Annotated in this window: 50 protein-coding genes, 1 tRNA gene and 1 pseudogene (2 of these 52 running past the window's edge); 23 read left to right on the top strand and 29 right to left on the bottom strand. The window is 38.1% G+C overall.

Going from position 1 to position 57,671, the window contains the following annotated elements; all coding sequences use genetic code 11:
• Together AACV01_RS17770 and AACV01_RS17765 are read left to right on the top strand one after the other, a co-directional pair.
• On the top strand, nt 1–129 hold the end of the coding sequence (locus tag AACV01_RS17770; RefSeq protein WP_004246616.1) for a LutB/LldF family L-lactate oxidation iron-sulfur protein. The gene continues 1,290 nt to the left of window position 1, outside the view; the window shows 129 of its 1,419 coding nt (coding positions 1,291–1,419); the start codon falls outside the window, past its left edge; its stop codon occupies nt 127–129.
• Between the two features lie 3 nt (nt 130–132).
• Entirely contained in the window at nt 133–825 is a 693-nt protein-coding gene (locus AACV01_RS17765; RefSeq protein WP_161682251.1) for a LutC/YkgG family protein, read from the top strand.
• Nucleotides 826–843: 18 nt separating this feature from the next.
• Here AACV01_RS17765 and AACV01_RS17760 read toward each other — a convergent pair whose 3' ends face one another.
• The 4 genes from AACV01_RS17760 to acs form a co-directional block, all read right to left on the bottom strand.
• On the bottom strand, nt 844–2,475 hold the full coding sequence (locus AACV01_RS17760; RefSeq protein ID WP_161682249.1) for a sulfatase-like hydrolase/transferase: 1,632 nt from the start codon (nt 2,473–2,475) through the stop codon (nt 844–846).
• Between the two features lie 301 nt (nt 2,476–2,776).
• The gene (locus tag AACV01_RS17755) at nt 2,777–4,432 is read right to left on the bottom strand and encodes a cation acetate symporter (RefSeq protein ID WP_004246620.1); all 1,656 of its coding nucleotides are present in this window, start codon (nt 4,430–4,432) and stop codon (nt 2,777–2,779) included.
• Entirely contained in the window at nt 4,429–4,740 is a 312-nt protein-coding gene (locus AACV01_RS17750) for a DUF485 domain-containing protein (protein ID WP_004246621.1), read from the bottom strand. The genes AACV01_RS17755 and AACV01_RS17750 overlap by 4 nt, the downstream gene beginning before the upstream one ends.
• A gap of 164 nt (nt 4,741–4,904) precedes the next feature.
• Nucleotides 4,905–6,863, bottom strand: coding sequence for an acetate--CoA ligase (gene acs / locus AACV01_RS17745; protein WP_004249862.1), 1,959 nt, complete (start codon nt 6,861–6,863; stop codon nt 4,905–4,907).
• A gap of 367 nt (nt 6,864–7,230) precedes the next feature.
• On the opposite strand from acs, the gene sodA reads away from it, so the two are divergent.
• Together sodA and yiiM are read left to right on the top strand one after the other, a co-directional pair.
• Nucleotides 7,231–7,854: a superoxide dismutase [Mn] gene (gene sodA / locus AACV01_RS17740; protein WP_104731885.1), complete on the top strand. Its 624-nt coding sequence runs from the start codon at nt 7,231–7,233 to the stop codon at nt 7,852–7,854.
• 117 nt (nt 7,855–7,971) lie between these two features.
• On the top strand, nt 7,972–8,646 hold the full coding sequence (yiiM, locus tag AACV01_RS17735; protein ID WP_004246625.1) for a 6-hydroxyaminopurine reductase: 675 nt from the start codon (nt 7,972–7,974) through the stop codon (nt 8,644–8,646).
• A 40-nt stretch (nt 8,647–8,686) separates the two neighbouring features.
• Here yiiM and trpS read toward each other — a convergent pair whose 3' ends face one another.
• The 11 genes from trpS to AACV01_RS17680 form a co-directional block, all read right to left on the bottom strand.
• Complete coding sequence (gene trpS, locus AACV01_RS17730) at nt 8,687–9,715, bottom strand: tryptophan--tRNA ligase (protein WP_046335101.1); 1,029 nt, start codon at nt 9,713–9,715, stop codon at nt 8,687–8,689.
• A gap of 1 nt (nt 9,716) precedes the next feature.
• Nucleotides 9,717–10,427, bottom strand: a complete 711-nt coding sequence (locus tag AACV01_RS17725) for a phosphoglycolate phosphatase (protein WP_004249859.1) — start codon at nt 10,425–10,427, stop codon at nt 9,717–9,719.
• A complete protein-coding gene (gene rpe, locus AACV01_RS17720) occupies nt 10,424–11,098 on the bottom strand; it encodes a ribulose-phosphate 3-epimerase (RefSeq protein WP_004246629.1) in 675 nt (224 codons plus the stop codon). The genes AACV01_RS17725 and rpe overlap by 4 nt, the downstream gene beginning before the upstream one ends.
• 44 nt (nt 11,099–11,142) lie before the next feature.
• Nucleotides 11,143–11,958, bottom strand: coding sequence for an adenine-specific DNA-methyltransferase (gene dam / locus AACV01_RS17715; RefSeq protein ID WP_004249858.1), 816 nt, complete (start codon nt 11,956–11,958; stop codon nt 11,143–11,145).
• Between the two features lie 81 nt (nt 11,959–12,039).
• Nucleotides 12,040–12,984: an SPOR domain-containing protein gene (locus tag AACV01_RS17710; protein WP_012368597.1), complete on the bottom strand. Its 945-nt coding sequence runs from the start codon at nt 12,982–12,984 to the stop codon at nt 12,040–12,042.
• Between the two features lie 154 nt (nt 12,985–13,138).
• Nucleotides 13,139–14,233 carry a 3-dehydroquinate synthase gene (aroB, locus tag AACV01_RS17705; protein ID WP_004249857.1) on the bottom strand — a complete coding sequence of 365 codons (1,095 nt, stop codon included), beginning with the start codon at nt 14,231–14,233 and terminating at the stop codon, nt 13,139–13,141.
• Between the two features lie 52 nt (nt 14,234–14,285).
• Nucleotides 14,286–14,807, bottom strand: a complete 522-nt coding sequence (gene aroK, locus AACV01_RS17700; protein WP_012368596.1) for a shikimate kinase AroK — start codon at nt 14,805–14,807, stop codon at nt 14,286–14,288.
• Nucleotides 14,808–15,387: 580 nt separating this feature from the next.
• Nucleotides 15,388–16,503 carry a secretin N-terminal domain-containing protein gene (locus tag AACV01_RS17695; RefSeq protein WP_004249992.1) on the bottom strand — a complete coding sequence of 372 codons (1,116 nt, stop codon included), beginning with the start codon at nt 16,501–16,503 and terminating at the stop codon, nt 15,388–15,390.
• A 6-nt stretch (nt 16,504–16,509) separates the two neighbouring features.
• Nucleotides 16,510–17,043 carry a hypothetical protein gene (locus tag AACV01_RS17690; protein WP_004246640.1) on the bottom strand — a complete coding sequence of 178 codons (534 nt, stop codon included), beginning with the start codon at nt 17,041–17,043 and terminating at the stop codon, nt 16,510–16,512.
• The gene (locus AACV01_RS17685) at nt 17,027–17,626 is read right to left on the bottom strand and encodes a PilN domain-containing protein (RefSeq protein WP_161682247.1); all 600 of its coding nucleotides are present in this window, start codon (nt 17,624–17,626) and stop codon (nt 17,027–17,029) included. Before AACV01_RS17685 ends, AACV01_RS17690 begins: the two co-directional genes overlap by 17 nt.
• A complete protein-coding gene (locus AACV01_RS17680) occupies nt 17,614–18,438 on the bottom strand; it encodes a hypothetical protein (protein ID WP_012368593.1) in 825 nt (274 codons plus the stop codon). The genes AACV01_RS17685 and AACV01_RS17680 overlap by 13 nt, the downstream gene beginning before the upstream one ends.
• Before the next feature lie 116 nt (nt 18,439–18,554).
• On the opposite strand from AACV01_RS17680, the gene mrcA reads away from it, so the two are divergent.
• Nucleotides 18,555–21,089 carry a peptidoglycan glycosyltransferase/peptidoglycan DD-transpeptidase MrcA gene (mrcA, locus tag AACV01_RS17675; protein WP_012368592.1) on the top strand — a complete coding sequence of 845 codons (2,535 nt, stop codon included), beginning with the start codon at nt 18,555–18,557 and terminating at the stop codon, nt 21,087–21,089.
• A 333-nt stretch (nt 21,090–21,422) separates the two neighbouring features.
• Complete coding sequence (locus AACV01_RS17670; RefSeq protein WP_020946459.1) at nt 21,423–22,226, top strand: MetQ/NlpA family ABC transporter substrate-binding protein; 804 nt, start codon at nt 21,423–21,425, stop codon at nt 22,224–22,226.
• Between the two features lie 89 nt (nt 22,227–22,315).
• Here the strand turns inward: AACV01_RS17670 and nudE are convergent, their stop codons facing one another.
• Nucleotides 22,316–22,873, bottom strand: coding sequence for an ADP compounds hydrolase NudE (nudE, locus tag AACV01_RS17665; RefSeq protein WP_004246647.1), 558 nt, complete (start codon nt 22,871–22,873; stop codon nt 22,316–22,318).
• Nucleotides 22,874–23,228: 355 nt separating this feature from the next.
• Between nudE and umoB the strand changes: the two genes are divergently transcribed.
• The 4 genes from umoB (at nt 23,229) to pckA (ending at nt 28,560) form a co-directional block, all read left to right on the top strand.
• Nucleotides 23,229–25,337, top strand: coding sequence for a flagellar biogenesis regulator UmoB (umoB, locus tag AACV01_RS17660; RefSeq protein WP_161682245.1), 2,109 nt, complete (start codon nt 23,229–23,231; stop codon nt 25,335–25,337).
• A 73-nt stretch (nt 25,338–25,410) separates the two neighbouring features.
• Nucleotides 25,411–25,824, top strand: coding sequence for a ribosome-associated heat shock protein Hsp15 (gene hslR / locus AACV01_RS17655; RefSeq protein ID WP_004246651.1), 414 nt, complete (start codon nt 25,411–25,413; stop codon nt 25,822–25,824).
• 27 nt (nt 25,825–25,851) lie between these two features.
• Nucleotides 25,852–26,736, top strand: a complete 885-nt coding sequence (hslO, locus tag AACV01_RS17650) for an Hsp33 family molecular chaperone HslO (protein ID WP_004246652.1) — start codon at nt 25,852–25,854, stop codon at nt 26,734–26,736.
• A 204-nt stretch (nt 26,737–26,940) separates the two neighbouring features.
• Complete coding sequence (gene pckA / locus AACV01_RS17645) at nt 26,941–28,560, top strand: phosphoenolpyruvate carboxykinase (ATP) (RefSeq protein ID WP_004246655.1); 1,620 nt, start codon at nt 26,941–26,943, stop codon at nt 28,558–28,560.
• Between the two features lie 115 nt (nt 28,561–28,675).
• Here pckA and AACV01_RS17640 read toward each other — a convergent pair whose 3' ends face one another.
• Nucleotides 28,676–29,377: a pirin family protein gene (locus AACV01_RS17640; RefSeq protein WP_049197418.1), complete on the bottom strand. Its 702-nt coding sequence runs from the start codon at nt 29,375–29,377 to the stop codon at nt 28,676–28,678.
• Between the two features lie 180 nt (nt 29,378–29,557).
• On the opposite strand from AACV01_RS17640, the gene AACV01_RS17635 reads away from it, so the two are divergent.
• Nucleotides 29,558–29,779, top strand: coding sequence for a hypothetical protein (locus tag AACV01_RS17635; RefSeq protein ID WP_004249847.1), 222 nt, complete (start codon nt 29,558–29,560; stop codon nt 29,777–29,779).
• Between the two features lie 11 nt (nt 29,780–29,790).
• Here AACV01_RS17635 and AACV01_RS17630 read toward each other — a convergent pair whose 3' ends face one another.
• Complete coding sequence (locus tag AACV01_RS17630; protein WP_060554965.1) at nt 29,791–30,996, bottom strand: NAD(P)/FAD-dependent oxidoreductase; 1,206 nt, start codon at nt 30,994–30,996, stop codon at nt 29,791–29,793.
• 308 nt (nt 30,997–31,304) lie between these two features.
• On the opposite strand from AACV01_RS17630, the gene pitA reads away from it, so the two are divergent.
• Nucleotides 31,305–32,804 (top strand): inorganic phosphate transporter PitA, encoded by a 1,500-nt coding sequence (gene pitA, locus AACV01_RS17625; RefSeq protein WP_004246659.1) that lies wholly within the window; start codon nt 31,305–31,307, stop codon nt 32,802–32,804.
• A gap of 71 nt (nt 32,805–32,875) precedes the next feature.
• Here the strand turns inward: pitA and uspB are convergent, their stop codons facing one another.
• Nucleotides 32,876–33,208 (bottom strand): universal stress protein UspB, encoded by a 333-nt coding sequence (gene uspB / locus AACV01_RS17620; protein WP_004246660.1) that lies wholly within the window; start codon nt 33,206–33,208, stop codon nt 32,876–32,878.
• Between the two features lie 413 nt (nt 33,209–33,621).
• Here uspB and uspA point away from each other — a divergent pair, with 413 nt between their 5' ends.
• From uspA to AACV01_RS17605, 3 genes are all read left to right on the top strand, one after another.
• A complete protein-coding gene (uspA, locus tag AACV01_RS17615; protein ID WP_004246661.1) occupies nt 33,622–34,056 on the top strand; it encodes a universal stress protein UspA in 435 nt (144 codons plus the stop codon).
• Between the two features lie 253 nt (nt 34,057–34,309).
• Entirely contained in the window at nt 34,310–35,650 is a 1,341-nt protein-coding gene (gdhA, locus tag AACV01_RS17610; RefSeq protein WP_004246662.1) for an NADP-specific glutamate dehydrogenase, read from the top strand.
• Nucleotides 35,651–35,778: 128 nt separating this feature from the next.
• Nucleotides 35,779–36,528: an SDR family oxidoreductase gene (locus AACV01_RS17605; RefSeq protein WP_004246663.1), complete on the top strand. Its 750-nt coding sequence runs from the start codon at nt 35,779–35,781 to the stop codon at nt 36,526–36,528.
• A 70-nt stretch (nt 36,529–36,598) separates the two neighbouring features.
• Here AACV01_RS17605 and rsmJ read toward each other — a convergent pair whose 3' ends face one another.
• Nucleotides 36,599–37,345, bottom strand: coding sequence for a 16S rRNA (guanine(1516)-N(2))-methyltransferase RsmJ (gene rsmJ / locus AACV01_RS17600; RefSeq protein WP_004246664.1), 747 nt, complete (start codon nt 37,343–37,345; stop codon nt 36,599–36,601).
• A 3-nt stretch (nt 37,346–37,348) separates the two neighbouring features.
• Nucleotides 37,349–39,391, bottom strand: a complete 2,043-nt coding sequence (prlC, locus tag AACV01_RS17595; protein WP_004249995.1) for an oligopeptidase A — start codon at nt 39,389–39,391, stop codon at nt 37,349–37,351.
• 239 nt (nt 39,392–39,630) lie between these two features.
• Between prlC and AACV01_RS17590 the strand changes: the two genes are divergently transcribed.
• Both AACV01_RS17590 and AACV01_RS17580 read left to right on the top strand, forming a co-directional pair.
• Nucleotides 39,631–39,725 (top strand) — tRNA-Sec (locus AACV01_RS17590).
• 386 nt (nt 39,726–40,111) lie between these two features.
• Entirely contained in the window at nt 40,112–41,146 is a 1,035-nt protein-coding gene (locus AACV01_RS17580; RefSeq protein ID WP_104836828.1) for a virulence RhuM family protein, read from the top strand.
• A gap of 99 nt (nt 41,147–41,245) precedes the next feature.
• Here AACV01_RS17580 and AACV01_RS17575 read toward each other — a convergent pair.
• Nucleotides 41,246–41,429, bottom strand: a pseudogene (locus AACV01_RS17575) (IS481 family transposase); the annotation flags it as partial.
• Nucleotides 41,430–42,193: 764 nt separating this feature from the next.
• On the opposite strand from AACV01_RS17575, the gene AACV01_RS17570 reads away from it, so the two are divergent.
• From AACV01_RS17570 to AACV01_RS17545, 6 genes are all read left to right on the top strand, one after another.
• Nucleotides 42,194–42,514: a helix-turn-helix domain-containing protein gene (locus tag AACV01_RS17570; RefSeq protein ID WP_004246668.1), complete on the top strand. Its 321-nt coding sequence runs from the start codon at nt 42,194–42,196 to the stop codon at nt 42,512–42,514.
• A gap of 139 nt (nt 42,515–42,653) precedes the next feature.
• The gene (ecpA, locus tag AACV01_RS17565; protein ID WP_004246669.1) at nt 42,654–43,277 is read left to right on the top strand and encodes a common pilus major fimbrillin subunit EcpA; all 624 of its coding nucleotides are present in this window, start codon (nt 42,654–42,656) and stop codon (nt 43,275–43,277) included.
• Between the two features lie 89 nt (nt 43,278–43,366).
• On the top strand, nt 43,367–44,050 hold the full coding sequence (locus tag AACV01_RS17560) for an EcpB family pilus assembly chaperone (RefSeq protein WP_004246670.1): 684 nt from the start codon (nt 43,367–43,369) through the stop codon (nt 44,048–44,050).
• Nucleotides 44,051–44,072: 22 nt separating this feature from the next.
• Nucleotides 44,073–46,568 (top strand): TcfC E-set like domain-containing protein, encoded by a 2,496-nt coding sequence (locus AACV01_RS17555; protein WP_046335149.1) that lies wholly within the window; start codon nt 44,073–44,075, stop codon nt 46,566–46,568.
• Between the two features lie 13 nt (nt 46,569–46,581).
• Complete coding sequence (locus AACV01_RS17550) at nt 46,582–48,189, top strand: fimbrial protein (RefSeq protein ID WP_161682244.1); 1,608 nt, start codon at nt 46,582–46,584, stop codon at nt 48,187–48,189.
• Between the two features lie 92 nt (nt 48,190–48,281).
• The gene (locus tag AACV01_RS17545) at nt 48,282–48,959 is read left to right on the top strand and encodes a fimbrial protein (RefSeq protein WP_161682242.1); all 678 of its coding nucleotides are present in this window, start codon (nt 48,282–48,284) and stop codon (nt 48,957–48,959) included.
• A gap of 89 nt (nt 48,960–49,048) precedes the next feature.
• On the opposite strand, the gene AACV01_RS17540 is transcribed toward AACV01_RS17545, so the two are convergent.
• From AACV01_RS17540 to AACV01_RS17510, 7 genes are all read right to left on the bottom strand, one after another.
• Nucleotides 49,049–49,570 carry a hypothetical protein gene (locus tag AACV01_RS17540; protein ID WP_237584976.1) on the bottom strand — a complete coding sequence of 174 codons (522 nt, stop codon included), beginning with the start codon at nt 49,568–49,570 and terminating at the stop codon, nt 49,049–49,051.
• Between the two features lie 38 nt (nt 49,571–49,608).
• On the bottom strand, nt 49,609–49,893 hold the full coding sequence (locus tag AACV01_RS17535) for a hypothetical protein (RefSeq protein WP_237584975.1): 285 nt from the start codon (nt 49,891–49,893) through the stop codon (nt 49,609–49,611).
• A 269-nt stretch (nt 49,894–50,162) separates the two neighbouring features.
• A complete protein-coding gene (locus AACV01_RS17530) occupies nt 50,163–50,432 on the bottom strand; it encodes a PAAR domain-containing protein (protein ID WP_161682240.1) in 270 nt (89 codons plus the stop codon).
• The gene (locus tag AACV01_RS17525) at nt 50,425–51,363 is read right to left on the bottom strand and encodes a hypothetical protein (RefSeq protein WP_036969773.1); all 939 of its coding nucleotides are present in this window, start codon (nt 51,361–51,363) and stop codon (nt 50,425–50,427) included. Before AACV01_RS17525 ends, AACV01_RS17530 begins: the two co-directional genes overlap by 8 nt.
• The gene (locus AACV01_RS17520) at nt 51,363–54,464 is read right to left on the bottom strand and encodes a toxin VasX (protein ID WP_161682238.1); all 3,102 of its coding nucleotides are present in this window, start codon (nt 54,462–54,464) and stop codon (nt 51,363–51,365) included. Before AACV01_RS17520 ends, AACV01_RS17525 begins: the two co-directional genes overlap by 1 nt.
• Complete coding sequence (locus AACV01_RS17515) at nt 54,461–55,684, bottom strand: DUF4123 domain-containing protein (RefSeq protein WP_161682236.1); 1,224 nt, start codon at nt 55,682–55,684, stop codon at nt 54,461–54,463. Before AACV01_RS17515 ends, AACV01_RS17520 begins: the two co-directional genes overlap by 4 nt.
• Nucleotides 55,684–57,671 carry the 3' portion of a type VI secretion system Vgr family protein gene (locus AACV01_RS17510; protein WP_017628614.1) on the bottom strand. Its footprint extends 184 nt past the window's final position, so only the last 1,988 of its 2,172 coding nucleotides appear in the window; its start codon lies beyond the right edge, outside the window; its stop codon occupies nt 55,684–55,686. The genes AACV01_RS17515 and AACV01_RS17510 overlap by 1 nt, the downstream gene beginning before the upstream one ends.

Here is a 57,671-nt window from a genome sequence, read left to right as displayed (position 1 = left end):
ATTAAAGAAGGTAAAGCGCCATTAAATATCGGTGCAATAAAAGCATGGACAGAGGCGAGGAATTTACCTGAAGGTGATGGTGAAAGTTTTCGTAGTTGGTTTAAAAAACACCAAAAAGAGGAGAAATAAGAGATGGATAACAATAAAGAACGCTTTTTATCAAATCTTGCTTCTCAATTAGGTAGGCCATTAAAAACGCAACCTGAAGCTGTACCTGAACCAGTAAATTTATATCCAGAACAACGATTAACGGAGCTTTCTGATGATGAACTTTATCAATATTTTCTCAATACAGCTCAGTTAGCAGGAAGTACTTATGAAACGACAACATTGTCATCTTTACCTAAGCATTTAGAGACTCTTTGTGAACAGTATGGTTTACCAGTGATATTAACGGGTGATCCACGATTACAGGAAAGTGGTGTGATTGATTATTTATCAGAACACTGTCATGCCAATATTTGGGATCATACTGAGGGTAAAAAAAATATTGAACGGGTAAAAGAGGCAAAAGTCGGAATTGTATTTGCTGAATATGGACTTGCAGAATCTGGTGGTGTTGTTTTATTTTCTGGGGCTGACAAAGGAAGAAGTGTTGGATTGATCCCTGAAACCACGATTTTTGTACTAAAACGCAGTACGATTTTACCTCGAGTTGCTCAGTTAGCAGAAAGATTACATCAAATGGCATTAAAAAATATAAGAATGCCTTCTTGTATTAATATTATTAGTGGTCCTAGTTGCACATCAGATATTGAATTAATTAAAGTTGTTGGTGTTCATGGCTCTTTAAATGCGATTTATGTGATTATTGAAGATTGTTAAATTAAGTCATGCGCCTCTTTATTGAGGCGCTTGTTCTTCTGATTCTAATAGTGCGTAGTTTAATAACTTCTTATTACCATCGATGACCATCATTGACGTTTTTGTTTGATAGCATTCGCTTAAAGGTGAGTAACATTTTTTCGCTGAGTTATGTTCAATACCTAGCCATTGGCTTAATAGCCAATAATTATCTGCGGTAGAAAAAGGTTTATTTAAATTTTCTTCATTGATATTTGGTCGCGTTGCAGATGCGCTATACCAAATAAAGAGCGGTATATTATAAGCTTCTTGGCGAGGACTGTTCACGCCATGGTGATAACGTACTTCTCTATTTTTATCTAATCGTTGTAATGCGTGATCTGAAAAATAGAGTATAGATGCGGGTTTATCTTGTATTTTTTCAATAATTTGGCTGATAAGCTTGTCAGTATAAGCGATAGAGCTATCGTAGCAGTTATCATCTTCTTGTTGGGTAAAGGCTTTAAGGTAAGTGCTAGGAAAACGATTACATGCCGGCTCATGGCTACCATAAGTATGTAGGACAATGAGCTTTTTATTTGATGAGTTGTCATTAAGCGCATTATCTAAAAATGGCAATAATTCTTCATCATAGCCAATAAATTCATTCCATTTTTTATGTTGGGCCATATTGGCAATCACAGAAATCACACTCGTTTTTGGATTTCCTTTACCTTGGTTACTTAACCAATATGTTTTGAAGCCAGCATGATTGGCAAGAGAAATGATATTATCAGCGTAGTGTTTCTTATCATATAACTCTGTTAGGTTGATATTAGAAAGGGATATGGGTACTGATAATATGGTCACAGGCGCTGGAGAATAAGCTTGCTTAAATAATAAAATATTATTTTTTTCTTTCTCTAAATTAGGGGTAGTATCGTACGGATACCCATAAATTCCTAAATGATCACGTCGTACTGATTCACCAATCAAAAGAATATAAATTTCTGTTTTTTGATCCACTTTATCATAGTTAAAATTAACTTTTTCTGATGTGATCTTTTTGATTTGTCTATTTTCGTGGAAAGTCCGCACTAAAGCTGCTGCATTGTAAAAAGGGGTATTAAGTAGATAATACTCAGCAAGTAATTGGGTTTTATTCTCTGATCTTATTGCTAAGTTTTTGTATAGAGAAATAAGAATTATTAATATAAAAATAGCAATTAAACATCTTTTATTAGTTTTGTTATTTAAATAACGGGCGCTAATATGTATTAAATAGAAAAAACAGGTAAATATAACAATATAAAAGAGTACATAATATTTATTATAAGAGAGCATACCAACAGTTTCACTTCCATTAGTATTAATGAAAGTTTCTGCTATTGATGATGAAAAGGGAATATCATGTTCACGATAAAAAAACAGTGAGATGGAGAGGTTTAAAGACCATAAAGCAGCAACAATAAAAGTAATCACTTTTCCTATAGTAAACCGATAGATACCGCCACAGAGTAACATCAGGAGCCAACCGATAATCACCATAGAGAACTTTTGTTCAATATGCAGGGTTGAACCCGCTAATAGTGCAGGTACTATAGATAAAATAAATAAAAGAGAAAAGTTTATTACTTGAGACATGCTTTTATCATTATCACCTTTTTCCATATAGAATAAAAAGTTAACCATTTAGCATTTCATAATACAAGTCTTGTTTAGCTAAAATGAGTCTGAAACTGCTATTTCAGTACTTATCTTATCTTTTATTGACTTATTATACTGTTACTTATAGTTATATTTACACTTTTAATTAATTGATCTTGCTTGAAATTTTCCTATAGACTTAAACTTAAATCACATTAGTCAATAGTAATTTAAAATATCGTATAGATATGTATTTTTAAACCGATATTAATTTAATTAAGTAAAGAGTAAAAAAAAGTGCCAACATTGTTGGCACTTTAAGAATAAAAAACTATTTTACAGATGTTTAATGAGGTTTACCTTGCTCTGCACCAATACCTATTTGTGAGCGAATAAACTGAGCTTCAAATTTCATACGCTCTTGAGTTGCCAGAGAAGAATTATCGGTAATGGAGAATAACCATGAAACGATAAAGGCAATGATCATAGAGAAAAGAGCAGGGTACTCGTAAGGATAAATAGGTGTATCATGACCAAGAATACTCACCCAGATCGTGGGACCTAAGATCATTAAGGTAACGGCAACAATTAAGCCAGACCAGCCACCAATTACAGCCCCACGTGTTGTTAATCCCTTCCAATACATAGAGAGTAAGATAATAGGGAAATTACAACTTGCAGCGATAGAGAAAGCTAAACCGACCATAAAGGCAATATTCTGTTTCTCAAATAAAATACCTAAACCAATGGCGACAATGCCGAGAATAACAACCGTTATTTTCGAAACTTTTAGCTCTTGTCGCTCATCTGCTTGGCCATTTTTAATTACATTGGCGTATAAATCATGAGAAACGGCAGATGCACCTGCTAAAGTTAATCCTGCAACAACGGCTAAAATAGTGGCAAAAGCGACTGCAGAAATAAAACCAAGGAAGAAATTACCACCAACAGCATCCGCTAAATGAACAGCGGCCATATTGGTGCCACCAATTAAAGCACCAGCGGCATCTTTGAACAGAGGATTAGGGCTAACGAGTAAGATAGCCCCGAAACCAATAATAAAAGTAAGAATATAGAAATAACCGATAAAACCTGTCGCATAGAAAACACTTTTACGAGCCTCTTTTGCATCGCTAACGGTAAAAAAGCGCATGATAATGTGGGGAAGTCCTGCGGTACCAAACATTAAGGCAAGACCTAAGGATAATGCAGAGATAGGATCAGAAACTAACCCTCCTGGACTCATGATAGAAAAGCCTTTTTGATGGACGTTAACAGCTTCTTTAAACAAGGTATTGAAGTTAAAGTCTGCCGCTTTCATTACCATGACCGCCATAAAAGTTGCACCGGCGAGTAATAAAATGGCTTTGATTATTTGTACCCAAGTGGTGGCTAACATGCCGCCAAAAAGGACATAAAGAACCATTAAAATACCGACTAAGATCACCGCAATATGGTAGTTTAAGCCAAAAAGTAGCTCGATTAATTTACCCGCCCCTACCATTTGAGCAATAAGATAGAGGGCAACAACAACTAATGAACCTATTGCAGAAAGTGTTCTAATGGGCTTTGGACTTAAACGGTAAGAGACAACATCAGCAAAAGTATAGCGTCCTAAATTACGCAAACGTTCAGCGATAATAAATAGAATGATTGGCCAGCCGATTAAAAAGCCAATAGAGTAGATAAGTCCATCATAGCCAGAAGTGTATACTAACGCTGAAATTCCTAAAAAGGAGGCGGCAGACATAAAATCACCGGCGATAGCCATACCATTTTGAAATCCAGTAATTTTGCCACCTGCAGTGTAATAATCAGACCGTGATCGAGTTCGTTTAGAGGCCCAGTAAGTAATATACAGTGTTAAGCCAACAAAGATCAGAAACATGATAATGGCTTGGAAGTTAATTGGCTGTTTTTCACCCCCTTCTGTTATCGCTGCGGCTAATACATTGGGGGATAATAACGTTAATAGTGATATGGCGTAGTGTTTATTTTTCATTTTTCTACCTCACCAAGAATTTCTGCCGTTAATTTGTCAAACTCTGTATTTGCTCTAATAACGTAAATCCCTGTTAGTAGAAAAGAGGCGATAATTAAGCCAATACCGATAGGAATACCTCGTGTAATGTAACTGCCTTCATAGAGCGGTGTACCTAACCATTGTGGATAAAAAGCAATCAGCAATATAAATGAGACATACATAACAAGTGTAATAATCGAAAGTCCCCATGAGAAACGACTACGTTTTTTAACCAGTTCTTTAAAGCGAGGGTTATTTTCTATCTCTTGATAAATATTGGGATTCATCAGAGTTCTCCTCAAAATAATTATTTGGTTTATTACATGATTTAGAGGTGTTTATCCCCGCATGTCATGAATTTGTGATAAGAGAGCCCTGCAAAGGCATAAAATGCCTTTGCATAGTAGTATTCCGGTTTTATTGACTGCTGTATTATTTGAGCACTAGCACTTTAAATGGTCAGTGATAGAGACTGTTTTTCTTCTAACAGTTTTTCTACAACGCCTGGATCGGCGAGTGTTGAGGTATCTCCAAGGTTAGTTGTGTCGCCAGAGGCAATTTTACGCAAGATACGACGCATAATTTTCCCAGAGCGTGTTTTAGGTAAGGCATCTGTCCAATGAAGGATATCTGGTGTTGCTATTGGGCCTATCTCTTTACGTACCCAATTGCGCACTTCTGTATAAAGCTCTGCCGTAGGTTCTTCACCATGATTTAGCGTGACATAAGCATAAATAGCTTGTCCTTTTATATTATGGGGAATACCAACAACAGCCGCTTCTGCAATTTTAGGATGGGCGACAAGTGCGGATTCAATTTCGGCGGTACCTAAACGGTGACCAGAGATATTTAAAACATCATCAACACGGCCTGTTATCCAATAATCACCGTCCTCATCACGACGGGCACCGTCACCTGAAAAGTACATGCCTTTAAAGGTCGAAAAGTAAGTCTGTTCAAAACGGTCATGATCGCCAAATAATGTTCTTGCTTGGCCCGGCCATGAATCTACGATCACCAAATTACCTTCACAAGCACCGTCTTGTATTTCCCCCATATTGTCAACAATTGCAGGTTGTACACCAAAGAATGGACGAGTCGCTGAGCCTGGTTTTAGATCCATTGCTCCCGGCAATGGGGTTATCATGAAACCTCCTGTTTCTGTTTGCCACCATGTATCAACAATAGGGCATTGGCTACGTCCCATTTTTTGATAAAACCATTCCCAAGCTTCTGGGTTAATAGGCTCTCCTACTGAGCCTAAAATGCGTAAAGAGGTTCGTTGCGTACCTTCAATGGCTTTGTCTCCTTCCGCCATTAATGCGCGGATCGCAGTAGGTGCGGTATAGAGAATATTAACTTGGTGTTTATCAACAATCTGGGCCATACGATTGACTGAGGGGTAATTGGGGACTCCCTCAAACATCACTGTTGTGGCACCATTTGATAGCGGGCCATATAACAAGTAGCTATGGCCAGTTACCCAACCGACATCCGCTGTACACCAATAAATCTCACCATCATGATAGTCAAAGGTGTATTTAAAGGTCATTGAGGCATAAACAAGATAACCGCCAGTGGTGTGCAACACGCCTTTGGGTTTCCCCGTAGAGCCTGATGTGTAGAGAATAAAGAGTGGATCTTCTGCGTTCATGACTTCCACATCACATTCTGTACTGACGCCTTGAACAATTTCATCCCACCATAAATCGCGTCCTTCAATCCATTGTTCTGTTTGCCCTGTTCGACGTAAGACCACAACATGTTCAATAGGCGGGATATCCACATGAGTGAGGGCATCATCAACATTTTTCTTTAAGGGTATTGCTCTACCAGCACGTAAGCCTTCATCTGCGGTGATCACTAATTTTGCTTTAGAGTCAATAATGCGCCCTGCCACTGCTTCTGGTGAGAAACCACCAAAAATAACAGAATGAATAGCCCCAATACGAGTACAAGCTAACATCGCAACAGCTGCTTCAGGAACCATTGGCATATAAATAGCCACTACATCGCCTTTTTTGATACCTAGTTTTTTTAATACATTGGCGAATTGACAAACATCTTGATGAAGTTGGCGATAGGTAATGCTTTTCGATTCATTAGGGGAATCACCTTCCCAAATAATAGCAACTTGATCCGCGCGTTTTTCTAAATGGCGATCAAGACAGTTTTGGCTAATGTTAAGTTGCCCATCTTCAAACCAGCGAATACGGACATGGCCTGGATCAAAGGAGGTATTTTTCACGATAGTATAGGGGGTTATCCAATCAACAATTTTCCCTTTATCTGCCCAAAAGGCCTCAGGGTTTTCGATGGATAATGCATAATCTTTTTGGTATTGCTCTTTATTAATCAGGGCGTGCTCTGCAATGTTTGCAGGAATGTGATGCTGGTTTATTTTTGTCATAATTGTTCTCCTTACTGTTGTTAATACTATGTCAAAAAGTCGTTAACAAAAGAGGGTAAAGAGACATTGTTTCTTTTTTGCGCAGAAGATCACGAAATAATGGAAATGCTTTTCATGGCGTGATCAATTAGTGCTAAAGGTTGTTATGTGTAATTTATCTACCTTTTGGGTATTTTATGAAATATTAAACCAATGATAAGCTTTTTATTTAAAATAAAATACTGTGAAAATTGATGTCACTGGGTTGGATAAAAAAACCACAAAGATAATATGGATATGATAATGATTTTCATTAACATTTTTTTCACTATAATAAAGAGATAAATCACATGGCGTGATCGAATATAAAACAGCACTGGAGATTAATATGAGCTATACATTACCTGCACTCCCTTATGCTTATGATGCGCTAGAACCTCATTTTGATGAGCGCACAATGGAAATTCACCATACTAAGCATCATCAAACTTATGTGAACAATACTAATACTGCGTTAGAAAAACTGCCTGAATTAGCGGGTTTAGAAATTGATGAACTCGTTAAGAATTTACATAAAGTACCTGCTGATCAACGTACCTTTGTACGTAACAATGCGGGTGGTCATTCTAACCATACTTTCTTCTGGAAAGGATTAAAGCTAGGCACTCAATTACATGGTTCATTAAAAGATGCCATTGAACGTGATTTTGGTAGTGTTGATACATTTAAAGAGTTGTTTGAAAAAGCCGCAGCTAGCCGTTTTGGCTCAGGTTGGGCATGGTTAGTATTAAAAGATGATGGAAAATTAGCTGTTGTTTCTACCGCAAACCAAGATAGCCCATTAATGGGTGAAGAGTTAGCAGGTGCATCTGGCTATCCAATTATTGGCTTAGATGTATGGGAACATGCGTATTACTTGAAATATCAAAACCGTCGTCCTGATTATATCAAAGCATTCTGGTCTGTAGTTAACTGGGATGAGGCGCAAAAACGCTATCAGAGCAAAGCATAATATCGCTATCATTCTCTTTTCTCTCTATTTATCAATGCCGACAATTATTGTCGGCATTGTTTATTTAGCCTGCTCTCTTTATTATAAAAGGACTTTTTTTCATTGAGGTAATGAGTTATGCGCTATTTCCCCAGTGTTTTTATTGGCAATATCACGACGACTGCAAATGGATTTACCAGTGCGATCACCAAAAGGCTGGTGGATGGGCATATTAAACTAACATCACTGGGCTTAGCAGGTGATGAGCAAGCAGAAAAAGGGTTTCATGGTGGGCCTGATCGCGCTTTGTGCCATTATCCTCAAGAACATTATCATTACTGGTCTGAGCAATTTCCTCAACTGGCTGACTTATTTAATGCTCCTGCGTTTGGTGAAAATATTTCGACTACCGGTCTGACAGAAGAGAATGTTTTTATTGGTGATATATATCAATGGGGTGACGCTTTAATTCAAGTGACCCAGCCTCGTTCACCTTGTTATAAGTTAAACACGGTGACTGATATCAGCGATTTTTCACAACTGATGCAAGATAGCGGTTTTTGTGGCTGGTTATATCGCGTGATAAGTCCCGGCGAAGTAGGCTGTCATCATCCTTTGGTTCTACGCTCAAGAAATAGCGATATCTCGGTCAAAGAAGCAATTGCTATTGCTTTTCATATGCCATTTGATGAGGAGTCGTATCGTCGCTTATTAGCAGCGGCAGGACTATCCGCTAGTTGGTGTAAAACCATGCAGTTAAGATTGCAAAAACAAACTATTGAAAGTTTTGATAGAAGGCTATTTAAGAAATAGTCAGAAAATAGGCCAGCAGTTATCTGGCCTATAATAATGATTATGGGTGAGCAATAAACCCAATAGCCTCATAAACCTTATCTAAGGTTGTTTGAGCGCGCGCTTTCGCCTTATCGGCACCTTCTTTCATGATTTTATTTAATAGTGCTTCATCATTACGGAAGGTGTTAAAGCGTTCTTGAATATTTGTCAGCATATCTGATACAGCCTCAGCAACCGCGCCTTTTAGATGACCGTACATTTTGCCTTCAAATTCAGCTTCGAGTTCAGGGATAGTTTTACCTGTCACACCCGCTAAAATATCTAATAAGTTAGAGACACCGGCTTTGTTTTCTAGATCATACGCAACGCGAGGTGGCTCTTCTGAGTCTGTAACAGCACGTTTTATTTTTTTCGCCGCCGCTTTGGGATCTTCAAGTAAAGCGATAACATTATTGCGGTTATCATCAGATTTAGACATTTTCTTAGTGGGATCTTGTAGTGCCATCACGCGTGCGCCACCTTTTGGAATAAAAGGATCGGGTACGGTGAAAATGTCACCATAGATGGCATTAAAGCGTTGGGCAATATCACGGCTTAATTCAAGATGTTGTTTTTGGTCAATACCAACCGGTACTTGGTTGGTTTGATAAAGGAGGATATCAGCTGCCATTAAGACGGGATAATCAAATAATCCCGCATTGATATTTTCAGCATGACGAGCTGATTTATCTTTAAATTGGGTCATACGGCTTAATTCACCAAAGTAGGTGTAGCAGTTTAGCGCCCAGCCTAATTGTGCATGTTGTGGAACATGAGATTGTACAAAAATTGTGCTTTTTTCAGGATCAATGCCACAAGCGAGATAAAGAGCCAGTGTATCTAAGGTTCTTTTTCGCAGTTCGGTAGGATCTTGGCGTACAGTGATGGCATGTTGGTCAACGATACAGTAAATGCAATCGTAGTCATCTTGCATTTGTACCCACTGACGTAGTGCTCCCATATAGTTCCCGATAGTTAACTCACCAGAAGGTTGTGCACCACTGAATACAATAGGCTTTTGAGCCTTTTTTTCTACTGAAGTCGTCATGTTAGTTCTGTTCCACTGTTGTCATTGACGTAATATCAAGGATAGAGAGCAAATCAGCAAAATCGTCGAGTATAAAATCGGGTTTGCTATCTGCAATGGGTTCACCGTAGTTATAACCATAAGTTAACCCCACACAAGGGCACTGTGCTGCTTGAGCGGCGATAATATCGTTACGGGAATCTCCGACAAAAAGAAGCTCTTCTTTTTTAACACCAAACGTGCCCATTGTTAAATATAATGGCGCTGGATGGGGTTTTTTTTGTTTTACATCATCACCACCAAGCACCAATGAGAAGTCGTTGTCTATACCTAATTGCTTTAACAGTGGTTGGATAAAAGGAGTAGGTTTATTCGTCACTATGCCTAAGGAGAGAGAATACGAAGCAAGTTTTTCTAGTGTCTCTTTAACGTGTGGAAATAGATTGCTTCCTGTTTTGACAGAGTTTGCATAGCACTCATCAAAGAGATCACGTACCTCTTTTAATAAAGTATCGGTGACATCTTTAACTCCACAATGGTGTAGGGCGCGCTTTAATAGCATATCAACACCATTACCAACCCAAATGGTGACATGGTGTTTATCCACTGTTGGGAAGCCTTTTGCTTTTAGTGCATAGTTTGTGGCTTCTGTTAGCCCAACAGCGCTGTCAGTTAGTGTACCATCAAGATCAAAAGCGATAGCACGAATACCTTTGAGTTTTTTTTCTGTCATTTCGATACCTTATCTAATTCTCGGCGCATATTGTCGATAACCTGTTTATAATCTGGCTGATTGAAAATAGCAGAGCCAGCAACAAACATATCCGCACCTGCTTGAGCAATTTCGGCAATATTATCAACTTTGACACCGCCATCAATTTCTAAACGAATGTCATAGCCACCATCATCAATCATCTTGCGAACTTGACGTAATTTATCGAGTGTCTTTGGTATAAATGATTGACCACCGAAGCCAGGGTTTACTGACATCAGAAGAATAAGATCTAATTTATCCATTACATAATCGAGATAGTTGAGAGGCGTGGCAGGATTAAGGACTAAACCTGCTTTACAGCCACAATCTTTGATTAATTGAATAGTGCGATCAACATGCTCACTGGCTTCGGCATGAAATGAAATATAGGTTGCTCCTGCTTGTGCAAAATCAGGAATAATACGATCAACCGGTTTTACCATTAAGTGGACATCAATAGGTGCTGTGATCCCGTAGTTGCGTAGCGCTTTACAAATTGGTGCACCGAACGTTAAGTTAGGGACATAGTGATTATCCATTACATCAAAATGAACCACATCAGCACCTGCAGCGAGCACTTTCTCCGTATCTTCACCAAGGCGGGCGAAATCTGCAGATAAAATAGAAGGGGCAATCAGAAAATCTTTCATCGCGTTCTCCTGACAACACTCCCATTGTCGGGAAGTGTTAACGATTATTTATATAAGGCTAGTAATTCGTTCACTTTGCTACGACCTAGTGTGTTGCTACTAATTGTTCTTCTGACTTTCACACTATGTAGCTCTTTCGCGTCTACATACCACTCTTTTGTTAACGCAGTTTCATGATTTGATATTAACACGGGTATCTGTCTCTCGTAAGCCAACATTGAGGCAAGTTGAGCTAGATGCTGTTGTTCTTGGAAACTAAAGCTATTTGTATGGTATGAGGTAAAATTTGCCGTCGGTGATAACGGTGCATAAGGTGGATCACAGTATACAACAGAACCTTTGGTGGCATTTGTCATGGTTGATGAATAGCTTTGGCAGACAAATAAGGCTTTTTGCGCTTTTTCTGAAAACCAAATCAATTCGTCTTCTGGAAAATAAGGTTTTTTGTAGCGACCAAAAGGAACATTATATTCACCTTTGGAGTTGTAACGGCATAATCCATTGTAGCAATGACGGTTTAAGTAGAGAAAAAGCACACTGCGTTGGTATGGATCTGTTGATTGATTAAAGTCTTGTCGTAGTTGATAAAACTCTTCTGCATTATTCATCTGGGGAGTGAATAATAGTTGAGCATCCTTCATAAATTTTTCAGGATACAGTTTTACCGTATTATAGAGATGGATGAGATCGCTATTTATATCGGCAAGAATATATGAATCATATTCTGTATTTAAAAATACAGAGCCAGCACCCATAAAAGGTTCAATTAAACAGTTACCTTGAGGTAGATGACGCTTAATGTCATCTACCAAAGGGTATTTACCACCAGCCCATTTTAGGAATGCGCGTTTTTTTTTCATGCCGTCCAAATTTCTCAATCGTTTCAGAGTCGCCGATTGTACTCTGTTTCAGACAGCATATCAGCGGTGAACATCGTTAACTTATTTTTTTAGATCCTGATGAACATGTTTCATAGGTCTAACCCAAGGTTTTTTAGCTTGCACAGCCGCCGGTAATGAAGCCACGGCCTGTTTTGCTTCGCTTATATTACGATAGTTACCATAGATGAGTACATACCAAGGATTACCATTACGCTGGGTTTTATAAATAGCGTAGTTTCCATTAAGATTTTTTTTAGCGAAAGCTTCTAACGTATCTTGGCGACTCGCACCACTTAACTGCAAAGTATAATTTGTTGCAGGAATGGCTGCTAGGTTATTTGCTGATAAGGCTCCTGATGCAACGGGTTTTGTGGTTGGTTTTGCCACAGGCTTAGTCTGTGTGGTTGCAGGAGGTGTTACCGGCTTGGTCGGTGTAGGTTTGACCTCAGGTTTTTGCGTTGGTGCCGGTTGCGGTTTGGTCACCGGAGTTTGTGGCGTTGTCGGTTGGTTTTGTGTATTTTGCTGTTGTTGATTAACAGCTTGGTTAACACCTGCTTGTTGTTGATTGAGTGAATCAACAATATCTCCTGGGATCTCAACACGTTGACCTTGAGAGTCAATCATTGGGGGGAGATTTTGAGATGGCTGCGTTGTAGGCTGCTGTATTTGTTGGCCCGTCAGCTCCTGAGGTGTGGATGTTTGATTGTTTGTTGATGTTACTGAAGGCTGAGACAGTTCAATATTCTTTTCTGTTCCTGTTGTTGAGGCTGTTGTTTCTTTATCACTGTCTGGTGATTTCAGCGCAGAGCTTATCGCAATAATTAAAAGAATGAGAACCAGTACCCCAACACCTATCATCATCTGTTGACGGGATACAGAGAAACGAGCATTTTTTAATGGGTTATTACGAGGTCGATTAGTGCGACGTTCGGGTCTATCCGAAGTATCAGGTTTGAGTGAGTTATCGCCACTCTTAATTTCATTTTCAGGTTTGAACTCGTCCATTATGCCCTCCGTCAGAGCGTCAAAAAGCGAAAGTTAGCCATTACCTCTAGTATAAGGATGAAACGCTTTTTCTGAAACGTCACATTTGAGATTATTAACCAGAATTTTCCTTAAATAGACTTTCCAGTTTATCTCTCGTTAGGTGATGGTATGCTTAATTTGCATTAATGCATGATGTTATCGCTTTATACACTTGTTCGCGAGAGATATCCGCACGTAGTTCTGATTGACCGATACCTTTTGGTAATACAAGGTGCAATTTACCCGCGGAAACTTTTTTATCTCGCATCATATGAGGTAAATAGTCTTCAGGTTGCATCTCATCAGGGCCATTGACGGGAAGATTTGCTTTTTTAAGTAATTGGATCACTCGCTGAGTTTCTGCCTGAGTAAATTGACCCAAATCTTGTGCGGTTTTAGCCGCCATAACCATACCCGCAGCGACAGCTTCACCATGTAGCCACACACCATATCCCATATGTGCTTCAATTGCGTGACCATAAGTATGACCTAAATTAAGTAAAGCTCGTAGACCACTCGTCTCTTTTTCGTCTGCTGCGACTACTTGTGCCTTAAGTTCACAGCAACGGCGAATACAGTAAGCCATGGCTTTAGGTTCAAGCGCTATCAGTTTATCAATATTGTTTTCAAGCCAGATAAAGAAGTCTTTATCTAAAATAATGCCATATTTAATCACCTCCGCTAAGCCTGATGACAACTCACGAGGAGGAAGCGTTGCAAGACAATCGAGATCGATAACAACAGATGCAGGCTGATAGAAAGCACCAATCATATTCTTACCCAGTGGATGGTTAACTGCTGTTTTTCCACCGACAGAAGAATCGACCTGTGATAATAACGTAGTAGGAACTTGAATAAAACGTACACCACGTTGATAACTTGCAGCCGCAAAGCCTGTTAAGTCACCAATAACACCACCCCCTAGTGCAAGCAGTGTTGTATCTCGATTGTGATTTTTTTCTAATAATGCAGTAAAGACATCATTCATTACCGTCAGGGATTTATACTGTTCCCCATCAGGTAAAATCACGCTATCAACCAAAACACCTTGTTGTTCTAAGGTGTTTGTTACCTTGTCTAGATAGAGCGGCGCAAGTGTCACATTTGTGACAATCATCACTTGTTGCCCTTTTTTTAAAGGTAAAAAGGTTTCAGGCTGGTGAAAAAGGCCAGAAGCAATGGTAATGGGATAGCTTCTTTCACCTAAAGTCACAGTGATTTTTTCCATAGCAACGGCCTTCTTCAAGTAGTCTTTACTTTCATCTCATCTAAAGAATTTATTAGTTTTTCTCTAATAATTCAATAATTTGATTTGCAACGATTTTTGCACTCTGATCATCAGTATGAATGGTGATATCAGCAATCTCTTCGTAAAGAGGATTACGTTCTTCTGCGAGGGTTTCCAGTACATCACGTACGGGTTCAACACCTTGCAATAAAGGACGTTTTTTATCTCGCTGAGTACGAGCAAGTTGTTTTTCAATGTTGGTTTCTAAATAAACAACAACACCGCGTGCTGATAGTCGGTTACGGGTTTCTCTTGATTTCACCGAACCACCACCTGTTGCTAGTACAATGCCTTGCTTTTCAGTAAGTTCGTTGATTATTTTTTCTTCACGTTGACGGAAGCCTTCTTCGCCTTCTACATCAAATACCCAACCTACATCTGCACCTGTACGTCGCTCAATTTCCTGATCGGAATCATAAAATTCCATACTAAGTTGTTGAGCTAACTGACGACCAATAGTGCTTTTGCCGGCACCCATAGGCCCAACCAGAAAGATATTACGTTTCTCTGCCATGTTTTTGGTATTACTAAGATATTCGTTAATGATAACCCGCCCCGCCAAATTCATTCAGCGACGGGACCTAAACTGAAATTTATGAGTGTTTATTTCATTCACGCCTGATAACGTGTGTATCTACTCTCATATTAAAACTGAGTTTTTTCAGTAGAACGCTATTAAATAACCACGTGTTGTCGCAAGCGACAACACAGGATAAAAATCCCTTTGCCTACAGTACATAACAAGATATGACCTATAAAAATTATATTATCTTTGTTGGCAATGCGGAGATTCTAACACAATTTAGCCGGAAAACCGCATCTGATCACTTTGTCTTTTCTGTCATCAGTTGATCAATATTACATATAAAAAGCCCTACCTCCAAGAAAGAGGAAGTGCATAAAATGTATCCGTATTATCGTTGTGATGTTTCAGGCCCACTCAATTAGCTAACCCTTGTAAGCTAAATCGTCCTCAGCGTCAAATCTATAAATAGAGATTATAAGAAAAAACAATGAATAACTTACAGTTTTATCTTGGCAGAAATAAGGTAATTGTTTGTATTATAATAAAAAAATAAATCATACTAAGAAAATTAGATTAATTTGGGTGTAATAAAAATAACCAATTCATGACGACTATGTTGGTCACGCTTATGGCTAAAAAGTATCCCTAGTAATGGCAGTGAAGATAAAAAAGGAATTTTTGCTGCATGCTGTTGCTGCTTTTGTTGAAATATTCCTCCTAACATCAGAGTCTCACCATCATGAATAGTAACTTCTGTCATTATTTCTTGTTTATCTATTGAAAGGTGTTCACTACCTCCTTGTACTAAGGCAATACCTGGTGTGTTTTGACTAATTTTTAATAGCAATCTAATTTTATTGCTTCTTTGAATGATCGGCGTTACCTCCATCCCCAAAACAGCCTCTTTAAATTCAACTCGGATGGTGTCGTTATCTCTGCTGACATAGGGAATTTCGGTTCCTTGCTTGATAGATGCCGTTTTTTCATGTGCAGCCGTTAATCGAGGACTGGCAATGATGGCGAGTTGTTTCTCTTGTTCTAAGGCGCTTAGTTCTAATTCTAAAAGGCGACTATTAATTCTGGCGATATTAAAGGCTATGTAATGTAAGGGGTTTTTTGTTTTTTGATGCAGTGCCAATGCGGCAAGAGAAGGTGCTGTGAGCGGTGCTGATGCTATGTTATGGGGTGTTGTAGTATTGTTTGATGTACCTTCTAAATTTGTCGATTTCATATTGAGTAATCCCCACTGCGTTCCTAACTCATTTAACGCATCCTGACTGCTACTGATGATATGTGCGGTAATATGCACCTGTTGCTGTGGTGTTTCTTTAATTTTTAACCAATCAGAAATTTCAGTATGTGCTTTTTCTGTATCAATAATGGATAAGCTATTTGAATCTTTATCTATGGCTATTCGTCCATGATCACTGAGTAATGAAATTCCATAGTTCGTTAACTGCTGTGCCACGGTGGTTACATCAGCATACTGTAATGGGTAGATACGATGGTGTAATGTGCTGTTTTGGTGTTGAAGAGTTTCACTATTATCTGTTTTATCAATGAAATGGTGAGTGTTATTACTATCAATAGGTTGTTCTGGATAAAAAGGATCTCTGGATTGAGCAAAACCAGCAAAGCACAAGATAGATAGTAGTAACAGCAAATAAAAAAAGACGCTTTTCATAATATTTCACTCTGACTTCAAAGGCGCTAGAACATTTGGTGTCGTTATGTCGACTAAATTCAATTCAACTGAGAGTAAATCAGGGGGGATAGGCGAAATGAGCAGTGCAGAAAGAGCGCAACCTGCTTGATGTAGATGCGCTAATAACGTTAGTAATTGTGAGTAAGAGAGTGAAAAACGTAGCTTAAAACTATTATCGACACTATGTTGCCAACTATGAGGTATCAAGTGATGGTTATCGATTATCTGTTGTAAACGCTGATAGGCTGAGCCTGTTTGTGGTGGAAGTTTATAGTCATGTTGTAACGCTTTTAATAAGGCTATAGCAGGAGACGAATGCAATATCGACTGCAGTTGTTGTATCTGCGTTTGGTGTTGGCTAATAAGCTGTTGTTGCGCGGTTATGTCCTGCTGATAGCCCGAAAAGCTGAATAGATAACATAACAAACTCACTATTATAGAAGGGGCTAAACTTAAGAGTGCCTTTTGCCAAAAAGGTAAAAGGGCGAAATAAATTACCCAATTAGTCTTTATTTTCATTGTTATCGACATCCTGTTCGCTATGTCTATGTTGAGATACTTGATATTGCCAACTCTGCCACTTACCAGAAAACCTTATTTCGCTGTAACGGGGATCTTGTTTGCTCTGTTGAAAAGAGGAGAGTGTTAATGATGTTAGGCTGGGGTGTTGGTTAACTTTAGATATAAAAGTAAGTGTTTGCGCACAAGGGAGCCTCACTTGAAGCGAAAATGTTGCATCATTTTCAGAAAACTGCACGATATAACCTTCCATAGGGAGCAGTGTTTCTAGTGCTTGAAAGAAAGCGAGGTAACTTAAATAGTGAAGCCAATGTTGATAATAATGCCAATAACGCTGTTGATATAAGCGGGTGATTTTCTGTTCATGTTGGTCATTGTGATATTGCTTTTGTAGTGAGTACTCACGTTTTTGATATTGTGATTGTAAAAGTGAGAGTGTTTTTACTTGTTGTACTAAATAATAAGCGTAGTAACCACAAGCACTGAATGTAATAACAACGAGTATCATGCTCCAATAAAGCCACCGTTGTGCTTGATGTCGATATAAGGCTTGACGCCAAGGAAGAAAATTTATTTGATACATGCTGTCTCCCAAGGACGCAAAGCTAAACCAATGGCAATTAGAGGTAGCGTCTTTTTGGGCGGTATAGACATAAATAGCCGCTCTTTTTGGGTTGGCCAAATAGGCATTTGTTGGCGAAAGTATTCTGCATTGTCACCTGAGAAATAACATTGCTCCTGTGGCCAATGATGCTTGATGAGTAATTGCTGTAATTGTTTTTCTTGCTCTTGGTGGTCTTGATAAGAAAGAGTACCGTAATGGGGCATCTCTTTATCTGCACAAACCCAAAGCATTTGATTATTTTGACAAAAAATTAATATGCTATGAGGCGATATGTTGAGATGTGTGGCAACATAACGCAACGCACAAGCTGGAATATCAATCGCAGTGATGGTTAAGTTTATTTTGGCGAATAAGGCAATATAAGTCTCTATCAGTGTCTTGTTATGTAAATGGATGGCGAGATGTTGGTTATGTTGCCGATAATCGAATTGTACCGCTTGTTTGGTGACTTGTTGATGAGAAGTGGCTCGGAGTTGCGCTAATCGATAATAGGCTGCAGGTGTCAGGGAAATCAGGTTAGATAAGGCAATGGTATGATAACTTGCCACTGTATCGGGTAATGCCAGTGCAACACGGTTGATTGGCGGTAGAGATTGTTGCCATCGTTTTAAGATAGTTCTTAAATTTATATCATCTATATTATCATTAAGAGGTAAAGGGAATTGCCAAAATGCATTGATCTTCCATTGCTTATTTTGCTGAAATACTAAAACGGCATTGATATGATTGATATTAATTTCAATACCAATCTGATAATTATCTGTTTTCATAAATGATATCCATATCTATTGAATGTGTAATAGCCTATTTTCCAAGAGGCGTTACCTTTATACTACGCACTGTTTGTTTATAAACTGCCCAATTCACATTACATGGGAAATTTAAGGTGAAGTTCTTAAAATATTTTTTCATCTTCGTTTTTGCTTGCATAATTTTGGGAGCAGCCTCGATATATGGCATGTATAAATATGTCGAGCCTCAACTACCCGATGTCGCGACATTAAAAGATGTTCGTTTACAAACTCCTATGCAGGTCTTTAGCGCAGACGGAGAGTTAATGGCGCAATATGGCGAAAAACGTCGTTTGCCTCTTACCTTGCAGGAGATGCCTCCGCAATTAATTAATGCCTTTATTGCCACTGAAGATACGCGTTTTCGTGAACATCATGGTATTGACCCTATTGGCATCTCTCGTGCTGTTGTTGTTGCGTTAACATCGGGGCAAGCATCGCAAGGTGCCAGTACCATCACGCAACAATTAGCGCGTAATTTCTTCTTAACACCTGAGAAGAAATTAATGCGTAAAATCAAAGAAGCCTTTTTGGCTATCCGTATTGAGAAAGAGCTTACTAAAGATGAGATCTTGGCACTTTATCTCAATAAAATTTATCTAGGAAATCGCGCTTATGGTGTGGGTGCTGCTGCATATGTTTACTTTGGTAAAAGTGTGCATGATCTTAGCTTAAGTGAGATGGCTGTTATTGCAGGTTTACCTAAAGCCCCTTCGACACTAAACCCACTTTATTCGTATGATCGTGCCTTAAAACGCCGTAATTTAGTGTTACAACGCATGTTGGAAGAGAACTATATTACCCGCGAAGAGTATGACAGTGCTAAAGCTGAGCCCATTGTGGCTAAATATCACGCCCCACAAATTGATTTTTCAGCGCCTTATTTGACTGAAATGGTCAGAATGGAGATGTATCAGCGCTATGGCGAAAATGCCTATACGGATGGTTATAAAATTTACACTACAGTGATCCGTAAAGATCAATTAGCCGCTGAACAAGCGTTACGTAATAATGTTATTGATTATGATATGCGCCATGGCTATCGCGGTGCTCAAGAGGTGCTGTGGCATGCAGGGCAAACTCCTTGGGATGATAAAGCCATTAACGATAAGCTAAAGGGTATACAGACTTATGGCCCATTAATCCCCGCTGTTGTGTTATCCGCTGATGCTAAAGAAGCTCAGGTGGTATTAAAAAATGGTGATAAAATAACACTCGATTTAAAAGCGGTTCGTTGGGCGCGTAAATTTATTTCTGATACGGCCCAAGGGGCCACGCCGAGCAAAGTTGATGCTGTTGTACATGCTGGTGAGCAAATTTGGGTACGACAAAATAGTGAAAACGATTGGTTATTAGCACAGCTTCCTGAGGTTAATGCAGCTTTTGTCGCATTAGATCCACTTAATGGCGGTATTATTGCGCTGGTGGGAGGTTTTGATTTTGAATTGAGTAAGTTTAATCGCGTATCTCAATCGTTACGTCAAGTTGGTTCAAATATCAAACCTTTCTTATATGCGGCAGCATTAGATAAAGGGTTAACATTATCGACATTACTAAATGACTTACCTATTAGTCGTTGGGATGCGGGAGCTGGAACTGATTGGCGCCCTAAAAACTCACCACCTACTTACGCAGGGCCTATTCGTTTACGTCAAGGTTTAGGTCAATCTAAAAACGTAGTTATGGTGCGCGCTATGCGGGCGATGGGGGTTGATTACGCTGCAGATTATCTATTGCGTTTTGGTTTTCCTAATCAAAATATAGATAGAACAGAGTCATTAGCTTTAGGCTCACCTTCATTTACACCAATGCAAATGGCTCGAGGTTTTGCGGTAATGGCAAATGGTGGGTATCTCATTGAGCCATATTTTATTCAGCGTATTGAAAATGCTGATGGTGAAGTGATCTTTACTGCTGAGCCGAAAGTCGCTTGTCCTGAATGTACCGATATCCCCGTGATTTATGGTGATACTACGCGCTCTATTGCATTATCTGATGATTATATGGAAAACGTCGCACAATCTCAGCAAGCGCAACCGGCAGAAACGGCGCCTGATATTGAGTTAGAGCAAGCACCTCTTGCTGAAACAGTCAAAGAAAGCCCATATGCTCCTCATGTGATAAGTACGCCACTGGCGTTTCTAATGCATGATGCGTTAAGAACCAATCTCGTTGGTGAGCCGGGATGGTCTGGTACAGGATGGCGTGCATTGCGAGATTTAAAACGTCAAGATATCGGTGGTAAGACAGGAACGACCAATAGCTCTAAAGATGCTTGGTTCTCTGGATATGGTGCTAATATTGTGGCGACTGCATGGATTGGTTTTGATGATAGTAGTCGCAATTTAGGGCGAACTGCCGCAACGGGTGGTGAAGCGGGTGCCAAAACGGCACAACCTATTTGGAATGACTTTATGAAAGTTGCTTTAGAAGGTGTTCCTGTACAAATGATGCCGATGCCAAAAGGCGTTGTTGCTGTTCAAATCGATCGCAATACCGGTAAGTTGGCGGGAGATGGACCATCAATGAAAGAGTATTTTATTGAAGGCACTCAGCCAACAGAAAAAGCAAAAAGTGAAGTGGGTACACGGATCTTTGAGGATAATGGCGAATCTAACGAGCTATTTTGATTAATATAATGAATAAAAAGTTAGATTAAATAGCGATCTAACGAATAACTAAAGCGGGATAACAGATTGTTTTTCCCGCTTTTTGTTATCTAATAAATAGATATAGATACATCTCATCTTCCAACATGAAAATATTTCATGTTTTGTGTGTAAATCTATTTTGATCTCTCCACTCTTTCCCGTTATAAATAACTATCTAAACGTCTAGATGTCTAAATATATGTTGGTATATAGTATAAGTAGTCCCCTTGATAGCATAATAAAAACATTAAACTTAATAATAACAATAAGTTATAAATAATAAGAGTGACATGGTCGATTATTGGAGAGAAGATGAGAAAATTATTATTAGTGGTGCTTTTGGCCTGTACTTCATTGGTTTTAACCGCTTGCTCACCAGATGAAGGTGACAAACCGTTAAAAGTGGCAATTAATACAGGACCAGATCAGCAAATTTGGGATGAAGTTGTTAAGCTGGCAAAAGAAAAGCAGGGATTAGATATCAAGGTGATCACCTTTAATGACTACGTATTACCTAATGAAGCTTTGCGTAATAATGATGTTGATGTGAATGCGTTCCAAACCGTACCTTACTACGAAGCTCAAAGCAAAGAGCGTGGTTATCAATTTGAAATCATAGGTAAAACGTTTATTTTTCCTATTGCAGCTTATTCAAATAAAATCAAAACCATAGAGGCGCTTCCTGATGGTGCTACCGTCGCCATTTCTAATGAAGCAACCACCCTAGGTCGTAGTTTATTATTACTGCAGGCTCAAGGATTAATTAAATTAAAAGAAGGGGTGGGGTATTTACCAACGACACTTGATATTATTGAAAACCCTAAGAAACTTAAATTTGCAGAAATTGATACACCACAACTGACTCGTACGTTAAGTGATCCTAATATTTACCTTTCCATCATCAATAATAACTTCTCTTCACAAGTGGGGCTATTAGCCAAACGAGATGGTTTATTTATGGAAAATACCGACTCTCCTTATGTTAATTTGATTGTTGCCAGAGCCACAGACAAAGATAACGAACGATTAAAAAAACTCGTCGCGGTTTTCCAAAGTGATGAAATTTTGCAAAAAGCGCAAGAAGTTTATAAAGGTGATGCGGTGAAAGCCTGGTAACGCGCTATTTTCTAATAAAAAGAGACGATAGATATCAAGGCCTCCCTATTTGGTGGCCTTAATTTTATCTGGATATCGCGAGCCAATTATTATTTTGGACAAACTTGTTGCAAATAACGTTGTGCTAAAAAGAGTGCACTGACATTACGAGCTTCGGTAAAGTCGGGATGATCTAATAAGTCCATCATTTTGGCGATAGGCCAGCGTATTTGAACTAACGGCTCAGGCTCATCGCCTTCTAATTGTTCAGGATAGAGATCTTGAGCAATAACAATGTTCATTTTGCTGGAAAAATAAGAAGGCGCCATAGACAGTTTGGCTATTTCGGTTAAAGAGCCGGCACCATAGCCGATTTCTTCTTTTAATTCACGATTGGCCGCTTGTAAAGGGGTTTCACCTGCATCAATAGCCCCTTTGGGAAAACCAAAGTCATAATTTTCGATGCCAACAGCATATTCACGAATAAGGATCAGGTCATCATTGATGATAGGGACTATCATTACCGCTTCCCGGTTAGCGGGTTTCATTCGTTCATAAATACGTTTTTCGCCGTTGCTAAATTCCAGATTAACGGATTGGATCTGAAATAACCGAGAACGGGCAATGTTATCAATATTGAGTATATTCGGTTTTTTTAGTTCTTTCATAACAGCCCCTGATAGGAATAGAGATTAACCTGAATTTAACACATTAATGATAAAATAAATCCAACAATTAGATTTAGCTTTTTAGTGAAAATTGAGTACACTCCGCTACTAAACCCAGTTATTGATTGATTTTTTGGGAGTATTATTATTTATTGATGCGCTATTTTATCTGAAAATGGCATGGTTGGCGGATATAAAATTGATAATATATATAAATTATAACGCAACAACACAAATATAATTCATTGTATTTTAATAAAAAAATAGAACTAAAGAATAGGAATTGCCTTATGTTAGGTGGCATTTCAAATTTGTTATTGTTACTAAGCAACACCAGCATGAGTATGGGGAAAAAATGAGATTATCAGTCATTATATTGGCTATCTTCATGATTAGCCTATTTATAATGGCCGCCTTTCTATTCTTTAAAAGAAGGCGGCTTGATGGCTCATATCATCTTCCCTCCCTCGCCAAACCGACTTACCGTAAACTAACACAAGATGATTATGGGGTAATTAGTGACTATTTGTCCTATTTTGGCACCTCTAAGTTTTCTGCTGGGTATTCGTTACAAAACTTTCCTGAAATACCCACTAAAGGTGAAGTCGTTACGACACTGCGTAATATTGTTAATCGGTTTGCGGGATCATCAGAGGGGCTCAATCATTGGCGCTATTACATTGATGCGGTAGAGATCCATATTCCTCCATTACTGGTGCCTTATCTGCAACAAGAAAATGTCCTCGATATCGTTTGTACTCCTTCTATCCCCATTGTCATTGGTGTGAATGGCCATTTTCTTAAAGATGAAAAGTCACATTTTTCTGCGTTAAGTTTAAAACAACTTTCTGAACCCATACTGTCAAATGGCACTTCCACTATCCAGAAAAATGAAGGTGATGCGGCGCATTTATTACATATTCGCCAAGAAACCAACGAAGAGTATCGGTTACATCATTCTTCAGGTTTTTGGAATGGTTCGTTAATTTGCTTAGGGTTAATCTTATGGTTAACGGCATTAATGATGCCACAAGTCTTTCTCCCTTGGATAATGGCTGCGGGAGGGACTTTTCTTGTTTTAGGCTTGTTTCTTATTTATCGACCCATCATCAAATCACGAAAACAAGAAGTACACTGTTTTAAAGGGCGTTTAAAACGCTGGGGACTGTTTGGTAATTTTGATCATGGGCAGGTAAAAAATATTTCGTTGGGGGGAATTGATTTAGTTTATCCTCCACATTGGGAACCTTATATTCAAAATGATATTGATAAGGTGACCTATTTAGAAATGTATCCTAATCATCATGTTATCAAGCAAGGGCCTTATTTATCATTGCATGATGAAGAAAAAAACTATCCGTATAAGCGTTACATTAAAAATATTATCTTTGTTGTTTGTAGCCTATTTATTATAGGTATGCTGTATCTCTATCAACCGTTATCATTATCAATGAAGTTAACTTTTTCATGGATAAAAGAGAGTGAACCTCATTTAGTGACTAACTTTACGGAGTTAGAAACGGCCAAGTTGCATGTAGGGGATATTATTCAGGCCAAAGGTGTCGGAATGTGTTATATGCCTCCAAACCTTTCCAGTAAGAATAATAAAACAATATTTGCACCTTTTGATTGTTCGGGCATTTATTGGAACAACAGCAACCCAATGCCAATGCCTGAGTCTAGTACGATTGAAAAAGCGGCAGCATTATTATATTTGGTTGAAGAGCAGCTACACCCCGTTTCTAACAACCGTGTAAACCCAAGCTTAGGTCAAGCTATTACTAAATCTGGCATGAATCTTTTGGATAATTTTGATGGCATTATTTTGAAAACACAAGATTTATGCCCGAGAGAAAATGAATGTATTCGGCTTAAAATGGCCTTGGTAAACCTAAGTAATGTCAATGATTGGCCATCATTAGTTCAACGTGCAGAAAGTGGCAAATTAACAGGAACCAATGTTTTATTACGTGCTGTTAGCGCTGAGGCCTTGGAAAAGCTCGTTGACACCACCACATCATCTTTTATCTACCGAGAAATAGATAAGGCCGCAATACTGTTAAATAGTCCACCACCGGGTGGTGTGCTTTTAATCAGTGATGAAAGAAAACAGCTCGTTGATTATGCTTCAAATACCAATTCTGTATTTGAACCTACACCATTAGAGCAATGGCGAGAATTACAGCGATTATCTGATATTTTATTACACACACCTTTTAATACTGGAGGTGTAATAACGGGGATGGTAATTGATGCGAATGGCACGTTACAAATCTTTTTGCATAGCATGCCTGACTCAATGACCCTGTTATATTATATCGGTAATACGTTATTATTATTCTTCGCTATTGGATTTTTGATCCTGAATTTATTTTTTATCATCCGGCGCCGGCGACAAAATAATCAACGCATGCATAAAATCAGTCAATATTACGAGCACTGTTTTTATCGCCCTCCTCAGTAAGTTCCTTGTTGTGGAAGGCAATGTGTTTACTCTATCGCCTTCATGAAGAAGTTGAAGTTAAGGAGAGAAAGGGATGAGTCAACCATCGCAAGAAAGCGCTGTCCGTTTAGATAAATGGCTTTGGGCTGCACGTTTTTATAAAACGCGTGCCATTGCTCGCACTATGATTGAAGGGGGTAAAGTCCATTACAATGGTGTGCGAGGCAAGCCAAGTAAAAATGTTGAAGTTGGGGCTGAAATACGCTTACGACAAGGTAATGATGAACGGACAGTTACAGTCTTAATGGTGAGTGCACAGCGCCTAGGGGCGGCCCAAGCACAACTGCTCTATTGTGAAACACCAGAGAGTATTGCCAAGAGAGAAAAAATCGCTCTAGCAAGAAAAATGAATGCGTTAACGATGCCTCATCCCGAACGTCGACCTGATAAAAAGGAAAGACGCACCTTACTTCGCTTGAAACAGACAAATTTACCAGGATCGGATTAAACCGCTCCCCAGCAATGAGAGAAGATTATGTCTAAAAAAGACGCTTTATCACGCTTTTTATTTGAAAAAAGCGCGGTACGTGGTGAATTAGTTACCGTAACGGAAACCTATCAATCAATACTTGAAAATCATCATTATCCTGAGCCAGTTCAACACCTGTTAGGTGATTTATTGGTCGCGACAAGTTTGTTAACAGCTACGCTGAAATTTGATGGTGATATTACCGTTCAATTACAAGGTGATGGCCCAGTACGATTAGTGGTTATTAACGGCAATAATGAACAACAGATGCGCGGTGTTGCACGTTTTAGTGATGATGTTAAAGCCGGTAGCAGCTTAAAAGAGATGATGGGCAATGGCTTTATGGTTATTACCATCACACCTAAAAAAGGTGAGCGTTACCAAGGTATTGTAGCGTTGGATGGTGAAACGATAGAAGCTTGTATTGATAACTACTTTAATCAATCAGAGCAGTTACCTACCCGTGTCTTTATCCGCACAGGTCTGCAAGATGGAAAAGCGGCGGGTGCAGGTATGTTATTACAAGCCTTACCTGCGAGTGCAGAACATAGTGCTGATGAGACAGCAGAACACTTTGAGCTATTAACACAACTTACGCACACCATTAAAGCTCAAGAGCTGTTTACACTTGATACTAAAGAGATTTTACATCGCTTATATCATGAAGAAGATGTGACATTATATGATCCACAACCGATAGCATTCCATTGCACGTGCTCTCGTAAACGTTGTGAAGATACATTAGTAACATTATCTAAAGAAGATGTAGCTCATCTGTTACAAGAACAGGGTAAAATTGATATGGAGTGTGAATATTGCGGTGCTCATTATATCTTCACTGAAGAAGATATTAATAATATCAATAAATTATCTAGCTCTAATTTGCACTGATTCGATTTAGCAACGTAAATCACCCTAAAGGACGCTATTTTGCGTCCTTTTTTATTCAACAATTTTTCTGTAGATTTGTGCATTAGTTCTCGTTATTAACATAAAAAAAATATAAATTTTCAAAATATTGATAACAATCGCTGTTAATTAGTTGTAACACCTTAATAATGCTCATAGAAAAGCCTATTTATCAGGAGCAAAACTATGAACGTTAAAGGTCTTACCCCTAAGGATCTAGAGCAGTACGGTATTCATGACATTAGTGAAGTCATTTATAACCCTAGCTATGACTTATTATTTGAAGAAGAAACTAAGCCAGGATTAACAGGTTATGAGAAAGGTACATTAACCTCGTTAGGCGCTATTGCTGTTGATACGGGGATTTTTACTGGACGTTCTCCGAAAGATAAATACATTGTTCGTGATGATGTTACTCGTGATACTGTGTGGTGGGCTGATCAGGGCAAAGGTAAAAATGATAATAAACCACTCTCACCGCAAGTATGGGCTGATTTAAAATCATTAGTTACTGAGCAGCTATCAGGCAAACGTTTGTTTGTCGTTGATGCCTTTTGTGGTGCTAATGCAGATACGCGATTAAAAGTGCGTTTTATCACCGAAGTGGCTTGGCAGGCGCATTTTGTTAAGAATATGTTTATTCGCCCTACGCAAGAAGAGTTAGAAAATTTTACACCTGACTTTATTGTGATGAACGGTGCTAAATGTACCAATCCAAATTGGAAAGCGCAGGGATTAAACTCTGAAAATTTCGTTGCTTTCAACTTAACTGAACGCATTCAGTTAATTGGTGGTACTTGGTATGGCGGAGAGATGAAAAAAGGTATGTTCTCTATGATGAACTACTTCCTGCCATTAAAAGGTATTGCTTCTATGCACTGTTCGGCAAACGTTGGCGAAAGTGGTGATGTAGCCATTTTCTTTGGTTTGTCAGGGACAGGTAAAACGACATTATCAACAGATCCTAAGCGTAAACTGATTGGTGATGATGAACATGGCTGGGATGATGATGGTGTATTCAACTTTGAAGGAGGTTGTTACGCTAAAACTATCCATCTATCAAAAGAAGCTGAGCCAGATATTTACGGTGCCATTAAACGTGATGCCTTATTAGAAAATGTCGTGGTATTAGCAGATGGTAGTGTTGATTTTGATGACGGCTCAAAAACAGAAAATACCCGTGTATCTTATCCAATCTATCATATTGATAATATTGTCAAACCGGTATCGAAAGCGGGTCATGCTAAAAAAGTTATTTTCTTAACTGCCGATGCCTTTGGGGTGCTACCTCCGGTTGCTCGTTTAACACCCGAGCAAACTCAATATCACTTCTTATCAGGCTTTACTGCGAAACTTGCTGGAACAGAGCGTGGTGTGACAGAGCCAACACCGACGTTCTCTGCGTGTTTTGGGGCAGCATTTTTATCACTCCATCCAACACAATATGCTCAAGTGTTAGTAAAACGTATGCAGGCTTGCGGAGCACAAGCTTACTTAGTGAATACGGGCTGGAATGGTACGGGCAAACGTATTTCAATTAAAGATACTCGAGCGATAATTGATGCCATTTTAAATGGTGATATTGATAAAGCGGAGACTCAAACTCTGCCTGTATTTAATTTGGCGATTCCAACAGCGCTTCCTGGCGTTAATAGCGAAATTTTAGATCCTCGAGACACCTATGCGGATAAAGCACAATGGGATGTTAAAGCGGACGATCTTGCTGATCGCTTTGTGAAAAACTTTGATAAATATACTGATACGCCAGTAGGGCAAGCGTTAACAAAAGTGGGCCCTAAACGCTAGTTATTGGTTTTATTGATAAAAAATTCCCTGAGATGAAAGACATCTCAGGGAGTTAACAAGAAAACAAAGTGAAATAAATTGTTTGAGAAAAAGTGGCTTTAGGTTGGTAGCCCAACTATGCTGTTACAGGAGGTAAGTCAAACAGCAAGACTTCACTGTCTTCATCACCAACGAAATAGATAATATCTTCATTCGCGATGGCGATGCCATCACTGGTGGTCGCAATAATGTCATTAATTACTATCTTTCCTTTAACGACTTGCAACCAAATATTTCTTCCTGCTTCTGGCTGATATTGTGCCTCTTCTCCTTTTTTTAGGTTCCAACGCCACAGCGTCATATCTTGGAACACTTTTAACGAGCCATCACGTGCATCTGGTGACAAAATAAGCTGTTTACTCTCTGTGGTATTAAAACGACGTTGATCGTAACGTGGTGTAATACCGGTGGTATCAGGCATGATCCAAATTTGATAAAAATGCAGGCCTTTATCACTATTTGGGTTGTACTCGGAATGAGTGATACCTGTACCTGCGCTCATTATTTGAAATTCACCGGCGGGTACATTTTCTTTATTACCCATACTATCTTTATGCTCAATATTACCTTCAAGCACATAGGTTAAAATTTCCATATCTTTATGAGGATGGGTACCAAAACCCTCACCGGGCATCACTCTATCTTCATTAATGACGCGTAAGGCGGAAAATCCCATAAAGTTAGCATCGTAATAGCTTGCGAAAGAGAAGGTATGCCAGCTATCTAGCCAACCATGATTAGCGTGGCCTCTTTCATTTGCTTTGCGTAAATAAATCATAATGTGTTTCCTTCTCTGAAGTTGTTGAACACAGTTTACGCAATTAAGCTAAGTAAAAAAGCGGAGGAATTTAATCTGAGGATCCAAATAATTTGAATAAGAAAAAATAAAACAATCGAACAAACGCTAGAAAAGAAAAAGCCAGCACCCGGCTGGCTAAAGTAAAACACTGGAAGCAATGTGAGCAATGTCGTTCTTTCATATGACCCTGAAGGTGGTGCATCTGAAAGTGATTTAATGATAATAGTTCTCACTATCATTTGTAAAGTGTTTTTTTTAATCAAAACAGAAAAAAATAATGCCAATTTCGTTAACTCACTGATTAACGAGTTATTTTATTTTGTTTTTAAAAAAATCATTATAACCAATAAGTTAGCCTATACTTTGTGTGGTTATTTATAAAAATAACGCGCCTACTTAGTCATGTGTCGAGAGATCAATGCTTGGGCACAGGCATAAGCAGAGCTCCATGCCCATTGGAAGTTATATCCTCCTAACCAACCTGTGACATCAACCACTTCACCAATAAAATAGAGACCTGTTATCTTTGTTGCTTCCATCGTTTTAGAGGAGAGGTTACGGGTATCAACACCACCTAGGGTGACTTCTGCAGTGCGATAACCTTCTGTGCCATTAGGTAAAACAAGCCATGCTTGTAGCAACGTCGTTATTTGTGTAATACGTTCATTGCTAAGTTGAGCCAGTGAGGTATCAGGTAGTTGATTATTTTCAATCATTATCTCTATAAAACGCTTCGGTAGTAGGCGAGAAAGTGTATTTTTTAATAATTGATTCGGCTGTGCTTGTCGTTTTTCTTGTAAATAGCTTTCCAAGTCAGTATCAGGAAGTAAGTTAATGCTCACATTCTCTCCCGGATGCCAATAACTAGAGATTTGCAAAATAGCAGGACCGGAAAGCCCACGATGAGTAAAAAGAATATTCTCTTTAAATTGGGTGCCATTTTCAGCGGTGACAATAGCAGGGATCGCCACACCAGAGAGCGGGTTGAGTTGTTCAAGTTGTGGCTTGTGTAATGTAAAAGGGACTAAGCCTGCACGAGTGGGCAATACATTAAGGCCAAATTGTTGCGCAATTTTATAGCCAAAAGGGGTGGCACCTAAACCGGGCATTGAAAGTCCTCCGCTGGCAATCACTACAGAGGAGGCGGTTATTGTTTTCCCTCCTACCAAAAGAGTAAAGCCTTCGGCGGTTTTCTCTATTTGAGTCACCTCACTACGTAAGCGAATACTTACTTTTCCTTCATGGCATTCTGCGAGTAACAAATCAACAATTTGCTGGGCAGAATCATCACAAAATAATTGCCCTAATGTCTTTTCGTGGTAAGCAATATGGTGCTTTTGTACTAACTCGATAAAATCCCATTGTGTATAGCGAGCAAGTGCTGACTTACAAAAATGAGGATTATCGGATAAGTAAGCTGATGGCTCGATATACATATTGGTAAAATTGCAACGTCCACCACCAGACATTAAAATTTTTCTGCCGGCTTTTTTGCCATTATCTAAAACTAAAACAGATAATCCCGCTTGTCCTGCTAAAGAGGCACAAAAAAGTCCAGCGGCCCCTGCACCTATAATAACTGTATCGAATGATCCCACAATGATGTCTCGTTCTTGGTTGTCTCTGACTACTTAATCAGTGATCTTCGTGTAAAATCAGAGTATTTTGTAAAATTATATGGAGAAATCTGTATTTTTCACCTAAATTCGTATTTGCAAGCAAAAAATTTATCAGAAATTTACTTTTTTTTTATGTTTATTAATTAAATGATATATAAGGAATTATCTTAAAAACCCGTCATTTTCCTTGGTTATCAAATCAAAAAAAGGTTAAATTTCGCTTCCACCGTTCGCATTTGTCGCTGATAATGCGCCGCGTTCATGTCCAACTAACTGGCTTAACGTCTATGCTACATTTGTTTACTGACCTGGAATTTCATACAGGTTTAATGTTGGTTTTAGCACTGATTTTCGTGCTATTTTATGAAGCCATTAATGGCTTTCATGATACCGCAAATGCGGTAGCAACTGTTATTTATACTCGTGCTATGCGTGCGCAATTTGCGGTCGTGATGGCGGGTGTATTTAACTTCCTTGGAGTTTTGCTCGGTGGATTGAGCGTGGCTTACGCTATTGTTCACTTATTACCGACAGATCTTCTGCTAAATGTGAGCTCGGCTCATGGCCTTGCCATGGTTTTTTCGTTGCTGTTAGCTGCCATTATCTGGAACTTAGGTACATGGTATTTCGGTATTCCAGCATCCAGTTCACATACGCTGATAGGTGCTATCATTGGTATTGGTTTAACAAATGCTATCGTGACAGACTCGTCAATCGTTGATGCATTAAACATACCTAAAATGATCAGTATCTTCCTTTCTCTTATCCTTTCCCCAATTATTGGCTTGGTGATTGCTGGCGCGATGATTTTCTTGTTACGTCGCTATTGGAGTGGCACGAAAAAACGTCGTCGTATCCACCTAACCCCTGCCGAACGTGAGAAAAAAGATGGTAAACGCAAACCACCATTTTGGACTCGTACCGCGCTGATTTTATCTGCGGTAGGGGTGAGTTTCTCACATGGTGCGAATGATGGTCAGAAAGGTATTGGTCTTATCATGTTAGTTTTAATTGGTGTCGCCCCAGCAGGGTTTGTCGTCAATATGAATGCTAGCGGATACGATATCACTAAAACTCATGATGCCGTTGTACACTTACAACAGTATTATGAGAAGCATCAACCAGCTCTACAACATGCGATTGAAAATACCCCGGTAGTATCAGCACAAGCTGATCCTAACGACACGGATTTTCATTGTAATAGCGCAAGAACGCCAATTGTTCTCAATCAAACAGAACAAATGTTGTCTGGTATTAGCTCTTATGATGAGCTGAGTGCAGACCAGCGTGCTCAAATGCGTCGCTTACTGATGTGTATTGCTGATACAGCTACGGAAGTTGCTAAACTACCAGAAACTAGCGCCCAAGATGCACGGTTCTTAAAAACATTGAGTCGTGACCTGCTAAATACAGTGGAATATGCACCAATTTGGATCATTATCTCTGTGGCTTTAGCGCTCTCTATCGGGACAATGGTAGGTTGGAAACGCGTTGCGGTCACTATCGGTGAGAAGATTGGTAAGAAAGGTATGACTTATGCACAAGGTGTTTCTGCTCAGGTGACTGCGGCAGTTTCTATCGGTGTAGCAAGTTATACAGGTATGCCAGTATCAACAACACAAGTGTTATCATCTGCGGTTGCAGGTACGATGATTGTTGATGGTGGTGGGGTGCAGACCAAAACCGTGAAAAATATTGCGCTGGCCTGGATCTTAACATTACCAGTGAGTATTGCTTTATCCGGTGTGCTTTATTGGATTTCACTTTCACTGCTGGTGAATAGCTGATAATAATAAGCATCCTAATAGTATTGAGAAACGGTGACTAACTCGTCACCGTTTTTTTATCCCTATAAAACCTACCAAATAATCATGGCGATCAAGCTTGCTACAGCAAGAATACAAAAGCGACTTACTAGGTAGAATTGTCGATAAATCCGTTCACAACGCATAATCACTTCAGGATCATGGTGGTTAGTATATTGGCGTTGATTTATATATCGAATAAGTCTTAACTGTTTTGAAAATTGACCATGCATAGTGAAAAATCCATTCCCATCGACAGATTGGTAAAGTAATGGATCAGATTGGCGCAATATGGTGAGTAATACCCGAATTGATGAGAAATAACGCATCATATTAATCAGGCAAAGAATACACAACGCCCAAAAGATAACAATGACACTAAACATAATCCCCTCCCTAGAATAGCTGATTCTGAGATGAGAAAACCTTTTGCATTTACATGGAAAGGTTAATTTTTCTCTTATTTAAGTCTAGGTGATATTAAGCAAGAAATAAAAGCGAGTTGTTCAAGTTGTTCGCTTTTTCAAAAAAATGATTAAAAAATAACTCTAATAGGGTGTTTTTATTGTGCCTTGTGCATTATTCACATTAATATGTGGATATTGTCGAAGAACGACTCCTCACTTATTTAAAATGGTGTATATTGTTGTTACCGATAGATGCTTTCTTTGATGGTATTTGCACTAAGTTGTGATCAAGGCAACATCTAACTTTCATCATAAAACGTTATATTTAATGTAAAGGATATAGGCGTAATAGCCTTTCCGACCGATTAATCAGCTTATGGAAGGAGTTTACGATGGCTTATAAGCATATTCTAGTTGCAGTTGATTTATCCCCTGAGAGCAACGTCTTGGTGCAGAAAGCTGTATCTATGGCAAAACCCTATAATGCCAAAGTTTCCTTAATTCACGTTGATGTTAACTACTCTGATCTGTATACCGGTTTAATTGATGTTAACCTTGGTGATATGCAACAACGCATCACTGATGAAACACGTAATGCACTAAAAGATCTCTCTGATAACTCAGGTTATGAGATCCAAGAAACACTCAGTGGTAGCGGGGATTTAGGCCAAGTTCTTGTTGATGCAATTAAAAAATACGATATGGACTTAGTGGTTTGTGGTCATCACCAAGATTTCTGGAGCAAATTGATGTCATCAGCACGTCAACTAATTAATACCGTTCATGTTGATATGTTAATTGTTCCTCTGAAAGATGATGAAGAGTAATCAACTGATTATTTAAGCAAAAAAAATGCCTGCTTATGCAGGTATTTTTTTGTCCAAAAATCCTGATTTTATTAGCCTTTAGTGAGGTCAAGCTTTTTTTTTTGTCTAATTGTAAAAAAAATGTCTTGAAGTAGGAATACATTTTAATGATATATTCAATAGGCAAAACAATATCAACCTCACATAAATCCCAAAAATATTCCGAATAAATGAGGTTATGCCAACATCACATTACATAAAAAGGAATAGCTGAATGAATAGATCTGGCTCATTATCTTCGTTTTTAGAAGAGGTAGAAAAATATAACGCTCATCAACCTGAATACCATCAGGCGGTACGTGAAGTTTTTACCACTCTGTGGCCTTTTTTAGAGAAAAATCCACAATATCGTGAACAATCATTACTTGAGCGCTTAGTTGAGCCTGAACGTATTATTCAGTTTCGCGTCTGTTGGTTAGATGATAAAGGACAAGTTCAAGTTAATCGCGCATGGCGAGTACAATTTAACTCTGCTATTGGTCCCTACAAAGGTGGAATGCGTTTTCATCCATCGGTAAACCTCTCTATTCTAAAATTTTTAGGTTTTGAACAGACCTTTAAAAATGCACTGACAACACTGCCGATGGGAGGCGCTAAAGGGGGATCTGATTTTAATCCCAAGGGGAGAAGCCACGCAGAGGTGATGCGTTTTTGTCAGGCGTTAATGACTGAGCTCTATCGTCATTTAGGGGCTGATACTGATGTCCCCGCGGGAGATATTGGTGTGGGAGCAAGGGAAGTTGGCTTTATGGCCGGAATGATGAAAAAGCTCTCGAATAGCAATGAATGTGTCTTTACGGGTAAAGGTTTATCATTTGGTGGCAGTTTGATCCGCCCAGAAGCCACAGGGTACGGTTTAGTCTATTTTACTAACGCAATGCTTAAACGTCACGGTATGTCCCTTGAGGGAATGCGTGTAGCCGTTTCTGGTGCTGGCAATGTGGCACAATTCACCATTGAAAAATGCCTTGAGCTGGGTGCGAAAGTGGTCACCGCTTCAGATTCTGGCGGAACCGTGGTGGATGAAGCTGGATTTACAACCGAAAAACTGGCTCGCTTAACTGAAATTAAAAATAATTATGGTCGTATTGAAGAGTACGCCAAAGAGTTTGGTTTAACTTATCTTGAAGGGCAACAGCCTTGGGCTGTCGCTGTTGATATTGCACTACCTTGTGCTACACAAAATGAATTAGATTTAGACGCCGCAAAAGTGTTAATTAAAAACGGTGTTAAAGCTGTTGCCGAAGGCGCAAATATGCCAACGACCATTGCGGCAACCGATGCTTTTATTGAGGCGGGAGTCTTGTTTGCACCGGGTAAAGCCGCTAACGCTGGAGGGGTAGCAACTTCGGGATTAGAAATGGCGCAAAATGCAGCACGCTTGAGTTGGAAAGCTGAGAAAGTTGATGCTCGCTTACATCATATTATGCTGGATATTCATCACGCTTGTGTAAACTATGGCGGTGAAGGTAAACAAACTAATTATATTCAAGGGGCTAATATTGCAGGTTTTGTTAAAGTTGCTGATGCAATGTTAGCGCAAGGCGTGCTGTAATTTTTTAAGTTAGTGCGAGTGCATAGCGCTCGCTCTGACCGTTTCAATCATTTTCTCTTCCCCCTTAAGCCTAATTTTCATCTGCTATGCTTAAAAGAGTGACTATTTATTTTTAAGCTGGAGGTTATATGGCTACGCAAATTGATTTTACTCTCTCGAATAAAGTGGCTGTTATTACTGGTGGTGCGGCTGGAATTGGCTTATCTATCGCACAGATGTTTATCGAAAAAGGGGCTAAAGTCGCTTTGTTGGATAGATCAGAGCAGGTTGAGCAAGTGGCGCATCGTTTAAATAGTGCGGTGGGGATCTGGTGTGATGTTTCAAGTGAAGAGTCCGTAAAACAAGCGGTACATTCAGTCATTGAAGAATTCGATCGCATTGATATTCTTGTTAATTGTGCAGGTATTGTCGCTTTAGCTCCCGCCGAATCGTTATCTCTTGAAGATTGGAATAAAACCTTATCAGTTAATTTAACGGGGACTTTTTTACTGTGTCAGCAAGTGGGGCAGCATATGCTACAACGCGGGCAAGGTAAGATAATTAACCTCGCCTCTCAAGCAGGTATTATCGCTTTACCAGAACATATTGCCTATTGTGCAAGTAAAGCCGCCATTATCAATATGACAAAGGTGATGGCGCTAGAGTGGGGACCCAAAGGCCTACAAATTAATGCGATATCCCCTACTATTGTGATGACCGATTTAGGTAAAAAGGCTTGGGAAGGTGAAAAAGGTGAACAGATGAAAGCGCAAATACCGGCAAGGCGATTTGCTGAGCCAGAAGAGATTGCTGCCGCGGCTGTATTTTTAGCAAGCGGTGCAGCGGATATGATCAATGGCCATAATCTGGTGATTGATGGTGGATATACTATTCAATAGATAGCGATATTATAATTAAAAAGTTATGGCAAAAGAGGGGGAGACACGCCCCTCTATGGGGTATCTATAGTTAGATACAAGGATAAATATCAAAACGGTGATTTTTGGTGGTGACACTTGCATGTGCGGGTTGATTATTTAACGGCTCAGCATAATCAGGACGCTTAACAACCACTCGTTTTTTAGCCAGTGCCATGGCTGGTGCTAATAGTGCATCAGCATCTTCATCCGCACCGACAAGAGATTGGAATACCCGCATCTCTTTTTTCACTAATGCGCTTTTGGTTTTATGGGGATACATAGGATCAAGATAGACCACATCGGGTGCAGGGCTGATTTGCGTGAGTGCCTGTGCAGATGAAGCATAAATGAGCTTCATACGCTGTTGCATCCACTCACCAATATCCGCATCGAGATAAGCGCGTTTCAAGCCATCTTCAAGTAATGCAGCTACCACAGGGTGACGTTCAACCATTCTTACGTTACAACCAATAGAGGCTAATACAAAGGCATCACGGCCTAATCCTGCTGTTGCATCAACCACATCGGGTAGATAATCCTTTTTAATACCTACTGCTTTTGCTACCGCTTCACCACGACCACCGCCAAATTTACGACGATGAGCCATAGTTCCCGCGACAAAATCCACGTAGATCCCACCAAGTTTAGGCTCATCTTGTTTACGCAATTCAAGGTGAGTGGGCGTTAAGACTAACGCCATAGTTTGTGTGGCGTCGTGAATTAATCCCCAACGTTGCGCTAAAGCAGATAAGGCGCTGTTATCAGCGCCTTCTTCACAAAGTAAACAGATATTCACATATCATCCTTTAATGCCGTAGCCTTTGAGCATAGCATCAAGTTTCGGCTCACGACCACGGAAGCGTTTGAACAGCTCCATTGGCTCTTCTGAACCACCACGGGTTAAAATATTATCAAGGAATGATTGACCTGTTTGGCGATTAAAAATGCCCTCTTCAGAGAAGCGAGAGAAGGCATCAGCAGCCAGTACATCAGCCCATAAATAGCTGTAATAACCTGCTGCATAACCACCGGCAAAAATATGGCTAAAGGCATGAGGGAATCGCGCCCAAGGTGTTGCAGGTACTACCGAGACTTTCTCTTTTACGCTATTTAGTATTTCCATGATACGAGCACCTTTAGCCGGATCATATTCAGCGTGTAGGCGGAAATCAAACAGACCAAATTCTAGTTGGCGTAATACAAACATCGCAGACTGATAATTTTTTGCTTTGAGCATATTATCAAGCATAGCCTGTGGTAATGGCTCGCCAGTTTCATAATGGCCAGAAATAAAGGCTAACGCTTCTGGCTCCCAGCACCAGTTTTCCATAAATTGGCTTGGTAACTCAACCGCATCCCATGGTACGCCATTAATACCTGATACATCAGCGGTATCAATTTGCGTTAGCATGTGGTGTAAACCATGACCAAACTCATGGAATAGCGTGGTTACTTCGTTATGGGTGAAGAGTGCGGGTTTATCACCTACTGGTTTATTAAAGTTGCAGGTAAGATAGGCGACAGGATTTTGTAGTGTGCCATCAGCATGACGCATTCTACCAATGCAATCATCCATCCAAGCACCACCGCGTTTATGTTCACGAGCGTATAAATCAAGATAGAAGCTACCGCGCAATGTGTTGCTTTCATCATATAATTCAAAGAAACGTACATCATCGTGCCAAGTGTCGATATCATGACGCTCTTTAGCCGTTAAACCATAGATACGGTGAACCACTTCGAATAAGCCACTTAATGCACGGTGCTCTGGGAAGTAAGGACGTAACTGTTCGTCATCAATGGAGAATAGATGTTGTTTTTGTTTTTCGCTGTAGTAAGCCAGATCCCAAGGCTCTAGTTTTTCCACACCATAATGTGTTTTGGCAAAGTGCGTTAATTCAGCCAGCTCTTTTTCGCCTTGAGGATGAGCTCGAGAGGCTAAATCAGTTAAGAAATTAAGTACTTGTTCTGGTGATTCTGCCATTTTAGTGGCAAGTGATTTTTCGGCATAATTTTTAAAGCCGAGCAACTGAGCTAACTCATGGCGTAATGCTAAAATTTCCGCCATCACTTCACTATTATCCCATTGACCTGCATTAGGGCCTTGATCAGAGGCTCGAGTGCTATAAGCAATACTCATCTCTTTTCTAAGCTCACGATTATCAGCATAGGTCATAACAGGTAGATAGCTTGGCATATCGAGCGTTAATAGATAACCTTGTTGCTCTTTTGCTTGTGCCATTGCTTTGGCTGCATCAATGGCGCTTTGTGGCATACCAGCAAGTTCACTTTCATCGGTGATAAGTTTAGACCACCCCATGGTCGCATCTAACACATTATTACCAAATTTGGCGCTCAGTTCTGATAGGCGTGCACTGATTTCACCAAAACGCTGTTGTTTCTCTTTTGGTAAACCGATACCGGATAATTCAAAGTCACGTAACGCATTCTCAACGGCTTTTTTTTGTGGTTGAGTCAGTAAGGCAAAATCAGCGCTTTCTTTGATAGATTTATAGGCTTGATATAATCCTTCGTGCTGACCCATCCAAGTACTGAACTCAGAAAGTAAAGGTAAGCTTTGCTCGTAAGCTTCGCGTAATTCAGCGCTATTTTTAACGGAGTTTAAATGGCTAACAGGAGACCAAACACGAGAAAGTTTATCACCCGCTTCGGCTAACGGTTGGCAAAGATTATCCCAACTAAAAGCGGTGTTGTCAGCGAGAAGTTTTTCTACGGTTGCACGATAATTAGCTAAAACTTCTTTAACGGCAGGTACAACGTGTTTTGGTTCTATCTGGGAAAATGCAGGTAATCCCGTTGTGCTAAGTAATGGATTTGACATAAAAAACATCCTGTATCTGGGTTTACAGTGACATGGCATACATCACTGAGTTTATTCGTCATAGGTAATAAGATGAGGATGAAAGTGCATAAGTTCAATAGTATCGCGTTAATTATCAGTTTTTTTACTCAAAAGCGGGATTATTTTCTTTGAAAGAGGTTTTATTGATTTAGTGCACTTGGGAATGATTTTATTTCAGCGTATAATCATCACGTTATTTCATACAAATAATCCTATATGGAAGATCATCGTCCCCGGTGGGGCGGCTGGACTTCAAATCCAGATGGGGCCGCCAGCGGTCCTTGGCAGGTTCGACTCCTGTGATCTTCCGCCACTTAAGTTCAATATACCTCCCAAAACTCAAGCGATCCCTTAATGATCAGTTATTAAGCTATTTTTAGTTCAACAAATGTTAAAACGTTTGCAAGAGAATTGACTCACAGGAGTGCTATTAGGCAGAAATGTGAAAAGTAAGCATACTCGTACATGTTCGGTGAATGGTATTGATAGTGATAGTAAATTGAATAAGGCGCTATGGGTGATGACTGAAAAATGTACGAATATTATTCAGAAAGATGGATAGTATAGAGGATCGTATTACATTGTTTTTTCATAAAATAATGTGCTTGCTATCTATTTGCTGGTGGCCTTATTTTTTTGTTAAATATGCTATATTGTTGTTCACAGTTTATGCATAACGTATAGAGCGGAGGCCATGTAATGAGTGATAATCTTCCTGAAGCACCACAGGGTGAATTTATTTTGTTCCGCAGTGAAGATGGTCAAACTCGTGTCGAATGCCGCTTTGAGTCTGATACGTTGTGGTTATCTCAATCATCAATTGCTGAGCTGTATGGAAAAGATGTTCGTACAATTAACGAGCACCTTGTTAATATTTTCTCTGAAGGGGAACTTGCTCAAAACGCAACCATCCGGAAATTCCGGATAGTTCGATTAGAGGGAAATCGTCAGGTTTCCAGAGAGATAGACCACTATAGTTTACCTGCCATTATTGCTGTTGGTTACCGTGTCCGCTCTGTCCGTGGTACTCAGTTTCGTCAGTGGGCAACGCAAACGCTGGAACAGTATCTGATCAAAGGGTTTGTGATGGACGATGAACGGCTGAAAAATCCGCCTATCGGTCAGTCAGTCGTGCCGGATTACTTTGATGAGATGCTCGAACGCATCCGTGATATTCGCGCCAGTGAGCGGCGGGTGTATTTACGGGTGAAAGAGATCTTCACCATGGCAGCGGATTACGAACCATCCAATAAAGAAACAACTCGTTTCTTCCAATCTATCCAAAACAAATTACATTTTGCTTGTACCGGCATGACTGCCGCTGAGCTTATAGCTAGTCGCGCAGATGCCAGTCAGCCGGATATGGGCTTAACCAACTATAAATTTGATGAGGTGCGTAAAACCGATGTCACGATTGCGAAGAATTATCTACGCGAAAATGAGCTGAAAGAATTAAACCGTATCGTCAATATGTGGCTGGATTTTGCTGAAGACCAAGCGCTGCGCCGTAAGCAAGTTTTTTTACAAGATTGGGATACTAAGCTAGATCAGTTTTTAAGTTTCAATGACCGTGATGTATTACAAGGCGCAGGTGGGATTAGTAAGAAAGCCGCTGATGAAAAAGCCAGAGAAGTATTTGATATTTATGCTCAAAAACGTCGTCGGTTAAAAGAAACCGAAGGGGAAAGGGCAAATATTGCGGCATTGAAAGATTTGCTAAAAAAAGGTAAGTAAGATAATAAGATAAGTAGTGTATTTACCATCCTCTAAAAATAAGTGAAATTACCACTACGGGTAGAATGTTCTTAGATAAAAATCTCTACGCTGTGTCACTCAGAACCTCGGCTGACGTTTAGTCTTAAAGACTAAGCTTATTTTTTAACACTTCATACGGTGTTTTACCAGCATGCGCTGAGTGAGGACGATGACAATTATAAAAAGCCTCCCATTCAGCTAATTATTCATGTAAATCGACATCATCTTTATAATCGATATATTGATAAACTTCTTGCCATATTATTAATGCAAAGAAAAATATTTTTGCATTATTATATATATAATTTTTATTAAAATAACTTCTTAGGCATTTAATTACCGTTAAAGATTAATGAAAATATAATAACAGAATACTATTATTGATCTAAATCAATAATCTAGTTAATCAGTAATATAATTACTTATTAAAATTGATCTCTATTTTCATTAAAATGTGTTTTTACACTTTATATTAGTATTAATGGAATTAAAAAAGATATTTAAAATCATGTGATTACTTTACAAATATATTGATACTAATTCTTTGATTAAGTGCTATTTTCGGTCTTAAGTGTTCTTAATAAATGTGATTACAGGATATTCAACCAGAAATGCGCTTTTATCAGAGTATTATAGTACTCTAATTATTAGTACTTAAATCGCTATTTGATGAATTATGTAACAAATTGTAAATGTATATGATCAAATATATCAATTAGGCTATATCAATAATGCATTATTCTTTATTTTTCTGCAATTCTATAAAAAATATATTTTTTAAATTATTTTTTAATTAAAGACTTAATTTATTTAATTATCATATAATTAATAAAAATCTTTTCTTTTAAATACAAATTATTTGCGTAATCTAATAAATTAAATCGATCAATAACCAATATTTGATAGGTTGTAGCTATTAAGTTAACTAACTTCGATCGGTATAAACGTTTTTACTCTTATTTTTATATATTTATGATTGATTTAAATGAAATGTTTAGTTAACAATTTTCTATTGGAGTGTAATTAATGAAATCTAATATGATTAGTGGTCATGTTGGTATTTTTTTAAGAAAAGCACGTAAAGAAAAAAATATGACAGGAAAGCAGTTGGCAAGATTAATGAATGTTAGCCAACAACAAATTTCACGATATGAAATAGGAGCTACTGCAATTACCGTTGATCAATTAGCAAATTTTTTATTAATTTTAGATAAAAAATGGGTAGATGTATTTAAATATCTTGAAAATGAATTTTCCGATGAGAGAGAAATAAACAAAGTCGATAATAAAAAGAAATATATTTTATGGAAAGGTTGTCAAACAAAAAACTTCATAAATAACTTTTAATTACATTAAAAATTAATAAATCACATAAAATAATTATCATTGCAATTATTTTATTAATTATATTTTATAAAAAGCACAATTAAAGGTGTTTTTTATACTATGTAATTGTTTTTTATAAATCAAAATTAGAGAGAATAATATGTTAAATAAAAAAATAGCATCGGTGATGCTATCAACAATTATTGCTGCTTCTTTTGCTACGGCTGCTAATGCAGATACTCGTGTTGCACAAGCAACTGCTACTTGGCAAGCAACTGCAATTAAAGATACAACCAGTATGTTAGTTGTCACTCCATTAAAAAGTCTGACTTTTAATTATGCTGAAGGCCAAAAATCATTTAACCAACAAAATGGTGCATTTGATATTGCTATTCAAGGCCAATCTGGCGCAACCGATTTTAAATTATCATCAAAACTAATTGCTAATACGTTAGCAAGAACAACTGATGATTCAACATTAACAGTTGGCGTTAAATGGAATGGGGAAGACCTTTCTAAAACAACTGATGTCGTGTTAATTGATACATCAAAAGGGTTAACCTCAGGTTTAGATAATTTAGCTGCTGATGGTATTTACAATGGCTCTGAGCGCGCTACAGATCGTGGTGAATTCACTTTTGTAATTGCCAGTGCACAAGCAGCAGGAGCAACAGCCGATTTTAAATCACTGGCTGATGGTGTCTGGGATGGTGATGTAAAAGTGCAATTTACCGCCACTTGGGATGGTGACTTTTCTACCGTTAAACCTAATCCAGAACCTTAATTCTCCTTTATTGGCTAATTGATATTACGATAAAGATACTATAGGGAAGTAATATCTTTATCGTTATTTATTTTTAGAAACTGACTATTATGAATAAGATAAAATTAATCCTTTTTTTATTATTGTGGTTTCCATTAAAAAATAGTTTTGCAGTAAATGTAGGTAATATAACAGAGATAATATCTTCTGATGAAAGTACTCTTGCCAAAGAAATTGAAAATACAGTAAATACGGCAAGATTAGTCAATTTGACAATAGAAAAATTAGACTCACCACTTGAAAATGGTAAAGTTATTCCGGTTACTGATCCCAATGAAATTCTATCAACACCGGCTAATCTGATTCTTCCCGGTCATGCAAGTGATGTATTTAAAATCATTTATCAAGGGCCTAAGGATGATAAAGAGCGTTATTATCGATTAAATTGGAAAGATGATCCTATTGCTGAAAATGGTATAACACAAAGCTCAAAATCAGCGACAGCAACAACATCTGCAACTATTAGTACAATTTTAGTGGTTGCACCCAGAATTGAGAATTTTAATTATCAGTATCATGATAATAAAGTTTCTAATATCGGTAATAGTTCATTTCGTGTTGTGGCTTCAGGCCCTTGTCTAGCAGAAAAACAACAATATGGTGTGGAGGGGATGTGTCGCGAGCGTTATTACCTTATGCCACATTTAGCCGTTAAATTACAACTTGTCGATCTCACAAATAAAAAATCTAGCGTAGGCATTTGGCACAAAGGAGAGTTCATTGTTGTCAAATAAAAAATAAAGAATGGGCTAAATCATGCGTAAGAGTATTATCGCTTTATCAATATTAGGTATTATTTTTTCGAATACGATTAATGCTAATGAAATAAAAAGAATTAAAGTGGGCGGATATATTATTCCTCCGGCATTTGTTAATGCTTTAGAGGAAGGTATGTCGGTGCCCGTTTTCTTACGACTTAATGATGCAAATAAACAAAACCAAAGTGAAAAGAAAATTGCAGATGCGATTATTGTTATCGATAATGATAAAATAAAACTATCAAGTGTTCAATTAATTGAAAATAATCAAGGCGCAACACTAAATCAGTTATTAGTTGATAAAATTGAAAGTAAAAAAAATGCTATCTTTAATGAAAATAATAGTATAGCTATTGATAGTAATGCTATTCTTCAATTAAATGTCTCTTCATTTAATTTATCATTAGATGTTGATAAGTCAGCTTTTGCACCCAAAGAACATGCTAGACAATCCATATTAGGAAATTCATCTGTTAATTCATTTTCTGCTGTGGCCAACTATGATTTGGGCGTCTTTCAAAGTCGTGTTAAAAACGCCCAAGATTCATCCAGTAGCTACTTTAATTTAGACACGTTATTAGCTAAAGCTGAACACCATTTTAATATTAATGCATCTGCCTACAGTATAGGTAAATCCAATTCTAATATTGAACTCTATAGAGCAATGTATGAACGTGATTTTAATGGATTGCGTTTTGCTATCGGGTTAATGAGCACTTGGAATTTACAGTCCTTAGCCAGCTTAACAGTATTGAGCAGCAGTAAAATTTATGCAGCATCAATCGGGAATAATTCATCAAGTAGGGTGGTGAATAAACAGCAATCATTAACTCCGATTTATGCTTTTTTAAATAGTCCAGGTGAAGTTCGTATTTATCGCCAAGGTAAATTATTAAATATTCAAAATTTCCCGATGGGTAATTTTGAAGTTGATACCAGCATGTTGCCTTATGGTATTTATGAAGTAACGATTGAAACCGTTATTGATGGCAAGGTAGTGACAACACAACATCAAACCATTAATAAGTCTTTTGGCACCGCTAACGGTAATTTTGACCAATTAAATTGGGAAATTTATGGTGGCTATATTGATTTTGATAAACGTCATTATATCAAAGAGGGTGGCTCTTATAACCAAACTCCCGAAAAAAGTTATTTAATCGGTAGCTCTTTTGCTTATAACTTTCCTGTGTTATCCGGTATTCGTTTTCAAATGTCTAACTATGGATTTGATAAATTTATTGTACAGGAGACGAATATCAGTGTAGCGGTAAATAACTATCTTTCTATTGCTTGGCAAGGAATGTTAGAGAATCATGGTAGTCACCGTAATATTAGTACGCTTTCTATTAATATCCCAGAAGGCTATGGTTCATTATGGGCATCTAAAGAGAAAACTATCGTAAGAGGTGATTTACCGCTATATGAGGCTGACAGTTACTCTTATGGAGGAACTGTCAATTTCGATAAGATAATGGATAGAACGGGTTCATTTACTATCAGCAATACTAAAGATAAGCGAGTTGGTAGTGATTCTATTAATTATGAATATGCAAATACATTATTTTCGGGACGTTATGGCACGGTAGGATTAAGAGCTGGGGTTCAGCGTTATCATTATGATAATCAAAATAGCACTAATGAAAAATTTATTAATCTTGATTTCTCTTTACCTCTTTCAACGTGGTTAAGTACTGGGATCTCTTCAACCAATGGCAATGTAAAAGCCAATATTTATGTGAATAAGAATTTTGAAAACTCCGTGATCACTAATGCGGGCGTTTCTGTTTCTAAGTTAGTACATGATAAAGATAATGGTGAATCTGACTTCTCAACACTAGGTTACGCTTCTTATGATACGAAGTATAACTCTGGTACGGTGACCATTAATCGCCCTGATAATAAACGACTTAATGGTAATTTAACTTCTCGTGGCTCTATAGCTTATAGTGAAGGGATGATCACACCCAGTGGTCAACAAGGTAAATCTGGCATTATTATCAATTCAGACATTAAAGGTAGTGGCAGTATGCTCGCTAAAGTTAACGGGCAAAATTACCCGATTAGTGGAAAAAATACCTTTATTCCATTATCTCCTTATTCAGATTATGACATCCAATTAATGAATGATGGCAAATCGAAAGACAGCTTTGACATTATTTCTGGCCGAAATAAATCCGTCACATTGTATCCAGGAAATATTGCCTTTTATCAACCGGAAGTGAGGCAATTAGTCACGGTTTTCGGACGTCTGAAATCCCCTAATGGTGAACTTTTAAAATATGCTTCAATTCGAAACCATATTGGTCGAACTAAAACAGATCAAAATGGTGAGTTTTCAATGGATGTAGATGTCCGTTATCCGGTGATCTCGTTACTACAAGAAGATCAGCAAACAATCTGTGAAGCAGACTTAGATCTTAAAGGGGCACAAGGAGCAATGTGGGTTGGAGAGGTAACTTGTCAACCTCAGTCTAGTTTCGTAAAAAGATAACGAGAACTTTATTATGAATAGCAAAATATTTTTTTTACTCGTAGCACTTTGTCTTTTAAATTTATCGCTGTCTACAACCAGTCAAGCCGCTACGGTAACTAATAGTTACGTTTTTATTGAGAATAATGTAGATAATGAATATTTTATTACCCCAAGAACAACCGATCCGCGTTTTTCGGGTGCCAATAAATATACGCGTTATTCAAAATCTTCACAGCTCAGTTTAGGTTATATGGGGTATACCAATACATCCATTCAGGCCAATCAATATGTCGATATTTGGCTAGAAAATTCTCAAATAGATAAGCCATTTGTGGGTAATCGATGTATGAGGCGTTATTGTACAGATGATAGTGGCTATTGGCCTGCGCAATATATAGGTAAAGACGGGGCTTATAAAATAGTTCAGACTAATACTAACGGTGAATCGGCTTATGCTCGGGGGATATTTAGTGATTCGGCATACCTGTATTTTCGCCAATTGCCTGTAGGCACTATAGAGACCTATAGTTATAGAGCCTGTATGACAAAAACAGACTATGATCCAAGCAAAGGCGGATCTTGCCAAAGTGTTGGTGGCAGAATGCTTGCATCACATGAATTCAATATCACTAAGTCAGGGCATATCACGTTAACTTCAACAGGTGCTTTACAAGAAATATTTATTGATAGTAACGGTAATCCCACGATTGGCTTAGGCTCTCAGTTTTGCCGAGTGGGTATTGTATCAAACCAAAATGGTATTATTTGTCAGGTGATTGATCATGAAACTACTGGGGATATATTTACCAATATTAGGCTTAATTTAAAAATTAATAATACACTGATCCCTTTTACGCCAGCGGCAAATACAATAAAAATTGGCCCCGATGATGGCAGTAATAACTGGTATAATTATAATACAACATATCCCGCTAATTATTATTTTAAAGTTAATAATAAAAATGTTTCTATCTTTTTATCTAATACCTTTTTAAAAAGACTCGTCTCTAGTAATGTCGACTTTAAAAATAGCCAAGACTTTTTTACCTTTTCATTTACCAATACAGCAGTGCCTCAATCTGGGTATTATGAGTTCACCCCCTCAAATACACTTATTCTGAAACCGAGAGATTATGGCATAAGCATTATTCCTGCTGATTTTAACCCTCATCAATCTAAAACGGGAAAAGTGGGTAATGAAGAGCCACCCATTGAGTTTAATTATATTGTTACCACCAGTGGCCCTAGACAAGCAGACTCTATTACTGCATCTGTAGAAGGACCACAAACAACATTAAAAGGGCAATCCTATTGTTTATTCTCCTCCAGTGATAACCGACTTAATGTGCCTTTTCCGGCTTATCTCTCATTTAAAAATAGTGATGGCACGGATGCAAAATATAGAGCGAGTTGTGATAGTCATGAAATTTCATTAAAAAATGCGTTATGGACAGAAACACCATGGGATAGACCTGATGAAGACTTAGGCTCTTTTTATAGAACGAACCTAGATTTATCTTTTCCAATGAATGATGCTAACTCATTTTTCACTTTGGATGGTATTGATTGGCTAGGAACAGTCTCAGCCAGTGGAACGGTAACGGTTAAGGCTATATGGACTGGGCCTGATATTAACTAAAGTTGATTATTTTTATGTTATGGCGACTGATAAGAACGTACTGGTTTTTTATTTCAGTCGCTTTCTATTATAACGAATACTGAAATTTTAATATGAAACTAATATCTTGGTTTAAGATACTTTGTGGGATGTTGTTAGTCTTCTTTTATCACCATGCATATGCACTTTATATTAGTGCAGATATTTCCTCTATGGAGTCGTGGGAACCCTTCTTTTCTAAGCCCTATATTAATGATACTAAAAAAACCAATTTATATACATTTAGTGTTTACCAAATTGATAGGCCGGGTTATCAAGAGCAGGGCACACCTATTCAGAATGGAGAAATTCTTTTTACTCCCCTTAAAAAAATTCTATTACCCGGGGAGCAGGAATTTTTTAAAATTTTCTATCGAGGAGAGGCGGATGAGAAAGAACGTTATTATAAAATTATTATTAGTGAAACGCCACTTGATATAAGAAATGATGAAGGGCAAAAAAAACAACCACTGTTCTACCCCACAGTAAGTTTAGAAACCTATTTTGTTGTTAGACCTAAAGATCCAGATTTCAAATATGATTTAAATATTAATCAAGGAATATTAAAAAATACAGGCAATACTTATTTTAGGGTTTTGTTACATCAAAATTGTGATGGTGATGATGACTCAGAGCCTTATGTATTTTATTTATTACCCAATCAACAAATTAAAGATCTGCGCATAAGTCAAAAAAGTCGTAAGTATATTGTTATCTTTGATAAATATTACTCTATAGGGAATTGTGAGTAATGGTGTGACTTTAAAGTGTATTGGCCATGATGATCATGGCCTGTATCCGAGTCACCTATAAGAATAATGGTAGGCATAAAAGAAGCACCTTATCGGACAATAGTCACTTTCCCATCAATAATAGAAAGGTAAGGATTATAATGAAATGTTCTCTCTTCAGGATTAACAAGTTTTATTGGCGATAATCTGCTAAATCCTATTTCATAGCGAAACAAACGGTTATTGTTATAGGTATTTAATTCGTATCGATTCCAATCTATATCTGAGGGTTTATATCCATCCTTGAGTAATTCTTTAAACTCTAAAGAATTCCAAAAAATATCAGGAGAGCCATTATCGGCATAGGCCATTTCTTCCCACGATATTTTTCCCATAGTTTTTAATTTATCTAGATTTTTATCGATAAATGCTTGTCGTAGTTCGGTATAAAAAGCACGAATTTTAGGAATATCGTCTTCAGTAACGGGAGTCGCTTTTTCCCATTGCCATTGGGGGAGACCTTGTATATTAAATTGGTTTTTTGCTTCTAAAACATCATACTCACTATCTCTACTGGGGCCACCAAAATAGATTTGCTCACTGTTATTTTGATATTTATCAGAGACCACCATTTTCCCGTCATTATTTCCGTTTAACCTAAGTCCCGATATTAAGGTGTTATCGCCATTTGCAGATAATTTCTTAAGTTCGACTTCACACCACATATCAGAGGTAAGTTTTCTTCACCAGTAAAAACCGACCCATTAAACATAATTACACCTAAGGTATTTTTTCCATTAGTTAATATACTAGATATATTTTGTCCGGAAGAATAATTACCTTTAGGATTTTTTGTATTATCTGCAACCAGAATTTCATTAATTTTTACACCACAAACTGCATTATTTGAGGATAAATTAATAACATAAATCTCATTCATGGTATTTTTTGCCATAGTAACTCCACTAAAATTTAACGCCATTATGGAAAATGTTGCATAAAATAAATTTTTTAATAAGGAATGATATTTCATATTTTGACCCGTCAAATCTTAATGTGAGAATAAAAGTATATAAAATTAAAACTACTATTTAGTTGAAGGCTTGCTTTTTTTAGATGAATAGCAACATCGAATTTAAATTTACTGATAATTGTGTTATGGCAAAATTAATTTCTAAAAAAGAATATCATTTTTTATTTATGATACATGATATTGGGTATCGCTTAATCTGTTGCAACGAGTATACAGCCATCTGAACAGCCACAAGCGACTTTATGTCCTTCGAGGGCGACAGGGATACCTTTAATTTTCATTAAATTATCCCCTTCAATAATAGTGCCTGTTTTTTTACACGCAGGGCAATAAACAGGATCACCTACACAGGCAATCTCTTGGGTTTGTTTAGCAATAGAAGAGCCGGTAAGTACGGTACCGCCGGTATTTGTTGTATCATTTTCTAAAATAATCTTTCTGCCGTTTACCAAACTACGCATGGTGTTCTTTCTCCTGATCAAGCTTTGCTAAAATTTGTTCGACCTGTTGTTCAAAATCAGCAGGAGGTGGGTTTTTGCCAAAATACACTTTGGGTTTTTTACGGTGATAATCGAATGGAATAATGGCATCACGCCCTTCGCGCATATAAGTATTGATAAAATTAATGAAGCGCTGGTCGTGATAGTCAGTACTGGTATTGTAGACTGAATAAACATAGACATTAGGGAAAAACAATTCAGAAACTAAAGTTTGTTTTGACTTATCTAACCCGAATAATTGAAAGGTAAGTGTTTTACCAATTTTACCGATACCAATTTCAGGATAGCGGGCAATAAATACCTTATTTTTGCGCCAAGTATAGACCAGATTTCTTTCACGATTAAAAACGAGTATTGGATTTTTTTTGAAAAAAGACTGGTAACCCCCTACGCCAATTAAGAAGAAAGGTACAAAGGACGCAGCAAGAAAAAATAACGTATCTTGATAGGGCTTTGATGTAATATGTCCTTCAAAATAAACATGAATATAATCTAAAATAGACAGTTTTTCTTGATTGAAATAAGGGGCATATTGATCAATTACAAATGATGGGATTTTTTCTAACTGTGTTTTGTTTTCGTACCATGATTTATATTCTTGTGTATATGTGTGGAGTTCTTCGTTAAAAATAGTATATTTTTTGTAGTGATACGTAAAAATAAAATGGAATACCATAATAAAGGCAATAATACCGGTGATAAATCCGGGATAAGAAAACGCATCACGTCGGCGTATTTCTTTATCAACTAGAATGCACTGTTGTTTATCGACGGTCTCTAAAAAATCGAGCTCAGGCATGGGCCAATCTTCGTTATAGCGCTCACCTTGCTCCCCCAATGGTTGTGGCTTTAAGCGATGTGGGTGTTTAGCGGGATTGAAAAAAATACTCATTAGATATTCTCACTGTTAATAAAGCCTAAAAGCCGATTGTTTTCTTGGGTATCTCCCCCCCAATTGATATAACGCATCGGTGTTGTTACCTCGGGATTGACTTGATAATACCAATATAAATCTTCAATACCTATACGGCTATTAGGATGTGCACCAAAAGCAGAATATGTATTTACTAATTGAGACTGTACTTCCAAACTAAATTTAAATATACCTGTTTCAGGGTTCCAATCACCTTTTTCACTTGCCATTTTTAATTGTTCGCTAATTTCTAAGAGGTCTTTTCGTTTATTTAGAACATAAGCTGAACTAGGTGTTTTTATTTCTTCTGCCAAACCGCTGTGATAACCAACTTCTGTAACAAAGTGAAAATATACCTCTGAAATCCCTGGGATAAAATTAGTAAATTCAAAAGATAAGCGGAGTTTTCCATTTGGTATTTTTTCTTGAGTCATTTTGGCCGTATAAAAAAGATTATAAAACTCTTGTAATTCAATCAGTCCCTGTTTTTGATATGCATCAAAATTATCAATGTAATGCTTTAATTGTTTGCTTATAGGAATGGGGCGATTATTATTCCAAAAATTTGAACTTTCTTCATTTCCCCAAAAGCTGTGTTTTAGCAAAGTTTCCAAATGACTCCAACTGGTGAGTTGACTAGAAATAACTCCCCCCAAAATAAGTGCCCCAGCAAATAAAGCCCATCCTCCAGTTGCCCATATTAAGATTATTGAACCTAATGCAATAACCAAATTTGACATCCCTTGAGCCCTATTTCCGATATGAAATGCCTCTGACATGTCGCGGAGTGCAAGTAATACCCCTACGCCACCTGCAATCTTACCTAATGCTGCCATTCTTTTGGTTCCCACTTCTGTTGTTAGCATAGGTAATTTTATTTTATCTAAAAAGAATTTCAGTGTGGTGCTCGATACTGTTTGAGATAATTTTGTCGCCTCTTGAGAGACTTTTAAAATACTGTAGCTTGCTACAAATAAATTCGCAATAATCTGTGCTGTATACAGATTATAGGGGGATAGTTTTAATGGGTCATTACGTTCATATAAGCTCATGCCTTGTAATGTATAAGCTTGGATTGATCCGGTGATCATGTTGAAACCGTTTAAAAATAGCTTAGTGGAAACCTGTAATGCATCTTTACCATAAATATAAATCTTATTTTTAGTAATATCTGTGATCTCAATCTTCGGAATAAGAACGGCAGTCTCTTCGCCTAGATTTATTATTTTTTGTTTCCAAGAAAAAAGCTTATTTAATTTAGGATGTTGCAGATTTGGTACTATTTGTTCCGTTAATTTACGGAGTTGTTCCACCCACTGGTTAAGCTCATTACCCGATAATTTAACAAACTCGGTTAATGAAATTTTTGTGTTGCAAAATGCCAGTATCATCGGAAGTATCTTTTGAGCTAAATAGTCAATACCCTTAGTATTAATTAGTCTATTTTTAATATCGTAATGAGAAAGCATCTTACTTGTTTTTGTAAATGCAAAACCAATGCTATCTGAGCAAATAAACGCAAGCTTATTAACAAAATTTTCGATATTCTCTGCATATTCTTGTGCATTTAAAAGTGCGTCCATAATTTTTGAATTAGCAACAAGACTAATTACTTTCTTTGTCACTCCCACCCACAGGCTATTATTTTCTTCATCATTAATTGAATATAATTTATCTAATGTTCTTTGTCCTTCGGTAGAATTCATTAATGGAGATATTAAATCAAAATATAAATCAAAAGCTTGATTAAGGTCCTTAAAAAAATCAATACTAAAGACATCTTCTTTTGTTATACGTTCGTGATATGAAAAAGCATAATCAAAATAATGTTTTAAGCCACCGTTTTCATTAATGATTGCCGGATTATTCATAAAGCTTTCATACAATGATAATACAATACGTTGATGTTTCTCAAAAAAAATAAATGTTTTATGAATATTTTTCCACTCATTATCTAATGCATTCTGATTAATACTCTCTTTTAGTATTGTTTGCATTTTTTCTTTTTCATCAGTATCTTTAATGTGATGACTAGCTTCTTGTATACTCGTAATAAATTGGCCAATTTTATCCGGATGGCTATAATAGTTCTGATATAATAAATATAATTTTGTTACAATATTATAATAAGATAAAACATCTTTTTGGTATCCTACGGGATCTTTTAAAATAAGCAATGTCGCTTTTTCATTATAATCTAGAACACTATTTATTTGATTAATCAAAACAGTTGCATCTTGTGGTAAGTCGGGTATTTTTGTGGTATCAGAAAAAAAAGAAGAGGGTATATTTGAATGCGTGAATTCTTTAACAAATAGCTTAAATTTATCAACTTCTTCTTTATAATCCTCAACAAGTCGATTTAAATTATCTTTATTTAGCTCAATACAATAATCGTTATTGTTGTAATCAATAAAATTGATTTTTTGCATTAATTTCGATCTAAACTTAGAAGATGAAATGATTTTTTTAAGTGTGTAATCAGATAATTTACTTTCGCTGAATAAGATAGTCGCTTCCTTCACATCTTTCGGTATAGCTAAATAAGGATTACTATTTCCGTTTTTCTTTAAAGTGACACCCCCATTTTTTAATTGCTTAAATATATATGGAATGAAATTTTCATTGCCATCACTGGTTGTAACTTGATGTTGAAAAACTAATAGGCGTCCTTTTGTCGCATCAACATTTTGTTCTTGATAACTTTTATTACTAGAATTACTTCTAGTAGGGTAATTGCCTTCTTCAAAAACATAAACCCAACCTTGTCTTAATAATCTTGCAGAAAATCCTTTACTAGCAGTAACATCTTTCGCATTCAATAATTGATTAATAGAAGGAGGAATACTCGCTTCTAACGTTTTATTTGGTGCTTGTTCAATTGTAGAAAAATGTAAATCACAATAAAAGTTGGTATATGCATAACGCACCGGATAAACAGGGCGATGTTCATTTTCACATGGGCATACCACCGCGTCGGCCGGTAAGTTTCGTGGGCTCGCTTCGTTTACCGCCTTCACCATCTGACGCGCTTTGCGCTCTTGCGGTGTTAAATATTTCTCATTCACTTCTCCAGTCATTTCATTTCTCCTTGGGCATTTAAGCAGGCGATATAACGGTGGTAACTCAATAAAACTTGGTTGTATTTATAAGGTGCAGCTTTTTCATTGGCGATCTGCCATGTTCTCGGTTGATGACGGCACAAATAGCGAGCTTGCAAGTCGTACAATAACGCTTTTGATTGATGAATATCGTCTAAAAAACTGCAATTTGCTGCGTGTATACAGTAGCCCATTAATGCGTCACCCTCTAACTCATCCCCTTCTACCTGAGAAAATTGTTCAATCAGTGCCTTAGCTTTAGCCACAGTTTGCAGCTGTGTGATATTCGCGTAGTGATTGTATAAATAGGTATTAATAAATAACGGCTCCCGCTTACTGCCGTCATACAGATAATCTGGGTGAAAGGTGATTTCAACCCCATCGGGGTATTGTGCACTATAGCCGTAGAACGCATTTACCCCATTGACCACATTAATTAACTGTCCGTGAGTCAAAGACTCAATAAATGGGATAAAGTGCTTAACATCATAAAAACGAAAGAAATTCCAACGCTCCAGTTTTTGATTATATAAATAGGTGAGTTTTCGCATTTGCCGGTGAATATCGGTAAAGGGTTTGAGGCTATTGATAAATAATCCGAGACTCGCTTTATGTGGTAAATTCAAGTAATGAGCCAGAAACCGCTGACCGGCTTGATTGGCGGCAATGTGTACCAAATAAGGGGCTTTATCTTCAAGGCTGTCTTGAGTTTCTCCTTGATAGAGTGATTTCCATGGCAGTTGCGAGCCATGCAGTTTCGGTACAAGATGTTGCCCGGTTTGGCGATGGTATTCCCCACTGTCAATGACGACATAGAGATGCGAATATTCAATAAACGTAGGTTGCCCCTCACGGTAATGAATGTCGCCTTTTTCTGACGGTCTTGGGTGTGTGAGGTTGCATTTATCCACTAATACGGCTGAAACCTTTGCATTATGTTGCTCACGTACTTGCCGTATTAACGGTAATTCTAAGGTTGAACTTTGTTCAATATGGGTGATTAAAGGGATTAATGTGTCATAGTCCGCAAAGGTATATTCACCTGGGTGAGCCGTAAAGTACTGGCGCATCTGCTTAATAGCTTGTGATTGACTTGTACCTGCTACGGTCATCACCCCCTTGAATTGTTCACCGTTGCGAGTATAACGGCATTGAGCAACCCAATACGCTTTATAGAGGGGATTTGGACTCAAGAGCATTAGGCCGTTCCTTTTTTCATCGCTTTCGCACGGCAATCCTCAGCTAATGGTAACCCTTCATTAACCGCCGCTTCTAACTGAGTAACCACTTCTGGGGCGCCCCCCGTTATTGACACATCGCCTTTGAGCAGAATTTTACCTGTAATAGTCACACCTTGTGCATCCAATTGAATCGACCCAGCCTTGCCTTTGATAATGACCGTTTCACTGGCTTGCAAGGTGTGGATTTTGGTATGGGTATGGATACCCCCTGCGGCTTTCAGGGTATAATCATTTTGGATATCACACTGCTTGTTTTCCCCGATTTCCTGAAAGTGACTGGCGTGGATAACTTCTTTCCAACTATTGTCAATGCGTGTGATACGGTCTTTCCCTATTTGTTCAAATTGATTGACATCAACCTGTACTGTTTGCTCATTGACGATGTGGATAAATTCGTCATGACACACTTCATGCTTACGGTTATTGGCGACAGTATGGCTATCATCATGCCCAACGTATTGGGTTTTATTATGATTAATATGAATATTATTATCGCGTTGCGCATGAAGATAAATTTCCTCATCGCCATTTTTATCCTCAAAGCGCAATTCATTAAACCCGTCTCCTTTATGGGTTTTGGTGCGAAATGTGGTACGGGTTTTATGTTTAGGTAAATCAATGGGGGAACGATTGCGACCATTATAGGTACATCCGGTGATAATCGGTTTATCTATATCATTGTTTAAATAAGAGATAATCACTTCTTGCCCAACACGAGGAATAGCCATAAAGCCAAATCCGTCCCCATTCCAACCTTGAGCGACTCTTACCCAGCATGATGCGCTATGGTCTGGTTTACCACGCCTATCCCAATGAAAATAGACCGTAACGGCACCTTGCTCATTGGTATAGATTTCTTCGCCCGGCGGGCCAACGACAGTGGCTAATTCATCACCATCGGCGGTAGGTTTAAAACGGTAAGGTGGGCGCCACTCTTGAGTACTCGGCACAAAGGAAAGCTGATTACTCAATTGCGTTCCTTCACCGCCACTGTTGTCGGCAAGAGGTTGCACACCGTGATGTGAGATACTAATCACCTGCCATGTGGTGTTCATGCGTGCACTGGGGTGGTTAGACAAGGTAAAAATACGCCCCGGCGCTAATTCAATGCAGTTTGTGGTCGCAGAGCCTACTTGACGCTGATTTTGTGATTGTTCATAACGTATCTGATTAAAGGGTTGTCCCTGAGCATCTTCTTCAAAGCGTCCATAACTTTCAAATATTTCATGTTGTTGATGAACCTCTCCTGTGACTTGATGGCTTAAGGGGTAGGAAGGTCTAAGTTGATTGTAATCTTTATCAACGCGAATATCGCTACAGAGTTGTTCAACATAGCGCCACGTTGTGGCGGTGCTATCGGTGATATCTGTATCCGATTGTGGGTTATAGGTTAAGGATATCCCCGCTCTCATGCCCAAATGTCGGTCGCTATAAAATAACTGTGGGCCCTCTTCAAACCAAAAATTAATCCCTTCTTCTGCGGCTAAACGGCACCAAAAGTCATACATTGTTTCTCGTTTTTGAGTGGTGTAGGCGCGCTGCAAATGCTCTTCTGGGTGATAAAGCTGTTTATCATATTTAATGTGAGACTCATTGAGTAATGTCTCAAGAATATGAGGAACGGTGGTATCTTGAAAAATACGACTATCTTGTTTGAGGGTCATTACCCACATTTCAGGACGTATCACAAATTGATACCAGGTTTTTACCCCATCGGTATTCCCTTGCTCTGCCGCCGCTAAGATACCTTGTACTGTACGCAGAATGTGACCATCTCGCTTTACCGTCAAACTGGAAGCCATGCCTAACACATCATTAAAATCAATTTCCGAGAGTGGACTGACGGCTTGGATGGAGAGGGTGAAAAGTTGTGAGATCCCTTCTTGTAAATCGAATTGCGTGACTTGGAAAGTCTCTTCGGGTAATCCACCAATCTGACAAGTAA

Source organism: Proteus sp. G2609 (assembly GCF_963896135.1).
In the GTDB taxonomy this organism is placed as follows: Bacteria; Pseudomonadota; Gammaproteobacteria; order Enterobacterales; family Enterobacteriaceae; genus Proteus; species Proteus mirabilis.
This window is presented reverse-complemented; position numbering and strand designations above follow the sequence as displayed.

Coding starts and splice junctions, on each gene's coding strand:
- AACV01_RS17765 (WP_161682251.1), top strand. CDS start 133: ATGGATAACAATAAAGAACGCTTTTTATCAAATCTTGCTTCTCAATTA.
- AACV01_RS17760 (WP_161682249.1), bottom strand. CDS start 2,475: ATGGTTAACTTTTTATTCTATATGGAAAAAGGTGATAATGATAAAAGC.
- AACV01_RS17755 (WP_004246620.1), bottom strand. CDS start 4,432: ATGAAAAATAAACACTACGCCATATCACTATTAACGTTATTATCCCCC.
- AACV01_RS17750 (WP_004246621.1), bottom strand. CDS start 4,740: ATGAATCCCAATATTTATCAAGAGATAGAAAATAACCCTCGCTTTAAA.
- acs (WP_004249862.1), bottom strand. CDS start 6,863: ATGACAAAAATAAACCAGCATCACATTCCTGCAAACATTGCAGAGCAC.
- sodA (WP_104731885.1), top strand. CDS start 7,231: ATGAGCTATACATTACCTGCACTCCCTTATGCTTATGATGCGCTAGAA.
- yiiM (WP_004246625.1), top strand. CDS start 7,972: ATGCGCTATTTCCCCAGTGTTTTTATTGGCAATATCACGACGACTGCA.
- trpS (WP_046335101.1), bottom strand. CDS start 9,715: ATGACGACTTCAGTAGAAAAAAAGGCTCAAAAGCCTATTGTATTCAGT.
- AACV01_RS17725 (WP_004249859.1), bottom strand. CDS start 10,427: ATGACAGAAAAAAAACTCAAAGGTATTCGTGCTATCGCTTTTGATCTT.
- rpe (WP_004246629.1), bottom strand. CDS start 11,098: ATGAAAGATTTTCTGATTGCCCCTTCTATTTTATCTGCAGATTTCGCC.
- dam (WP_004249858.1), bottom strand. CDS start 11,958: ATGAAAAAAAAACGCGCATTCCTAAAATGGGCTGGTGGTAAATACCCT.
- AACV01_RS17710 (WP_012368597.1), bottom strand. CDS start 12,984: ATGGACGAGTTCAAACCTGAAAATGAAATTAAGAGTGGCGATAACTCA.
- aroB (WP_004249857.1), bottom strand. CDS start 14,233: ATGGAAAAAATCACTGTGACTTTAGGTGAAAGAAGCTATCCCATTACC.
- aroK (WP_012368596.1), bottom strand. CDS start 14,807: ATGGCAGAGAAACGTAATATCTTTCTGGTTGGGCCTATGGGTGCCGGC.
- AACV01_RS17695 (WP_004249992.1), bottom strand. CDS start 16,503: ATGAAAAGCGTCTTTTTTTATTTGCTGTTACTACTATCTATCTTGTGC.
- AACV01_RS17690 (WP_004246640.1), bottom strand. CDS start 17,043: ATGAAAATAAAGACTAATTGGGTAATTTATTTCGCCCTTTTACCTTTT.
- AACV01_RS17685 (WP_161682247.1), bottom strand. CDS start 17,626: ATGTATCAAATAAATTTTCTTCCTTGGCGTCAAGCCTTATATCGACAT.
- AACV01_RS17680 (WP_012368593.1), bottom strand. CDS start 18,438: ATGAAAACAGATAATTATCAGATTGGTATTGAAATTAATATCAATCAT.
- AACV01_RS17670 (WP_020946459.1), top strand. CDS start 21,423: ATGAGAAAATTATTATTAGTGGTGCTTTTGGCCTGTACTTCATTGGTT.
- nudE (WP_004246647.1), bottom strand. CDS start 22,873: ATGAAAGAACTAAAAAAACCGAATATACTCAATATTGATAACATTGCC.
- umoB (WP_161682245.1), top strand. CDS start 23,229: ATGAGATTATCAGTCATTATATTGGCTATCTTCATGATTAGCCTATTT.
- hslR (WP_004246651.1), top strand. CDS start 25,411: ATGAGTCAACCATCGCAAGAAAGCGCTGTCCGTTTAGATAAATGGCTT.
- hslO (WP_004246652.1), top strand. CDS start 25,852: ATGTCTAAAAAAGACGCTTTATCACGCTTTTTATTTGAAAAAAGCGCG.
- pckA (WP_004246655.1), top strand. CDS start 26,941: ATGAACGTTAAAGGTCTTACCCCTAAGGATCTAGAGCAGTACGGTATT.
- AACV01_RS17640 (WP_049197418.1), bottom strand. CDS start 29,377: ATGATTTATTTACGCAAAGCAAATGAAAGAGGCCACGCTAATCATGGT.
- pitA (WP_004246659.1), top strand. CDS start 31,305: ATGCTACATTTGTTTACTGACCTGGAATTTCATACAGGTTTAATGTTG.
- uspB (WP_004246660.1), bottom strand. CDS start 33,208: ATGTTTAGTGTCATTGTTATCTTTTGGGCGTTGTGTATTCTTTGCCTG.
- uspA (WP_004246661.1), top strand. CDS start 33,622: ATGGCTTATAAGCATATTCTAGTTGCAGTTGATTTATCCCCTGAGAGC.
- gdhA (WP_004246662.1), top strand. CDS start 34,310: ATGAATAGATCTGGCTCATTATCTTCGTTTTTAGAAGAGGTAGAAAAA.
- AACV01_RS17605 (WP_004246663.1), top strand. CDS start 35,779: ATGGCTACGCAAATTGATTTTACTCTCTCGAATAAAGTGGCTGTTATT.
- prlC (WP_004249995.1), bottom strand. CDS start 39,391: ATGTCAAATCCATTACTTAGCACAACGGGATTACCTGCATTTTCCCAG.
- AACV01_RS17580 (WP_104836828.1), top strand. CDS start 40,112: ATGAGTGATAATCTTCCTGAAGCACCACAGGGTGAATTTATTTTGTTC.
- AACV01_RS17570 (WP_004246668.1), top strand. CDS start 42,194: ATGAAATCTAATATGATTAGTGGTCATGTTGGTATTTTTTTAAGAAAA.
- ecpA (WP_004246669.1), top strand. CDS start 42,654: ATGTTAAATAAAAAAATAGCATCGGTGATGCTATCAACAATTATTGCT.
- AACV01_RS17560 (WP_004246670.1), top strand. CDS start 43,367: ATGAATAAGATAAAATTAATCCTTTTTTTATTATTGTGGTTTCCATTA.
- AACV01_RS17555 (WP_046335149.1), top strand. CDS start 44,073: ATGCGTAAGAGTATTATCGCTTTATCAATATTAGGTATTATTTTTTCG.
- AACV01_RS17550 (WP_161682244.1), top strand. CDS start 46,582: ATGAATAGCAAAATATTTTTTTTACTCGTAGCACTTTGTCTTTTAAAT.
- AACV01_RS17545 (WP_161682242.1), top strand. CDS start 48,282: ATGAAACTAATATCTTGGTTTAAGATACTTTGTGGGATGTTGTTAGTC.
- AACV01_RS17540 (WP_237584976.1), bottom strand. CDS start 49,570: ATGGTGGTCTCTGATAAATATCAAAATAACAGTGAGCAAATCTATTTT.
- AACV01_RS17535 (WP_237584975.1), bottom strand. CDS start 49,893: ATGGCAAAAAATACCATGAATGAGATTTATGTTATTAATTTATCCTCA.
- AACV01_RS17530 (WP_161682240.1), bottom strand. CDS start 50,432: ATGCGTAGTTTGGTAAACGGCAGAAAGATTATTTTAGAAAATGATACA.
- AACV01_RS17525 (WP_036969773.1), bottom strand. CDS start 51,363: ATGAGTATTTTTTTCAATCCCGCTAAACACCCACATCGCTTAAAGCCA.
- AACV01_RS17520 (WP_161682238.1), bottom strand. CDS start 54,464: ATGACTGGAGAAGTGAATGAGAAATATTTAACACCGCAAGAGCGCAAA.
- AACV01_RS17515 (WP_161682236.1), bottom strand. CDS start 55,684: ATGCTCTTGAGTCCAAATCCCCTCTATAAAGCGTATTGGGTTGCTCAA.